General features: G+C 71.6%; 44 protein-coding genes and 1 tRNA gene (1 of these 45 cut by a window edge). 29 read left to right on the top strand and 16 right to left on the bottom strand.

Annotated features, from left to right (window positions below; all coding sequences use genetic code 11):
- Both ACMA1D_RS02600 and ACMA1D_RS02595 read left to right on the top strand, forming a co-directional pair.
- Positions 1 to 31, top strand: partial view of a pyridoxal phosphate-dependent decarboxylase family protein gene (locus ACMA1D_RS02600; RefSeq protein ID WP_414722192.1) — the final stretch only. It extends 1,646 nt beyond the left edge of the window; only the last 31 of its 1,677 coding nucleotides appear in the window; its start codon lies beyond the left edge, outside the window; its stop codon occupies positions 29 to 31.
- The gene (locus tag ACMA1D_RS02595) at positions 31 to 1,470 is read left to right on the top strand and encodes a lysine N(6)-hydroxylase/L-ornithine N(5)-oxygenase family protein (protein WP_414722191.1); all 1,440 of its coding nucleotides are present in this window, start codon (positions 31 to 33) and stop codon (positions 1,468 to 1,470) included. The genes ACMA1D_RS02600 and ACMA1D_RS02595 overlap by 1 nt, the downstream gene beginning before the upstream one ends.
- Before the next feature lie 567 nt (positions 1,471 to 2,037).
- Here ACMA1D_RS02595 and ACMA1D_RS02590 read toward each other — a convergent pair.
- Positions 2,038 to 3,888, bottom strand: a complete 1,851-nt coding sequence (locus ACMA1D_RS02590) for a bifunctional metallophosphatase/5'-nucleotidase (protein ID WP_414722190.1) — start codon at positions 3,886 to 3,888, stop codon at positions 2,038 to 2,040.
- 146 nt (positions 3,889 to 4,034) lie between these two features.
- On the opposite strand from ACMA1D_RS02590, the gene ACMA1D_RS02585 reads away from it, so the two are divergent.
- Positions 4,035 to 4,730 (top strand): SIMPL domain-containing protein, encoded by a 696-nt coding sequence (locus tag ACMA1D_RS02585; protein WP_414722189.1) that lies wholly within the window; start codon positions 4,035 to 4,037, stop codon positions 4,728 to 4,730.
- Between the two features lie 145 nt (positions 4,731 to 4,875).
- On the top strand, positions 4,876 to 6,306 hold the full coding sequence (pyk, locus tag ACMA1D_RS02580; protein WP_349992497.1) for a pyruvate kinase: 1,431 nt from the start codon (positions 4,876 to 4,878) through the stop codon (positions 6,304 to 6,306).
- A gap of 349 nt (positions 6,307 to 6,655) precedes the next feature.
- Here pyk and ACMA1D_RS02575 read toward each other — a convergent pair.
- A tRNA-Leu gene (locus ACMA1D_RS02575) sits at positions 6,656 to 6,728 on the bottom strand.
- Between the two features lie 99 nt (positions 6,729 to 6,827).
- Here ACMA1D_RS02575 and ACMA1D_RS02570 point away from each other — a divergent pair.
- A complete protein-coding gene (locus ACMA1D_RS02570) occupies positions 6,828 to 7,496 on the top strand; it encodes an ANTAR domain-containing response regulator (protein WP_349992496.1) in 669 nt (222 codons plus the stop codon).
- A gap of 259 nt (positions 7,497 to 7,755) precedes the next feature.
- On the opposite strand, the gene ACMA1D_RS02565 is transcribed toward ACMA1D_RS02570, so the two are convergent.
- Positions 7,756 to 8,274: a PaaI family thioesterase gene (locus ACMA1D_RS02565; RefSeq protein WP_414722188.1), complete on the bottom strand. Its 519-nt coding sequence runs from the start codon at positions 8,272 to 8,274 to the stop codon at positions 7,756 to 7,758.
- 94 nt (positions 8,275 to 8,368) lie between these two features.
- Positions 8,369 to 10,651, bottom strand: a complete 2,283-nt coding sequence (locus ACMA1D_RS02560) for an FdhF/YdeP family oxidoreductase (RefSeq protein ID WP_414722187.1) — start codon at positions 10,649 to 10,651, stop codon at positions 8,369 to 8,371.
- A gap of 463 nt (positions 10,652 to 11,114) precedes the next feature.
- Between ACMA1D_RS02560 and polA the strand changes: the two genes are divergently transcribed.
- Both polA and ACMA1D_RS02550 read left to right on the top strand, forming a co-directional pair.
- Positions 11,115 to 13,844, top strand: coding sequence for a DNA polymerase I (gene polA, locus ACMA1D_RS02555; RefSeq protein WP_414722186.1), 2,730 nt, complete (start codon positions 11,115 to 11,117; stop codon positions 13,842 to 13,844).
- A gap of 516 nt (positions 13,845 to 14,360) precedes the next feature.
- The gene (locus tag ACMA1D_RS02550) at positions 14,361 to 16,196 is read left to right on the top strand and encodes a lytic transglycosylase domain-containing protein (RefSeq protein WP_414722185.1); all 1,836 of its coding nucleotides are present in this window, start codon (positions 14,361 to 14,363) and stop codon (positions 16,194 to 16,196) included.
- Positions 16,197 to 16,366: 170 nt separating this feature from the next.
- On the opposite strand, the gene hrpB is transcribed toward ACMA1D_RS02550, so the two are convergent.
- Entirely contained in the window at positions 16,367 to 19,123 is a 2,757-nt protein-coding gene (gene hrpB, locus ACMA1D_RS02545; protein WP_414722184.1) for an ATP-dependent helicase HrpB, read from the bottom strand.
- 180 nt (positions 19,124 to 19,303) lie between these two features.
- The gene (locus ACMA1D_RS02540; protein WP_414722183.1) at positions 19,304 to 20,272 is read right to left on the bottom strand and encodes a class I SAM-dependent methyltransferase; all 969 of its coding nucleotides are present in this window, start codon (positions 20,270 to 20,272) and stop codon (positions 19,304 to 19,306) included.
- Positions 20,273 to 20,641: 369 nt separating this feature from the next.
- On the opposite strand from ACMA1D_RS02540, the gene rpsA reads away from it, so the two are divergent.
- A complete protein-coding gene (gene rpsA, locus ACMA1D_RS02535; RefSeq protein ID WP_383700527.1) occupies positions 20,642 to 22,153 on the top strand; it encodes a 30S ribosomal protein S1 in 1,512 nt (503 codons plus the stop codon).
- A 172-nt stretch (positions 22,154 to 22,325) separates the two neighbouring features.
- On the opposite strand, the gene ACMA1D_RS02530 is transcribed toward rpsA, so the two are convergent.
- Positions 22,326 to 23,348 carry a nitrous oxide reductase family maturation protein NosD gene (locus ACMA1D_RS02530; protein ID WP_414722182.1) on the bottom strand — a complete coding sequence of 341 codons (1,023 nt, stop codon included), beginning with the start codon at positions 23,346 to 23,348 and terminating at the stop codon, positions 22,326 to 22,328.
- A 282-nt stretch (positions 23,349 to 23,630) separates the two neighbouring features.
- Here ACMA1D_RS02530 and ACMA1D_RS02525 point away from each other — a divergent pair, with 282 nt between their 5' ends.
- From ACMA1D_RS02525 to ACMA1D_RS02515, 3 genes are all read left to right on the top strand, one after another.
- The gene (locus tag ACMA1D_RS02525) at positions 23,631 to 24,578 is read left to right on the top strand and encodes a PAC2 family protein (protein WP_349992787.1); all 948 of its coding nucleotides are present in this window, start codon (positions 23,631 to 23,633) and stop codon (positions 24,576 to 24,578) included.
- A 379-nt stretch (positions 24,579 to 24,957) separates the two neighbouring features.
- Complete coding sequence (gene coaE, locus ACMA1D_RS02520) at positions 24,958 to 25,560, top strand: dephospho-CoA kinase (RefSeq protein WP_414722181.1); 603 nt, start codon at positions 24,958 to 24,960, stop codon at positions 25,558 to 25,560.
- Positions 25,561 to 25,980: 420 nt separating this feature from the next.
- On the top strand, positions 25,981 to 26,361 hold the full coding sequence (locus tag ACMA1D_RS02515; protein ID WP_414722180.1) for a tetratricopeptide repeat protein: 381 nt from the start codon (positions 25,981 to 25,983) through the stop codon (positions 26,359 to 26,361).
- Between the two features lie 186 nt (positions 26,362 to 26,547).
- On the opposite strand, the gene ACMA1D_RS02510 is transcribed toward ACMA1D_RS02515, so the two are convergent.
- Together ACMA1D_RS02510 and ACMA1D_RS02505 are read right to left on the bottom strand one after the other, a co-directional pair.
- A complete protein-coding gene (locus ACMA1D_RS02510; protein WP_414722179.1) occupies positions 26,548 to 26,883 on the bottom strand; it encodes a DUF6343 family protein in 336 nt (111 codons plus the stop codon).
- A 205-nt stretch (positions 26,884 to 27,088) separates the two neighbouring features.
- Positions 27,089 to 27,601, bottom strand: a complete 513-nt coding sequence (locus tag ACMA1D_RS02505) for a PadR family transcriptional regulator (protein ID WP_414722178.1) — start codon at positions 27,599 to 27,601, stop codon at positions 27,089 to 27,091.
- A 54-nt stretch (positions 27,602 to 27,655) separates the two neighbouring features.
- Here ACMA1D_RS02505 and ACMA1D_RS02500 point away from each other — a divergent pair, with 54 nt between their 5' ends.
- The 4 genes from ACMA1D_RS02500 to ACMA1D_RS02485 all read left to right on the top strand — a co-directional run bounded on the left by ACMA1D_RS02500 (position 27,656) and on the right by ACMA1D_RS02485 (position 31,055).
- Positions 27,656 to 28,348 carry an isochorismatase family cysteine hydrolase gene (locus tag ACMA1D_RS02500; RefSeq protein WP_414722177.1) on the top strand — a complete coding sequence of 231 codons (693 nt, stop codon included), beginning with the start codon at positions 27,656 to 27,658 and terminating at the stop codon, positions 28,346 to 28,348.
- A gap of 444 nt (positions 28,349 to 28,792) precedes the next feature.
- Positions 28,793 to 29,491 (top strand): S1 family peptidase, encoded by a 699-nt coding sequence (locus ACMA1D_RS02495; protein ID WP_414722176.1) that lies wholly within the window; start codon positions 28,793 to 28,795, stop codon positions 29,489 to 29,491.
- 199 nt (positions 29,492 to 29,690) lie between these two features.
- Positions 29,691 to 30,152, top strand: coding sequence for a type II toxin-antitoxin system PemK/MazF family toxin (locus ACMA1D_RS02490; protein ID WP_414722175.1), 462 nt, complete (start codon positions 29,691 to 29,693; stop codon positions 30,150 to 30,152).
- 258 nt (positions 30,153 to 30,410) lie between these two features.
- Positions 30,411 to 31,055, top strand: a complete 645-nt coding sequence (locus ACMA1D_RS02485; RefSeq protein WP_414722174.1) for a uridine kinase — start codon at positions 30,411 to 30,413, stop codon at positions 31,053 to 31,055.
- 59 nt (positions 31,056 to 31,114) lie between these two features.
- Here the strand turns inward: ACMA1D_RS02485 and ACMA1D_RS02480 are convergent, their stop codons facing one another.
- On the bottom strand, positions 31,115 to 31,645 hold the full coding sequence (locus tag ACMA1D_RS02480) for a methylated-DNA--[protein]-cysteine S-methyltransferase (RefSeq protein ID WP_414722245.1): 531 nt from the start codon (positions 31,643 to 31,645) through the stop codon (positions 31,115 to 31,117).
- 313 nt (positions 31,646 to 31,958) lie between these two features.
- Positions 31,959 to 32,891, bottom strand: coding sequence for a glycerophosphodiester phosphodiesterase (locus ACMA1D_RS02475; RefSeq protein WP_414722173.1), 933 nt, complete (start codon positions 32,889 to 32,891; stop codon positions 31,959 to 31,961).
- A gap of 237 nt (positions 32,892 to 33,128) precedes the next feature.
- Here ACMA1D_RS02475 and ACMA1D_RS02470 point away from each other — a divergent pair, with 237 nt between their 5' ends.
- Entirely contained in the window at positions 33,129 to 33,938 is an 810-nt protein-coding gene (locus tag ACMA1D_RS02470; protein ID WP_414722172.1) for a phosphotransferase enzyme family protein, read from the top strand.
- A gap of 444 nt (positions 33,939 to 34,382) precedes the next feature.
- Here ACMA1D_RS02470 and ACMA1D_RS02465 read toward each other — a convergent pair whose 3' ends face one another.
- Entirely contained in the window at positions 34,383 to 34,583 is a 201-nt protein-coding gene (locus ACMA1D_RS02465) for a DUF4177 domain-containing protein (RefSeq protein WP_349996558.1), read from the bottom strand.
- A gap of 179 nt (positions 34,584 to 34,762) precedes the next feature.
- Here ACMA1D_RS02465 and uvrB point away from each other — a divergent pair, with 179 nt between their 5' ends.
- From uvrB to ACMA1D_RS02445, 4 genes are all read left to right on the top strand, one after another.
- Positions 34,763 to 36,883 (top strand): excinuclease ABC subunit UvrB, encoded by a 2,121-nt coding sequence (uvrB, locus tag ACMA1D_RS02460; protein WP_414722171.1) that lies wholly within the window; start codon positions 34,763 to 34,765, stop codon positions 36,881 to 36,883.
- 187 nt (positions 36,884 to 37,070) lie between these two features.
- Positions 37,071 to 37,649, top strand: a complete 579-nt coding sequence (locus ACMA1D_RS02455) for a TerD family protein (RefSeq protein ID WP_414722170.1) — start codon at positions 37,071 to 37,073, stop codon at positions 37,647 to 37,649.
- 269 nt (positions 37,650 to 37,918) lie between these two features.
- Positions 37,919 to 39,886, top strand: a complete 1,968-nt coding sequence (locus ACMA1D_RS02450) for a TerD family protein (protein ID WP_414722169.1) — start codon at positions 37,919 to 37,921, stop codon at positions 39,884 to 39,886.
- A 293-nt stretch (positions 39,887 to 40,179) separates the two neighbouring features.
- The gene (locus tag ACMA1D_RS02445) at positions 40,180 to 41,163 is read left to right on the top strand and encodes a TerC family protein (RefSeq protein WP_414722168.1); all 984 of its coding nucleotides are present in this window, start codon (positions 40,180 to 40,182) and stop codon (positions 41,161 to 41,163) included.
- 132 nt (positions 41,164 to 41,295) lie between these two features.
- On the opposite strand, the gene ACMA1D_RS02440 is transcribed toward ACMA1D_RS02445, so the two are convergent.
- Both ACMA1D_RS02440 and ACMA1D_RS02435 read right to left on the bottom strand, forming a co-directional pair.
- Complete coding sequence (locus ACMA1D_RS02440) at positions 41,296 to 41,952, bottom strand: MBL fold metallo-hydrolase (RefSeq protein ID WP_414722167.1); 657 nt, start codon at positions 41,950 to 41,952, stop codon at positions 41,296 to 41,298.
- A gap of 4 nt (positions 41,953 to 41,956) precedes the next feature.
- Complete coding sequence (locus ACMA1D_RS02435; RefSeq protein WP_414722166.1) at positions 41,957 to 42,676, bottom strand: maleylpyruvate isomerase family mycothiol-dependent enzyme; 720 nt, start codon at positions 42,674 to 42,676, stop codon at positions 41,957 to 41,959.
- Positions 42,677 to 42,857: 181 nt separating this feature from the next.
- Here ACMA1D_RS02435 and uvrA point away from each other — a divergent pair, with 181 nt between their 5' ends.
- The gene (uvrA, locus tag ACMA1D_RS02430; RefSeq protein WP_414722165.1) at positions 42,858 to 45,890 is read left to right on the top strand and encodes an excinuclease ABC subunit UvrA; all 3,033 of its coding nucleotides are present in this window, start codon (positions 42,858 to 42,860) and stop codon (positions 45,888 to 45,890) included.
- 279 nt (positions 45,891 to 46,169) lie between these two features.
- On the opposite strand, the gene ACMA1D_RS02425 is transcribed toward uvrA, so the two are convergent.
- Positions 46,170 to 47,111: a carbohydrate kinase family protein gene (locus tag ACMA1D_RS02425; RefSeq protein WP_414722164.1), complete on the bottom strand. Its 942-nt coding sequence runs from the start codon at positions 47,109 to 47,111 to the stop codon at positions 46,170 to 46,172.
- 478 nt (positions 47,112 to 47,589) lie between these two features.
- Here ACMA1D_RS02425 and ACMA1D_RS02420 point away from each other — a divergent pair, with 478 nt between their 5' ends.
- Together ACMA1D_RS02420 and ACMA1D_RS02415 are read left to right on the top strand one after the other, a co-directional pair.
- Entirely contained in the window at positions 47,590 to 48,012 is a 423-nt protein-coding gene (locus ACMA1D_RS02420) for a Rieske (2Fe-2S) protein (protein ID WP_414722163.1), read from the top strand.
- Between the two features lie 217 nt (positions 48,013 to 48,229).
- Positions 48,230 to 48,661: a protein-tyrosine phosphatase family protein gene (locus ACMA1D_RS02415; RefSeq protein WP_414722162.1), complete on the top strand. Its 432-nt coding sequence runs from the start codon at positions 48,230 to 48,232 to the stop codon at positions 48,659 to 48,661.
- A gap of 369 nt (positions 48,662 to 49,030) precedes the next feature.
- Here ACMA1D_RS02415 and ACMA1D_RS02410 read toward each other — a convergent pair whose 3' ends face one another.
- Positions 49,031 to 49,975: a hypothetical protein gene (locus ACMA1D_RS02410; RefSeq protein ID WP_414722161.1), complete on the bottom strand. Its 945-nt coding sequence runs from the start codon at positions 49,973 to 49,975 to the stop codon at positions 49,031 to 49,033.
- A gap of 269 nt (positions 49,976 to 50,244) precedes the next feature.
- On the opposite strand from ACMA1D_RS02410, the gene ACMA1D_RS02405 reads away from it, so the two are divergent.
- The 6 genes from ACMA1D_RS02405 (at position 50,245) to whiA (ending at position 57,612) form a co-directional block, all read left to right on the top strand.
- Positions 50,245 to 50,868 carry a papain-like cysteine protease family protein gene (locus tag ACMA1D_RS02405; protein WP_414722160.1) on the top strand — a complete coding sequence of 208 codons (624 nt, stop codon included), beginning with the start codon at positions 50,245 to 50,247 and terminating at the stop codon, positions 50,866 to 50,868.
- Positions 50,869 to 50,872: 4 nt separating this feature from the next.
- A complete protein-coding gene (locus ACMA1D_RS02400) occupies positions 50,873 to 51,835 on the top strand; it encodes a hypothetical protein (RefSeq protein ID WP_414722159.1) in 963 nt (320 codons plus the stop codon).
- A 605-nt stretch (positions 51,836 to 52,440) separates the two neighbouring features.
- Positions 52,441 to 54,654 (top strand): excinuclease ABC subunit UvrC, encoded by a 2,214-nt coding sequence (gene uvrC, locus ACMA1D_RS02395; RefSeq protein ID WP_414722158.1) that lies wholly within the window; start codon positions 52,441 to 52,443, stop codon positions 54,652 to 54,654.
- A 26-nt stretch (positions 54,655 to 54,680) separates the two neighbouring features.
- Complete coding sequence (gene rapZ, locus ACMA1D_RS02390) at positions 54,681 to 55,580, top strand: RNase adapter RapZ (RefSeq protein ID WP_414722157.1); 900 nt, start codon at positions 54,681 to 54,683, stop codon at positions 55,578 to 55,580.
- Complete coding sequence (locus ACMA1D_RS02385; protein ID WP_414722156.1) at positions 55,577 to 56,623, top strand: gluconeogenesis factor YvcK family protein; 1,047 nt, start codon at positions 55,577 to 55,579, stop codon at positions 56,621 to 56,623. The genes rapZ and ACMA1D_RS02385 overlap by 4 nt, the downstream gene beginning before the upstream one ends.
- Complete coding sequence (gene whiA / locus ACMA1D_RS02380; RefSeq protein WP_414722155.1) at positions 56,614 to 57,612, top strand: DNA-binding protein WhiA; 999 nt, start codon at positions 56,614 to 56,616, stop codon at positions 57,610 to 57,612. The genes ACMA1D_RS02385 and whiA overlap by 10 nt, the downstream gene beginning before the upstream one ends.
- The last annotated feature ends 59 nt before the right edge of the window (positions 57,613 to 57,671 follow it).

Here is a 57,671-nt window from a genome sequence, read left to right as displayed (position 1 = left end):
GGTCAAACTCGTGGAAGGCCACCGCACCTGATGAGTACGACCCACCCCCCACAGCCCGCCCCGGCCCCCACCGCAGGCGCCGACGAACCGTACGACCTCGCGGGCATCGGGATCGGCCCCTTCAACCTCTCCCTCGCCGCCCTCGCCTACGGCGTCCCCGGACTGCGCACCGCCTTCTACGAACAGCGGCCCGCCTTCCGCTGGCACCCCGGGCTGCTCATCGAGGGCAGCACGCTCCAGGTCCCCTTCCTCGCCGACCTCGTCACCCTCGCCGACCCCACCAGCCCCTGGACCTTCCTGAACTACCTGCACGACCAGGACCGGCTCTTCCCGTTCTACTTCGCCGAGCGGTTCCACGTCAGACGCGCCGAGTACGACGCGTACTGCCGCTGGGTCAGCGAACACCTGCCGGGGCTCTCCTTCAGCCATCAGATCGACTCGGTGCGCTGGAACCCCGACCGGGAACTGTTCGAGGTGGACTTCGCGCAACTCGACGCCGACGCCGAAGCGGTCGCGCTCGGCCGGATCTACGCCCGCCACCTCGCGCTCGGCCTCGGCACCGAGCCCCACGTGCCCGAACCGCTGCGCCCGCTCGCCGACGCCCACGGCGTGCCCGTGCTGCACTCCGCCCACTACCTCGACCACCGTGCCGAACTCCTCGCCGCCGACCACATCACCGTCGTCGGCTCGGGCCAGTCGGGCGCCGAGGTCTTCCTCGACCTGCTGCGCAGGCGCCCCGCCGGGCGCGAAGGGCTGCACTGGCTCACCCGCACCGCGGCCTTCGCGCCCATGGAGTACAGCAAGCTCGGCCTGGAACAGTTCACGCCCGACCACACCCGCTACTTCCACGGCCTGGACGAGCCCACCCGCGACGCGCTGCTGCCCCGGCAGTGGCAGCTCTACAAGGGCATCGACCAGGAGACCATCGCCGCCATCCACGACGAGCTCTACGACCGCACCCTGGACGGCGGCTGGCCGGACGCGGTGCTCACCCCCGGCGTGCGGGTGCGCACCGCGGGCCGGGTCGGCACCTCCACCATCGAACTGCACGTCGAGCACGAGTACCAGCACACCCGCAGTCGGCTCTCCACCCACGCCGTGGTGCTGGCCACCGGCTACCGCGAGCGCGCCACCGACACCCTGCTCGCCGACCTCCAGCCGCACCTGAGGCGGGACGGCTCGGGCCGTCCGCTCGTCGACGAGCAGCAGCGGCTGGTCCTCGACCCCGCCATCACGGGCTCGGTCTACGTCCAGAACGCCGAGCGCCACACCCACGGCGTCGGCGCCCCCGACCTCGGGCTCGCCGCCTGGCGCGGCGCCGTCATCCTCAACTCAGTCACAGGTCGCATGGCGTTCCCGCTGCCGCGCCGCACCGCCTTCACCACCTTCGGGCTCGACCCCACCACCGGCGGCCACCGCGGCGGCAAGCTCTCCGATCAGCGCGACCGTCACCCCGTCGCGCGGGCATGACCACACCGCCTGGCCGTGACGGACCGTCGGAGCGAGCGGATGCGCGTTGGGGTGGGCGGGACACTCGGGCCACACCGCCGGCTTCAACGCCGCGCACAGCGCCTCCACCGCCCACTCCTGCACCTGGTCGGCGAGCTCCGCGACCTGCTGGGCCCGCGGCTGTCCCAGCATCGTGGAGATGCCCATCCCCGAGCCGTCCGGCTCGTACAGCATGACCCCGGCGACACCCCCCACGCCGGCGAGCTCCTGGGCCCAGGCATCCTCGGCGAATCGCGGCCGAACGGCGCAGGAAGCAGACAGATCCCGGCGTACGGCTTCGAACGCGGCAGCGAACTCCTCATTCATCCTTTCATTGTGCTGAGCGATGGCCGCTGGACGCCGGCAATACGGACGCCCTTTAACGGTTGTTGACGCCCTTTAACGGATCCTGAATGTGGCACCCCGCCCCGGCATGTGCCAGCGGCCCCGCCCGGCCACGGGGGCTGACGGCCACCGGCCCTGACCGGCCACCAGCCACCGGCACCGACCGGGGACGTCGGTCCGACCGGGCGACGCGCGTGGCCAGGCTCAGCGGCAGCAGGGGCACTGCCGGTAGGGCCGGTGCTCCAGCGGCGAGTAGAAGACCGGCGCGCCCGCCCGGGTGAGCCACCAGTCCTGCGTCGCGAACTGCTCCGGGTCGATGGTCCCCTTGGCCCGCACCCAGGCGATGATCGTGTTCCGGATCTCCTCCGAGGAGGACCACAACTGCCGCGCGGACGCCACGTGCGGGAAGTTGCCGCCCCCGCCGGCCCGGTAGTTGTTCACCGCCAGCACGAACTGCGCGTCGTCGGCCACCGGCTTCCCGGCGTGGCTCAGCTTCGTGATCCGCTGGCCCGGCTCCTGCGCGATGTCGATCTCGTAGCGCAGGCCGCTGACCGCGTCGTAGTTGTAGTCCGGCGTGCCGCCCGCATTGGTGAGCGCGGCCGGGTCCACGCCGCCGCCGGGCGCGGTGCGCACGTAGTACCGCGCCGAGAACTCCAGGTACTCCCGCACCTGCGCCCCCGTCAGCAGCCGCGCCTCCAGCGTGTTGTCGAACGGGTAGAGCCCGGCCACCTCCCGGATGGTGACCTCGCCCACGGGCACCACCGCCGTCCGCGAGAAGCACGACGCCTGCGAGAGCACCGGCAGCCCCTCGTGCGCCGTGCCCACCAGCGCGGCGCGCACCGTCTCGCTCTGCACGTGGTTGATGAAGTCGATGATCGGCACGTCCTTGTACGGCGCCTCGTCCGCCGCCATCCGCCGCGCCGAGGTGCCGATCACCTGGTTGACGTACGCCATGACCTTCCGGTGCTCACCGGTGAGCAGCCCCACCACCTCGGGGTCCTCGGCCGCGGTGTTGGAGTTCAGCACCCGGGCGGAGACCGAATCCACCCGCCAGCGGCCCCGCTCCCAGGCCAGCCCGAAGTCGAACCTGGTCAGCCGCTGCCCCCACTTCAGCGGTTCGGACAGCACCACCTCACGACCGGTGCGCTCGTTCTTCACCCGGTACTCGGGGATCTCCGCGTGCGCGTGCCCCACCAGGATCGCGTCGATCCCCGGCACCTGCTGCGCCACCAGGGCCGCGGCGTTCTCCACGTGCGGGAGCTGGTCCCCGTACGAGGAGGTCCCGCTGGTCCCCGAGTGCGCCGCGACCACCACCACGTCGGCGCCCATCGACCGCAGCCGCGGCACGTACCGCGCGGCCTGCTCCACCAGACCGGGGAAGGTCAGCTTCCCCTGCACGTGCGCCTTGTCCCACAGCGCGATCCCCGGATTGGTCAGCCCGAGCACCGCGACCCGCACCGGCCGCCCGTGCGGCACGGGCAGCCGGGTCATCCAGTACGGGGCGAACGCCGGCCTGGCCGTCCGCGCGTCGAGCGCGTTCGCGGCCAGCAGCGGGAAGTCGCACTGCTCGGCGAACTTGCGCAGCACCGGCAGGCCGTAGTTGAACTCGTGGTTGCCCAGCGCCGCCGCGTCGTACCCGATCGCGTTCATCGCCCGCGCCATCGGGTGCACCGGGGCGCCGGGGCCGGTGATGGGATCGACCTTGGCGTAGTAGTACGAGAGCTGCGTCCCCTGGATCGTGTCGCCCGCGTCGATCAGCAGCGTGTTCGCGCGGCCCCGCTCCGCGCGGACCTGCCGCACCAGCGTCGAGATCTTCGCCAGGCCCACGTCGTTGTGGTCCTTGTCGTCGAACTCCGCGTCGGTGAAGTAGTCCCAGTTGAAGACGTTGCCGTGCAGGTCGGTGGTGCCGAGCACGGTGAACTCGTGCCGCTTGCCCGGCCGGCCGCCGCCGTGGCCCGGGGGACGGGCGGCTGCGCCGGTCGCCGTGCCGGCCAGGGCCACGGCGGCCCCCGTCGCTGCCGAACGTCCCAGGAACCTTCTGCGGTCCAGTGCCATGCTGATCTCTCCCGGCGAGGGTGCGGAGCGCGCCCGCCACCACGGGGCACGCGGGTCTGTCCAGGTGGGCCGGCCCGGCGGACACCGGACGGGCTTCTGACGACATGACTACCTGATGCGGCGGGCCGGCTGCGAGAGTGACCCCTATGACCACCACCACACCCCTGTCCTACGGCACGCCCGAGACCCCCCGCATCGCGGTGCGCGGCGAGGCCCGGCTTGAGGTCGAGCCCGAGATCGCCCGCGTCGGCATCACCGTCAGCGCCCGCGGCACCGACCGCCGCGGCGCCCTCGACCACCTCACCCGCCGCAACAACCAGGTGCTCGACCTCGTCAGGTCCTACGGCGAGGCCGTCGAGAAGCTGGAGACCGGGGCGTTCAGCATCACCCCCCAACTCACCGACAAGGGCCGCCACGAGCGGATCCGCGCCTACCACGGCCGGGTCTACCTCACCGCGACGCTCACCGACTTCAGCGCGCTCGGGGAACTCACCACCCGCCTCGCCGACCTCGAACTCACCAGCGTCGACGGCCCCTGGTGGGCGCTGCGCCCCGATTCGCCCGCGCACCGCGAGGCCCGCCAGCAGGCCGTGCGCGAGGCGGTCAAGCGGGCCCGCGAGTACGCCCAGGCTTTGGGAGCCGAACTCGACGCCCTCGTCGAACTCGCCGACATCGGCGCCGAAAACGCACCCTTGCCGGCGCCGGCCGCCACCCTGCGCGCGGCGGCCCCCGGCTACGGCGGCACGGTGGACGCGCCCCCCGCACTCGACCTCGAACCCCGTCGGCAGACCGTATACGCGCACGTCAACGCGCGGTTCACGATGACGCGTCCCGCACTGTGAGAAGAACGTCGGCGAGCCCGGAAAAACGCTCATCGGAGCGGACTCGCGCACGTTTCATTAGTTGTCAAGAGCCTTTCATGCAAAGGTCGTTGGGCTGTAGGGAGTTCACGGTTCTCTACCCGCTGGTAAGTCATAGGCTCGACCCATGCGCCGAGCAAAAATCGTCTGCACCCTGGGCCCAGCCACCGACTCGTATGAGCAGATCAAGAGGCTCATCGAGGCCGGCATGGACGTCGCCCGCTTCAACCTCAGCCACGGCTCGTACGTGGAACACGAGGAGCGTTACCAGCGGGTGCGCCAAGCCTCCAAGGAGACCGGCCGCAGCGTCGGTGTCCTCGCCGACCTTCAAGGCCCGAAGATTCGCCTCGGCCGTTTCCGCGAGGGACCCGTACTCCTTGAACGCGGCGATGAGTTCACCATCACGGTCGAGGACATCGAGGGCGACCGCAACTGCTGCGGCACCACTTACGAGGGCCTGGCCGGCGACGTCACCCGCGGTGAGCGCATCCTCGTCGACGACGGCCGCGTCACCCTGGAGGTCACCTCGGTCGAAGGGCCGCGGGTGCACACCACGGTCATCGAGGGCGGCATGGTCTCCGACCACAAGGGCCTCAACCTGCCCGGCGTCGCCGTCTCGGTGCCCGCGCTCTCCGGCAAGGACGTCGAGGACCTGCGCTGGGCGCTCCGCATCGGCGCCGACGTCATCGCGCTCTCCTTCGTCCGCAACGCCGACGACGCCCGCGACGTGCACCGCATCATGGCCGAGGAGGGCCGGCGGCTCCCGCTGATCGCCAAGGTCGAGAAGCCGCAGGCGGTGGAGAACCTGGCGGCCATCGTGGACGCCTTCGACGGGATCATGGTGGCCCGCGGCGACCTCGGCGTGGAAATGCCGCTCGAAGCCGTCCCGATGGTGCAGAAGCGCGCCGTCAAGCTGGCCAAGCGCAACGCCAAGCCGGTGATCGTGGCGACCCAGATGCTCGACTCGATGATCGACGCCTCCCGGCCGACCCGCGCCGAGGCGTCCGACGTGGCCAACGCGGTCATGGACGGCACCGACGCGGTGATGCTCTCGGGCGAGACCAGCGTCGGCAAGTACCCGATCGAGACGGTCAAGACGATGGGCCGGATCGTGGTGGCCGCCGAGGAGGACATGCTGGCCAAGGGACTGCCGCCGCTGACGGAGAGCAGCAAGCCGCGCACCCAGGCCGGCGCGGTCGCCCGCGCGGCTGCGGAGATGGGCGACTTCCTCGGCGCCAAGTTCCTCGTCGCCTTCACCCAGTCCGGCGACACCGTCCGCCGCCTCTCGCGCTACCGCTCGCCGATCCCGGTCCTCGCCTTCACCCCGGACCCGGACACCTACGCCCAGCTCAACCTGACCTGGGGCGTCGAGACCTTCCTCGGCCCGCGCGTGGAGTCGACCGACGCCATGGTCGCCCAGGTCGACGAGGAACTGTTGCGCATCGGCCGCTGCCAGAAGGGCGATGTGGTGGTGATCACGGCGGGCTCGCCCCCCGGCGTCCCCGGCTCCACCAACCTGGTCCGCGTCCACCGCATCGGCGACGACCCGGTCCAGTAGCGGCCCAGCACCACCACCGCACGACGACGATCCGCTCAGCGGGCCGATTCCTCGGTCCGCTGGGCCTGTGCGTGCATTTCCGGTACGAGAATTCCCGGGCTGCTTTCGCCGGGACCGGCTTTCGGCGCCCTTAACGTCCCGCGAACCGAAAGCGGGGCCGAGGGGAAAGCGCGGTGCGCAGCGCCGGCGAAGGAATCGGGCCAGGCCCCGCCAGTCGACCGAAACCCGTCCCCGGCCTCCCGTTGGCCTTCGACCGGCGCGAGGAGAATCGCCCGGGGCTCAACCCCGACATTCCCGGAAGGAAAGAAAGCCCACCGAACGGTGGGCTACCTCAGAAGTAAAGAGAAAGTGCCCTGGGTGGGATTCGAACCCACACTGAATACTGTTTGAGAGTATCGTCTCTGCCATTGGACTACCAGGGCTGGCCTCAGAAACAGAGGTTAGCGGAAAGACGCTGTGCGTCAAACATACAGGAGCTAGGTAGGCTCGTGGGGCACCACCTGCCTGATTCGAGGAGTCCCGTGAGCGACGTCGAGCCCGAGCCCGTCAATGAGCAGCAGTCGCACATCCCGCCGTTGACCACCCGCGTCGTCATCGCCGAGGACGAGGCCCTGATCCGCCTCGATCTGAAAGAAATGCTCGAAGAAGAGGGGTACTCCGTCGTCGGCGAGGCAGGGGACGGCCAGCGGGCCGTCGAACTCGCCCGCGAGCACCGGCCCGACCTCGTCATCCTCGACGTCAAGATGCCGATCCTGGACGGCATCTCCGCGGCCGAGCAGATCGCCGCGGACAGCATCGCCCCGGTCCTCATGCTGACCGCCTTCTCCCAGCGCGAACTGGTGGAGCGGGCCCGCGACGCCGGCGCGATGGCGTATCTGGTCAAGCCGTTCAGCAAGAGCGACGTGGTGCCGGCCATCGAGATGGCCGTCTCCCGCTTCACCGAGTTGAAGGCGCTGGAGAAGGAGGTCGCCGACCTCTCCCAGCGACTGGAGACCCGCAAGCTGGTCGACCGTGCCAAGAGCGTGTTGCAGACGCAGTACGGGCTGACCGAGCCCGCCGCGTTCCGCTGGATCCAGAAGACGTCGATGGACCGTCGGCTGTCCATGCAGCAGGTCGCCGAGGCGGTCATCGAGGACGCTGCCGAAAAGGCCGCGGAGAAGAAGGCGGCCAAGAGCGCCAAGGAGTCCTGACCCGGCTGGGCCGGCAGCCATCGAAGCCGCCCGCCCCGCCCCAGGTACGGAACGGGGCCCGTCCACCGGTTGGACGGGCCCCGTTCCGTACGCCGACGTCGCGGCGCGCTCCGAACGACAAACCGGGGCGCGTGGGGACGGTCCTGCCTTCGCGTAGGGGCGGCCCTGCGCACGGGAGGTGCGGGGTTGCAGGGCGCAGGAGGTGCTGGGTTGCCGGGCGCGGGTGGGGCTGCGTTGTGCGCCCGGGCCGGTCAGCGGTTCAGCCGGCGGCCGGGGCGCTGTTGGCCGAGGCGTCGGTGGTCGGGGCGTCGGGCGCCGGGGCGTTCTCCACCTCGCGCAGCAGGCACGTCAGCCGCGCGGTGCACACCCTGCGGTCCTGCTCGTCGGTGATGACGATCTCGTACGTCGCGGTCGACCGGCCTCGGTGCAGCGGCGTGGCCACGCCCGTGACCAGGCCGGAGCGCGCGCCCCGGTGATGGGTGCAGTTGAGGTCGACACCGACGGCGACCTTGTGCGGGCCGCCGTGCAACATCGCGCCGACCGAACCGAGCGTCTCGGCCAGCACGGCCGACGCGCCCCCGTGCAACAGCCCGTACGGCTGGGTGTTGCCCTCCACCGGGAGCGTGCCCACGACGCGCTCCGGCGCCGCCTCCACGATGTGCAACCCCATGCGCTGGCCGAGGTGGCCCGCGGAGAACAGGGCCCGGAGGTCGACCCCGAGCCCCGCGTACTCGTCGATGATCTCCTGCGGGAACGTGGTGGTGGTCTGCTCGCCCATGGTCTCCGGCTCCGATCCGCGGCTCTTCGTCCGATGCATCCCGACACGTGCTGCTGGGTGCTGGGTCTTACCTATCAGCTCACTGAACGAACGCTTATACGGGGGGCGTCTGTTCCAGGCGGACCACCACGGACTTGCTCGCCGGAGTGTTGCTGGTGTCGGCCGTCGCGTCCAGTGGCACCAGCACATTGGTCTCCGGGTAGTACGCCGCGGCACAGCCCCGGGCCGTCGGGTAGTGCACGACACGGAAGCCGTCCGCCCGGCGCTCGACGCCGTCCCGCCACTCGCTGACCAGATCGACGTACGAGCCGTCCGCGAGACCCCGCTCCCGGGCGTCCTCCGGGTGGACGAGGACGACGCGGCGGCCGTTCTTGATGCCGCGGTAGCGGTCGTCCAGCCCGTAGATCGTGGTGTTGTACTGGTCGTGCGAGCGCAGCGTCTGGAGGAGCAGCCGGCCCTCCGGCAGGTGCGGGAACTCCACCGGCGCCGCGGTGAAGTTGGCCTTGCCGGTGGCGGTGGGGAAGCGCCGCTCGTCGCGCGGCCCGTGCGGCAGCGCGAACCCGCCGGGCTTGCTCACCCGTGCGTTGAAGTCCTCGAACCCCGGGATGACCCGGGCGATCCGGTCCCGCACCCGGCCGTAGTCGCGCTCGAACTCCTCCCAGGGCGTACGGCTGCGCTCGCCCAGCACCCGCCGCGCCAGCCGGCAGACGATCGCCGGCTCGGAGAGCAACCGCGCACTGGCCGGCTCCAGCCGCCCCCGCGAGGCGTGCACCATGCCCATCGAGTCCTCGACCGTGACGAACTGGTCGCCGCTCGCCTGCGTGTCGCGCTCGGTGCGCCCGAGGGTGGGCAGGATCAGGGCCCGCGCCCCGGTGACCGCGTGCGAGCGGTTGAGCTTGGTCGAGACGTGCACGGTCAGCCGGGCCCGGCGCACCGCGGCCTCGGTGACCTCGGTGTCCGGCGTGGCGGCCACGAAGTTGCCGCCCATGGCGAAGAACACCTTCGCCTGCCCGTCGCGCAGCGCGCGGATGGCCCGCACCACGTCGAGCCCGTGCTCGCGCGGCGGCGCGAAGTCGAACTCCCGTTGGAGCGCGTCCAGGAACTCGGGCGCCGGCCGCTCGAAGATGCCCATGGTGCGGTCGCCCTGCACGTTGCTGTGCCCGCGCACCGGGCAGACGCCGGCCCCGGGCCGCCCCACGTTGCCCCGCAGCAGCAGGAAGTTGACGACCTCCCTGATGGTGGGCACCGCGTGCTTGTGCTGGGTGAGCCCCATCGCCCAGCACACGATGGTGCGCCGGGAGGCGAGGACCATCTCCAGCGCCCGCTCGATGTCGGCGCGGGCCAGCCCCGTGGCGCGCAGCGTCTGCTCCCAGTCCGTCTCGCGCGCGGCGGCGGCGAACTCGGCGAAGCCGTGCGTGTGCTCGCGTACGAACTCCTCGTCGACGGCGCCGTCGGTCTCCAGCACCAGCCGGTTCAACAGCCGGAAGAGCGCCTGGTCGCCGCCCAGCCTGACCTGGAGGAACAGATCGGTCAACGGGGTGCCCCCGCGCGCGAGGCCGCGCGCGGTCTGCGGGTTCTTGAACCGCTCAAGGCCCGCCTCGGGCAGCGGGTTGACGGTGATGATGCGCGCGCCGTTCGCCTTGGCCTTCTCCAGGGCGCTCAGCATCCGCGGGTGGTTGGTGCCCGGGTTCTGACCGGCGACGATGATCAGGTCGGCCTGGTAGAGGTCGTCGAGCAGCACACTGCCCTTGCCGACGCCGAGCGTCTCGGTGAGGGCCGAACCGGACGACTCGTGGCACATGTTGGAGCAGTCGGGCAGGTTGTTGGTGCCGAACTCGCGGGCGAAGAGCTGATAGAGGAAGGCGGCCTCGTTGCTCGTACGGCCCGAGGTGTAGAACACCGCCTCGTCGGGCGAACCCAGCGCCCCCAACTCCTCCGCGATCAGCGCGAAGGCCCGGTCCCAGGTGATCGGCTCGTATCGCTCGGCGCCCTCGTCGAGCAGCATCGGGCTGGTCAGCCGGCCCTGCTGGCCCAGCCAGTAGCCGCTGCGGGTGGCGAGGTCGGCCACCGGGTGCGCGGCGAAGAACTCCGGCGTGACCCGGCGCAGCGTGGCCTCCTCTGCCACCGCCTTCGCGCCGTTCTCGCAGAACTCCGCCGCATGCCGCTTGTCCGGCTCGGGCCAGGCGCAGCCCGGGCAGTCGAAGCCGTCCTTCTGGTTGACCCTGAGCAGGGTGAGCGCGGTACGCCGCACGCCCATCTGCCGCTGCGCGTGCCGCAGCGAGTGCGCGACGGCGGGCAGCCCGGCCGCGGCCTGCTGCGGCGGACCCACCTCGGGCGCGTCCTGTACCGGGTCACCTGCGGGCGGCTTGGCTGCCATGGCGCTCCCCTTTGCCTCTGTCGTGCCTCTGCGCGATCGGTCGTGACGGGTGTGCTGACGTGGCGCGGCGCCCGGCCGGTGGCGCCCGGCCCGCCCCGCTGACGGCTACGGTTCCCGGCCCGACCTGCGAGGGGCCGGTCCGGATGACCGGTGTGGTACCGGTACGGGTAAATCCTGTCACGGGGCACTGACAGTGGGCCCGGCGCCCGCCCCACGTCCCCGCCCCGGGCTCCGGCGCCCGCTCTGCACCGCTGGCACCCCGTCCATGGCCTTGGCGCCCGCCCGGCACGCCTGGCCACGGCCCGGCACCCGCCACCGCGCCCCTGCTCACGGTTCCGGCGCCCGCCTTACGCCCCTGGCACCCCTGGCACCCTCGTCCACGGCCCCGTGGACGCCCGGCGCCCGCCGCGGGCCGCAGCCCGGTGGCTCGGGATTGTCAGTGGGGCGTGGCAGGATCGGGGACGTGGCAGAGAAAGCATCGAAGACGACAGCAGCGCAGCCCTCCAGCGAGCCGGCCGAGCAGCCACGCCTGCTCCTGCTCGACGGGCATTCCCTGGCCTACCGGGCGTTCTTCGCCCTGCCCGCGGAGAACTTCAGTACGGCGACGGGCCAGACGACCAACGCGATCTACGGCTTCGCCTCGATGCTGGCGAACACCCTCCGTGACGAGCAGCCCACACACCTCGCGGTCGCCTTCGACGTCTCGCGCAAGACCTGGCGCTCCGAGGAGTTCCCGGAGTACAAGGCGACCCGTTCCAAGACCCCGGACGAATTCAGGGGGCAGGTGGAGCTGATCGGGGAGTTGCTGGACGCGATGAGCGTGCGGCGCTTCGCCATCGAGGGCTTCGAGGCGGACGACGTGATCGCCACGCTGGCCACCCGTGCCGAGGCCGAGGGCTTCCAGGTCTCGATCGTCACCGGCGACCGCGACTCCTTCCAACTCATCACCGACCGGGTGACGGTGCTCTACCCGACCAAGGGCGTCTCCGAGCTGACCCGGTTCACCCCCGAGAAGGTCCAGGAGAAGTACGGCCTCTCGCCCGCGCAGTACCCGGACTTCGCGGCCCTGCGCGGCGACCCGTCGGACAACCTCCCCGGCATCCCCGGCGTCGGCGAGAAGACCGCCGCGAAGTGGATCAACCAGTTCGGCTCCTTTGACCAGTTGGTCGAGCGGGCCGACGAGGTCAAGGGCAAGGCCGGCCAGAACTTCCGCGACCACCTGGAGTCGGTCAAGCTCAACCGCCGGCTGACCGAGATGGTCCGCGACGTGGAACTGGACGGCGGCCCGGCCGACCTGCTGCGGGCGCCGTACGACCGGCAGGCGCTGACGGTCGTGCTCGACGCCCTGGAGTTCCGCCACCAGAACTTCCGGGAGCGGCTGCTGGCCGCCGACCCCGGTGCCGTCGAGGAGACGGTGGCTCCCGCGGCGGGCGTCGCGGTGGACGGCGTGGCCCTGGGCGCGGACGAGCTGGCGCCCTGGCTCGCCGAGCACGGCGGCGCGCCGCTCGGCGTGGCGACCGTCGACGCGTGGGCGCTCGGCAGCGGCAGCGTGAGCGAGGTCGCGCTGGCGACCGCGGCCGGCCCCGCCGCCTGGTTCGACCCCACCCAGTTGACCGAGGCCGACGAGCAGGCGTTCGCCGGGTGGATCGCCGACCCGCAGCGGCCCAAGGTCATGCACGACGCCAAGGGCGCCATGCGGGTCTTCGCCGAGCACGGCTGGACCATCGCCGGCGTGCAGATGGACACCGCGCTCGCGGCGTACCTGGTCAAGCCCGGCCGCCGGTCCTTCGCCCTGGACGCGCTGTCGGTGGAGTACCTGGGCCGTGAGCTGGCCCCCGCCGCGGCCGACAGCGGGCAGCTCGCCTTCGGCGCCGACGAGCAGGCCGAGCAGGACGCGCTGATGACCCAGGCCCGTGCGGTGGTGGACCTCGGCGAAGCGTTCGGCGGACGGCTCGCCGAGGTGGGCGCGGCCGAGCTGCTGCACGAGGTGGAGCTGCCCACGTCCGAGTTGCTGGCCCGGCTGGAGCGGGCCGGCATCGCCGCCGACCGCGGCTGGCTGGAGAACATGGAGCAGCAGTTCGCCGCCGCCGTCCAGCAGGCGGTGCAGGAGGCGCACGCCGCGGTCGGCCACGAGTTCAACCTCGGCTCCCCCAAGCAGTTGCAGGAGGTCCTGTTCGGCGAACTCGGCCTGCCCAAGACGAAGAAGACCAAGACCGGCTACACCACCGACGCCGACGCGCTGGCCTGGCTCGCCGGGCAGACCGAGCACGAGCTGCCGGTCATCATGCTGCGCCACCGCGAGCAGGCCCGGCTGCGCTCCACCGTCGAGGGCCTGATCAAGACCATCGCCCCCGACGGCCGCATCCACACCACCTTCAACCAGACCGTGGCGGCCACCGGCCGGCTCTCCTCCACCGACCCGAACCTCCAGAACATCCCGGTGCGCACCGACGAGGGGCGCGCCATCCGCCGCGGCTTCGTCGTCGGCGAGGGGTACGAGTCGCTGATGACCGCCGACTACAGCCAGATCGAACTGCGCGTGATGGCCCACCTCTCCGAGGACGCGGGCCTGATCGAGGCGTTCACCTCGGGCGAGGACCTGCACACCACGGTCGCCTCCCAGGTCTTCGGCGTGGCCAAGTCCGACGTGGACCCGGAGATGCGCCGCAAGATCAAGGCGATGTCGTACGGACTGGCCTACGGGCTCTCCGCCTTCGGCCTGTCCCAGCAGCTCAACATCGCCCCCGACGAGGCGCGCAAGCTGATGGACACCTTCTTCGAGCGGTTCGGCGGGGTACGGGACTACCTCCAGCGCGTGGTGGAGGAGGCGCGCGCCACCGGGTACACCCAGACCATGCTGGGCCGCCGGCGCTACCTGCCGGACCTCAACAGCGACAACCGGCAGCGGCGCGAGATGGCCGAGCGGATGGCGCTCAACGCGCCGATCCAGGGCACCGCGGCCGACATCGTCAAGATCGCCATGCTGCGAGTGGACCGCGAGCTCCGCAAGGAGGAGCTGACCTCCCGGATGCTCCTCCAGGTGCACGACGAAATCGTGCTGGAGATCGCGCCGGGGGAGCGGGACCGGGTGGAGGAGCTGGTGCGCCGCGAGATGGCCGGCGCGGTCCAGCTCGATGCCCCTCTCGACGTCTCCGTCGGCGCAGGCCGCGACTGGGAGTCGGCCGCGCACTGACCCGCAGGACCCCGGACCTCGGCCAGCCGGGGCCCGGGGCAACGGGGGCCCGGGGGCGGGGCCTTGGCCGGCAGGTCTTGGGTGGCGGGGGTCGGGGTGGCCGGGACCCTGGGCGGCAGTCCTCGGGTAGTCGGGACTTCGGGAGGCAAGTCTTGGTCGGCCGGCGCCTTGGGTGGCGGGGCGCACCGAACGGGCGGTGCCCCGCTGCCCCGCCCGCTCAAGGGCCGCGGCGCCCTGCCGGCCGGGCACCCCGGAATCGCCACGGAATCCACGGAATCTTCGCGACGCGCGAATCCGTACGAGATCGTCGTGAGCGGGAACGCCCGCCCGACCTCCAGCGTCCTAGCAGCCGACGGACTCCGCGCAGAGTTTTCCTGTCCTTCGCCGAACCATCCCCTGCCGTATCCGATCAAAGGGGAACGTCATGGGTCGGTAGCTGCGGGCCATGAGTTGCCGTAGTGTCACGGGCATTGTCGCGCGGGGGAGCGCGTCACAGTCGACGGGAGGGACGGACGGATGGCAGCGCACATCAGTCGGCGACTGCGCCACGGAGCAGCGACGACTGCGGTGGCGGCAGTGGCGATGGCCGCGCTCACGGCCTCTCAGGCCCCGGGCTTCGCAGGCGAGCACCACAAGGAGAAGGAAAGGGACGCCGCGAGCGAGCTGACGTCGCCCCCGGCGGGCGACGCCATCAGCGGCGACTCCTCGTACTACACGGACCTCCCGCCGCTGCGGAGCCCCAAGAAGTCCGACCTCCCCCGCCGCTCACCGAGCACCAACCAGCCCGGCGGGCAGGGCGGTGGCGCCGATTCCGGTATCCCGGCCACCGTGCTCGACGCGTACCAGCGGGCCGAGTCCTCCGTGGCGCGCGACCGCGCCCAGTGCCACCTGCCCTGGGAGTTGCTGGCGGGCATCGGCCGCGTGGAGTCGGGCCAGGCCCGCGGTGGCGCGGTGGACCAGGACGGCACCACCCTGTCGCCGATCCTCGGCCCGGTCCTCGACGGCAACGGCTTCGCCCGGATCACCGACACCGACGGCGGTGCGTACGACGGCGACTCGACCCACGACCGGGCCGTCGGGCCTATGCAGTTCATCCCGTCCACCTGGGCCACCTGGGGCCGGGACGGCAACGGCGACGGCGAGCGCAACCCGAACAACATCTACGACGCGGCGCTGGCAGCGGCCAACTTCCTCTGCTCCAACAACCGCGACCTGGCGATCAAGGCCGATCTGGACCGGGCGATACTCGGCTACAACCAGTCGACGGAGTATCTGAACACCGTCCTGTCGTGGTTCGAGTACTACAAGAACGGCACCCACGAGGTGCCGGACGGCACCGGCACGCTGCCCAAGGGCGACGGCCCCGGCGCGCGCAACACGGGCAAGCGGCCCGGCAGCGGCGCCGATGAGCGGGAGCGGCCCGGTCGCGGCCAGTCGAACCAGCGCCCCGGCGGGCACACCCCGAGCACCCCGCCGGCGGAGACCGAGCGCCCCACGGCCCCGAGCACCCCCAGCACGCCGCCGAAGCCGAGCAAGCCGCGCCCGAACCCCGACGGCCCGACGACGCCCCCCACCACCACCCCGCCCACGACGCCCCCCACCACGCCTCCGACGACTCCGCCCACCACGCCCCCGCCGACCACCACGCCGCCCAAGCCGCAGCCGGCGAAGGTCATCTCGCACGTCGGCGCACGGGAGTTCACGGCCGTCGAGGGAGCTTCGTTCGAGACGTCGCCGCAGATCAAGGTGGCGGACGCGAAGGGCAAGGCGCTCTCGGCGGTGCGGGTGGCGTTCGAGATCCGCGGCACCACCGAGGCCGAGTTCTACGGGCTCACCAAAAAGGTCACGGTGTTCACGCGAGCGGACGGCACGGCGAAGGCCCCGAAACTGATCGCCGGCAAGAAGACGGGCACCTTCACCATCCGGGCCACGATCGTGGGCCAGGCCGAAGGCGCGGTCGACTTCACCGCGAAGGTACAGCCACGCCCCGAGCCGACGCCGACCGCCGACGCGCTGACCCGCGCCGACGAGCAGCCGCTCACGGCGAAGCCGGAGGCCGCGTTCACCGACCCGATCGTGGTGCGGGCCACCCACCAGGGCAAGGCGGCGGCGAACGTGCCGCTCACCGCCACGATGATCACCTCGGACAAGGACGCCACCGCGAACGACAAGGGCCCCTACTTCAAGGACGCCCAGGACAAGCCGGTGCGCACGCTCACCGGCCTGAAGACGGACGCCAAGGGCCAACTCACCCTGCCGGAGATCTTCACCGACGGCACCAAGGGCACCTTCCTCCTCCGCCTCACCACCACCGACGGCACGACGCTGGACCTCACGCTGACGGTTGACTGATCCATCCGCGGGCGGGGGGCATGGGGCAGCCACTTCGTACGAGGCGGTGTCCGGCGGCATCGGGGGCGCCCCTTCGACGACGCTCGCACGGCACGGCACGACCCCGCACGGCACGGCCCGGTACGCGGGGTGGCCCGCCGCCTTCGCCGTCCGCCGGCAGTGCGCCGTGCTCAGCCGCGTCGGGCCCGGGCCGTGGTGTGGCGGGTTGGTTCGGCCGTCGTCGGGTCCTCCGGCCAGGGGTGCTTGGGGTATCGGCCGCGTAGTTCGGCGCGCACCGAGCGGTACCCCTCGCGCCAGAACGACGCCAGGTCGGACGTGACGGCCGCCGGCCGCCCCGCCGGTGACAGCAGATGGACCACCACGGGCACCCGGCCGCCGGCGATGCGCGGCGTCTCCTGCCAGCCGAACAGCTCCTGGAGCTTCACCGCGAGCACCGGCTGCTCCTCGGCGTAGTCCACGCGTATCCGTGAGCCGCTCGGCACCTCGATCCGCTCCGGCACCCACTCGGCGAAACGCGCCGCGTCCCCGGTCGCCCAGGGCAATAGCCGCCCCAACTCCGTTCCCGCATCGATCCGTTCGAGATCGGCCCTGCCGCGGGCCCGCCCCAACGGGCCGGCCAGCCACTCGTCCGCCCGTGCCAACAACGCCGCATCGCTGACGTCGGGCCACGGCTCGCCCAGGACCCGGTGGGCGAACGCCATGCGCTCCCGCAGCCCCCGGGCCTCCGCCGACCAGCGCAACAGCCCGAGCCCCTCCTGCCGCAGCCCCTCAACCAACCCGGCCCGTACGAGCTCCGGGTCCGGCGCTGACAACGGCCTGGTACGCAGTTCGATGCGGCCCAACCGCTCCACCCGGCGGGCCACCAGGTCCGCCCGCTCCGCGGACCAACCCACCTCCTCGACGGTGGCGTGCAGCGCGGACGCGGCGGAGCGCGCCGTCTCCTCGTCGATCACCGCGGCCAGCCGCACCCGCGCCGAGGCGGCGTTCACCGGCCGGTCGGCCACCGCGACGGCCAGCCACTCGGCCTCCCGCAGCCCGGAGCCGGCGGACAGCTCCGCGCCCGTCCCCGACGCCATCAGCAGCGCGCCCGCGCCCCGCGCCCGTGCCACCCGCTCGGGAAAGGCGAGCGCGGCGACCAACCCGGCCACCGCGTCGTCAAAGCCCGCGCCCCGGCCACCGCCGGCCACCGGGGCGTCTTCCATACGATGCGCACCGCCCGCGTCACCCGTCGCGCCCTCCACCGTTCGCAGCGCACCCACCAACCTGCGGGTCTCCTCGCGCCAGCGCCCGGCGTACGCATCGCCCCCGCGCCGCGCCGCCCGCCAGGCGGCGGCCAGGTCGTCCCCGTACTCCCGCGGCGGTTCCTCACTGAGCAGGGCCACCACCTCGGCGGCCCGGCGCGGACCGACCTCCCGGGCGCCGTCGAAGAGCGCCCGCGCCAGTCGCGGATGCAGCCCGAGCCTGGCCATCCGTGCGCCGCGGTCGGTCACCCGGCCCCCGCCGTCGACCGCCCCGATCGCCACCAGCACCTCCCGCGCGGCGGCCATGGCCCCACCGGGCGGCGGGTCGAGCAGGGCGAGGCCCGACGCGTCCGGCTCGCCCCAGCACGCACAGTGCAGGGCGAACGCGGTCAGGTCCGCCACCGCGATCTCCGGCGCCGGCCAGCGCGGCAGCCGGCCGTCGTCCGCCTCCGACCAACAGCGGTAGACGGTTCCCGGCGCCTCGCGCCCCGCCCGCCCGGCCCGCTGCCGCGCCGCGGCCTGCGAGGCCCGGACGGTCGTGAGCGCACTGAGACCGCGCGCGTGGTCCGTGCGCGGCTCCCGCGCCAGGCCCGCGTCCACCACCACCCGCACCCCGGGCACCGTCAGGCTCGACTCCGCGACCGAGGTCGCCAGCACCACCCGCCGCCGCTCCGAGCTGCCGGCCAACACCGCGTCCTGGACGGCGGCCGGTGCCCGCCCGTGCACCTGGAGCACGTCCACGCCCGAGCCCGCGAGGTCCCGCAGGTGGTGCGCGACCCGGCCGATCTCGCCGACGCCCGGCAGGAAACAGAGCACGTCCCCGGCCTGCTCCCGCAGGGCCCGCCGCACGACGACCGCGACGTGGTCGAGGAAGGCGGGATCGACCCGCATGCCGTGCGGTGGCCGCACCGCACGCTCCGGCGGCGCCCACACCACGGCCACGGGATGCGCGACGCCCGATGCCGTGACCACCGGAGCGGCAGCACGCGCCACCCCCCGATCCGATACGGCGGTCACTTCGCCCGCATCGCCCGCGAAGCCCACCACGGCCTGCTGCCCGGCCGCCCCGCCGACCGTTCCTGCGACTGTCCCCCCGGCCGCGGACCGTACGGGCTCCTGGCCCGCATCCGTGCCCGCGGCGTCGACCCCGCCCAACAGCGCCGCCCAACCGGCGGCGTCGGTGGTCGCCGAGGCCGCCAGGAGCCACAGCTCGGGCCGCAGCGCGGCCCGCACGTCGAGCAGGAACGCCGCCGCGGTGTCGGCGTCGAGATGCCGCTCATGGCACTCGTCGAGCATGACGACGTCAACGCCGACCAACTCCTGGTCCCGTTGCAATCTTTGCAACAGCACACCGGTGGTGACGACCTCGATCGCGGTCCGCGGCCCGACCCGCCGCTCCCCGCGGACCGTGAACCCCACCCGGCCGCCCACCTCTTCGCCCAACAGCCAGGCCATCCGCCGCGCCGCCGCCCGCGCCGCGATCCGCCGAGGCTCGGCCACGACCACCCGCCGCTGCCGGTCCGCCGGATCCAACAGCCCGGCCAGCGCCAACGGGACCAGCGTCGTTTTGCCCGTACCCGGCGGCGCGCACAGCACGGCGGCCCCGCGGTCCTTGAGGGCCTGCCGCAGCTCGGGCAGGGCGCTGCGCACGGGCAGCCGGTCGAGCACGTCACTACGGATCGTCATGGTCCCCATCCTCGCAGTGACCACTGACATCGCCGCCAGGGTCGATATAACGCCAGCTCAGAGCCGGTCGGCGGGCGCGGTCGAACGGAAGGTGCCCGTCACGGAGCGTACGGGCCGGCCCCGTCAGTCGGGCCACCGCACCGGCGCCCGCGGTCTCAAGGAGAGCGGTCGCCCGAGCGCTCAGTCCCGTTCGCAGACGAAGATCGCCGTGCCCGGGATGAGCCGCCCGCGCAGCGGGGACCAGCCACCCCACTCCTGGCTGTTCCAGTGCGGCCACTCGGGCTCGACGAGGTCGACCAGCCGGAACCCGCTGCGCACCACGTCCCGGACCCGGTCGCCCAAGGTCCGGTGGTGCTCTACGTAGACGGCGCGGCCTGTCGCATCCTGTTCGACGTACGGCGTGCGGTCGAAATAGGAGGCGGCGACCGAGAGCCCCTCCGGGCCCGGCTCGTCGGGGAAGGCCCAGCGCATCGGATGCGTCACGGAGAACACCCACCGCCCGCCCGGCCGCAGCACCCGCCGCACCTCCTGCATCACGTGCACCGGGTCGGCCACGAACGGAATGGCCCCGTACGCCGAGCACGCCAGGTCGAAACTGCCGTCGGCGAAGGGCAGCGCACCCGCCTCTGCCTGTACTAGGGGTACGGGGGCGGCCGTGGGGAGCTGGTCGGCGATCCGCAGGGCGTGCTGGAGCTGGCGGTGCGAGAGGTCGAGCGCGACCGGCCTGGCCCCCTGCGTCGCCAGCCAGCGGGAGCACTGCGCGGCTCCGGCCCCGATCTCCAGCACGCTCCGTCCGCTCAGCTCCTCCGCCGGGCCGAGCAGCCCCGCCTCCGCCTCGTCGAGCCCCTCCGGGCCCCAGACGAAACGGTCATCCCCGAGGAACGCACCGTGCTCTTCCTGGTACTCGTCCGCGTTGCGGTCCCACCAGCTGCGGCTCGCATGGTTGCTTTCGGTATTGCTCGCGCGCCGCCTGGTGGCCGTCGCGTCCTCGTCGTCGGCGTCCTCGCGCGCGCGGTCCGCGGCGTCCGCCGAACTCGCCCCCGGAGCGTGCGCCGGGGCGTGTGACAGCGTGGAATAGGGGCTCGGGCTGCCGTTTCCGACTGTCGTGAAGCTGTCGGGAGCGTCGCTCTGCCGCCGGTCTTGGCTCATCGTCGGTGTCGTCGTACTCTCTGAATCGACCTGTGGCCGCGAACACCGTGAGTGACCCCCGATGGCGGCCCGGACCACGCGTGCGCCTGGCATATGGCGGTGGCCTTCCACATGCGCTCTGTGCGCATTGACCCTGCCCGGCTGCCCCCGTATGCTACAAGTTGCGCTGCGAGCCTGCGTACCTCAGACGGAGCAGGTTGCGCTTGCATCTGTTGTATGTCCCCTCGGTTGTGCGAGGCGCTTGCGACCCCCTTCGGGATCGGTCGTCAAGTTCACGCCTCAAAGGCTGGCCGGCTTCGGCAGTGCGATACGGGCTTTCGGCGTAGCAGTACCTACGACTTCAATGTCCGTACCGGAGCCCTTTCCCACATGACGAGCAGCACCGAGACCACCGCCACCACCCCGCAGGTAGCGGTCAACGACATCGGTAACGAGGAAGCCTTCCTCGCCGCGATCGACGAGACGATCAAGTACTTCAACGACGGCGACATCGTCGACGGCGTCATCGTGAAGGTCGACCGGGACGAGGTCCTGCTCGACATCGGTTACAAGACCGAAGGTGTCATCCCGAGCCGAGAGCTCTCGATCAAGCACGACGTCGACCCCAACGAGGTCGTCGCCGTCGGTGACGAGATCGAAGCCCTTGTTCTCCAGAAGGAGGACAAGGAAGGCCGCCTGATCCTCTCGAAGAAGCGCGCCCAGTACGAGCGTGCCTGGGGCACCATCGAGAAGATCAAGGAAGAGGACGGCATCGTCACCGGTACCGTCATCGAGGTCGTCAAGGGTGGTCTCATCCTTGACATCGGCCTCCGTGGCTTCCTGCCGGCCTCCCTGGTCGAGATGCGTCGTGTCCGCGACCTCCAGCCCTACGTGGGCAAGGAGCTTGAGGCCAAGATCATCGAGCTGGACAAGAACCGCAACAACGTGGTCCTGTCCCGCCGCGCCTGGCTGGAGCAGACCCAGAGCGAGGTCCGCCAGACCTTCCTCACCACCCTCCAGAAGGGCCAGGTGCGCTCGGGCGTCGTCTCCTCCATCGTCAACTTCGGTGCCTTCGTGGACCTGGGTGGCGTGGACGGCCTCGTGCACGTCTCCGAGCTCTCCTGGAAGCACATCGACCACCCCTCCGAGGTCGTCGAGGTCGGCCAGGAGGTCACGGTCGAGGTCCTCGACGTCGACATGGACCGCGAGCGCGTCTCCCTGTCGCTCAAGGCGACGCAGGAAGACCCGTGGCAGCAGTTCGCCCGGACCCACCAGATCGGTCAGGTCGTCCCGGGTAAGGTCACCAAGCTCGTCCCGTTCGGCGCGTTCGTCCGCGTCGACGAGGGCATCGAGGGCCTGGTGCACATCTCCGAGCTGGCCGAGCGCCACGTGGAGATCCCGGAGCAGGTCGTCCAGGTCAACGACGAGATCTTCGTCAAGGTCATCGACATCGACCTGGAGCGCCGCCGCATCAGCCTCTCGCTGAAGCAGGCCAACGAGTCCTTCGGTGCCGACCCGGCCTCGGTCGAGTTCGACCCGACGCTGTACGGCATGGCCGCGTCCTACGACGACCAGGGCAACTACATCTACCCCGAGGGCTTCGACCCCGAGGCCAACGACTGGCTGCCCGGGTACGAGAAGCAGCGCGAGGAGTGGGAGGGCCAGTACGCCACGGCCCAGACCCGCTTCGAGCAGCACCAGGCGCAGGTCATCAAGTCCCGCGAGGCCGACGAGCAGGCCGCTGCCGAGGGCGCTGCCGCCCCGGCGTCCGGCGGTACGGGTGGCGGGGGCAACGTCTCCGGCGGCTCGTACTCCTCGGAGTCGGACGACACCTCCGGCGCCCTGGCTTCGGACGAGGCACTGGCGGCCCTCCGCGAGAAGCTGGCGGGCGGGCAGAGCTGAGCTCTCCCCCTGCTAGGCGGTAGTTAGCCAACGCCGAAGGCCCACCCCTTGGACGAGGGGTGGGCCTTCGGCGTTCTTCGGGCCGTGCTGAGCGTTCCGCGGTCCCGCTGCGTCGCCGCTCTTGAGCCGCTGGCTTTTGCGCGTACCGCGCTGCCGGTGGGCGGGGCCCTCGTCAGTTGCGTACGGGGATGCCGGGGTTGGTCAGTCCGCGGCCTCCGGTGACGGTGTTACTGCTGGTCACCGTGGTCGGGCAACGCTGGGCGTCGTAGTGCGTGACGTGGATGGCGTACCGGTCAGGCCCGGTGGAGCCGCTCAGGTCGGACTTGTTGCCGCGAAACGTGGTACGGCAGCCCCAGCCGGGCTGCACCTCGTGCGTCTGGTAGCCGTCGTTGGTCGTCCGCCGCCCGACGTTGTTCTCGACCAGGACGTCATTGCCCTTGATGTCGACCCAGGAGTCGTCGTAGTGGGCGCCAGTCAGCCCGCTGCCGTCGAAGGTGTTGCCGATGATCCTGGTACCGGTGGTGCCCTCCTTGACGTCGATGTTCTCGCCGCCGATGCCCGGGCCGAGCGTGTTCTTCTCGATCAGGATGTGATCGCTCTTGTCCGAGGTGCCGCCCGCGCTGCCGACGTAGATGCCCTCGCCCATGCCCCGGCCGTCGGTGCCGGTGTCCCGGATCGTGGAGTTCTTGATCGATCCGTTGGCGCTGGACTTCCGCCAGTGCACGCCCTCCATGGTCAGGCCCCGCACGGTGACGCCGTCGATGTGCACGCCGTTCGCCGCGTCCATGACGATCCCCTTCTGGCCGCCGGTGACGGTGAACCCGCGCAGCCGCCAGTCGTCGGCGCCGTTGAGGTGCAGCCCGTAGCCGCCGCCGGCGGTCAGTACGGCCTTGGCGGAGCCGGTCAGGGTGATGGGTGCGGCCGGACTGCCGGCCCGGGTGGTCTTGAAGTTCCCGCGGTACGTGCCGTCGGCCAGGGTGATGGTGTCGCCGGGACCTGCGGTGGCGAGAGCGTCCTTGAGCTGCTGCGCGGTGGATACCGGGATGACGGCCGCGGCATGTGCGGTGGGATGCGCGGTGGCGGGTGTGGCCGGGCCGGCGGCGAGCAGCCCCGTACAGCCGAGCAGGGCGAGCGGGAAGGCGATGCGGCCGTACGGGCGGTGGGCGGGGGCGTGCTGGACCGGGCGAGTACGCATGGGCCTGCCTCTGTGTCGGGGGTGATCGTGCCGGGAGGGGCGTTGGCAGGTGAACGGTCTGATGCGTGAACGGGGAGCTGGTACGTGAACGCCTGCCGGGAGGGGAAGGTAGGGGCGCCCCCGGGCGGCGTCAACCAGGGTGGTGCGATTGCCGCGCATCAGAGCCCGGGGGAGCGCTCTGCGCCACCAGTGCTCCAAGACCTTCGGTCGGGGACCGGACACCGGGAATGCCGGCGGGTGCAGCGGCGTTGGCCACAACGAGAACGAGGAGGAGCGGTCACGGTGTTGGAACCCCAGGACTTGTACGCATGGGAGCCGAGCGGGCTCGCGGCAGTGGACGCGATAACGTCTCGCGACTCCGCCGGGCTGGTGCTGCTCTACCACTTCGACGGCTACATCGACGCCGGTGAGACTGGTGCCCAGATCGTGGAGCGGCTGCTGAAGGGCCTGCCGCACCAGGTCGTCGCCCGCTTCGACCACGATCGGCTCGTGGACTACCGGGCCAGGCGGCCCCTGCTGACCTTCGAGCGCGACCGGTGGACGGCCTACGAGACGCCCGTGATCGAGCTCCACCTCGTGCGCGACGCCACCGGCGCCCCGTTCCTGCTGTTGGCGGGGCCGGAGCCGGACGTGGAGTGGGAGCGCTTCGCCGCGGCCGTGCGGCAGGTCGTCGAGCGGCTCGGGGTGCGCCTCACGGTCAACTTCCACGGCATCCCGATGGGCGTGCCCCACACCCGGCCGGTCGGGCTGACCCCGCACGGCAACCGCGTCGACCTGACGCCGGGTTACCAGGGCATCTTCGACGAGGCCCAGGTGCCGGGCAGCGCCGAGTCCCTGATCGAGTACCGGCTGAGCGAGGCCGGGCACGACGTGCTGGGCGTGGCCGCGCACGTGCCGCACTACGTGGCTAGGTCGCCCTATCCGGATGCCGCGCTGACCACCCTGGAGGCGGTCACCGCGGCAACGGGCCTGGTGCTTCCCGGAGTTGCGCACACCTTGCGGACCGCCGCGCTGCGGACCCAGGAGGAGATCGAGCGACAGATCTCCGAGGGGGACGAGGAGTTGGTGTCCCTGGTGCGTGGCCTTGAGCACCAGTACGACGCCATAGCCGGTGCGGAGACGCGCGGCAGCCTGGTCGCCGAGCCTGCCGAACTTCCCTCGGCGGACGAGTTGGGAGCGGAGCTGGAGCAGTTCCTCGCGGAGCGGGCGGAGCGCGACGGCGACGTCTGAAACCTCTGACTCCGAGCACGTCTGACGCCGCTGGCCCCGGCTCCGGGGGCGAGCCGACCTGACTGCGGCCGGGACGTCCAGGCTCCCGGCGCTGGCTGAGAGGTGGGGCCTTCCCCCCTTCCGGCCGGTGCCGGGCTGTGTCGCGTGCGCGTAGTCGTCGGGGCGCGCGGGTGGCCTGATGCGGGGCGCCGCGGCCGGCTGCGTGAGCGTCGCCGACGCCGGACACGATTTCCGAGGGCCCTGGGGGTGCGGGGCGGGGATTTGGCGCGTACGAGTGGGCGGGCATTCGCCGTGTAGGGGGGCGAAACGCCCCTGCTTGCTGGCCGGTGGGGGCCTGGGTGCAGCCGGTTGGCTGAGCCGGGCCGCATAGGCTTGGCCCATGCTGAAGCTGGGGCTCACGGGTGGAATCGGTGCGGGCAAGAGCGAGGTGTCGCGGCTGCTCGCCTCGTACGGGGCGGTGCTGATCGACTCCGACAAGATCGCGCGCGAGGTGGTCGAGCCGGGGACCCCCGGTCTGGCCGCGGTGGTGGCGGAGTTCGGTCCGGAGGTGCTGGGCGCCGACGGCCGACTCGACCGGCCGAAGCTCGGTTCCATCGTGTTCGCCGATCCGCAGCGGCTCGCCGCGCTCAACGCGATCGTCCATCCGCTGGTGCGCGAGCGCTCTGCTGAACTGGAGCAAACTGCAGGCGAGGGGGCCATCGTCGTGCACGACGTGCCGCTGCTCACCGAGAACGGCCTCGCCTCCCTCTTCGACCTCGTTCTGGTCGTGGACGCCGCGCCCGAGACGCAGTGCGACCGCCTGGTGCGGCACCGCGGCATGACCGAGGCGGAGGCGCGCTCGCGGATGGCCGCGCAGGCGACGCGGGAACAGCGGCTGGCCCTGGCGGATCTGGTCATCGACAACGACGGCCCGCTGGAGGCGCTGGAGCCCCAGGTCAGGAAGGTCTGGGAACAGCTCAAGGAGCGCGCGGCGGGGGCGTAGCGGCGCTTTGCGTGCAACTTCCGCACCCCCGTGTGGGGCTGCGTGCGTTGTGCCCGGCGGCACGGGACTACGGGGCCGCGGTGGTGTGTGGACGCACCGCGCCGCTCGGCGTCGTTCCCGACCTCGGACAGGGCGCGCGGCGCACCGTGGCGCGACCGGCGTGCGGAGTTGGACACGCCCCATCCCGTACGGACGGCGGGCTCCCCGGCGCGTGAGTGGCCGGAGGCACGGGAATACAGAGGCGGGGCCCGTCGTTGTGAGGCGTGTTGACGCGCCACCGTACCGCGCACGCGGTGTGGTGGCTTCCCGCATCGAGGCGCGGGCGCTGGGCCCAGCAGGGCGAGGCGCCGGCCCGCGGGGCGCGGCCTCATCGCCCATGGCCGGCGACCAGTGTCCGGGAAACCGGGAGAGGAGACGGCAGTGACCAGGCAGCATACGCCCGAGACGCATGTGATCGACTACCGCGCGGCGGAGCACTTGCTCGCGGCGCGCGACCCGCGCGGCGCCGTGAAACTGCTGGACTCCGTCATATCCGCGCATCCGGACAACACCGCGGCCCGACTCCTGCGGGCGCGGGCCTTCTTCCTGGGGGCCCAACTCCGCGCTGCGGAAATGGAGTTCCAGCACGTGTTGGAGCGCGAGCCGGACAACGCGTTCGCGCACTTCGCGCTGGCCCGCACGCTGGAGCGGGCCAGCCGCCCCGACGAGGCCACGCGCCACTTCCGGCTGGCCGCGGCCCTCGATCCGCGCCCGGACTTCGTCGCGGCGGCGCGCTTCGGCGAGGGCGGTCCGGCGAACTGACGGGGAGCGGGCGGGGCGCCCGGCCCGTAGCGACGACCCCGGTGCTGGTCACCGGGGCCGTGAAGGCTACGGCTGGGCGCCCCGCCCGCGCGTCGTGCTGGGGCACCTCGTCCCGCCGTCGTGGTCGGGCGCCCCTCCCGGGCGCCCGGGGCTGGCCGTGTGAGCGGCCGGCGTCCTTTCCTTGCCTCATCGGCGGCGGTCAGGCGGCGTCGCGGTGCCCCCGTCGGTTGGTGGTTTCGGGGCGTCGTGCTCCGGCGCGGCACTGCCGCTGACCGGCTCGTACGGGGGCACGTCCCGGCCCGGTTGGTAGTGCGCTCCTTGGCGCAGGTGGCGTACGACGAAGCCGAGGTCGAGAGCGGTCACGGCGACGACCACCGCACACGCCACGGCCCACCCCACCCGGCCGACGACGGCGAAGCCGACCGTACCGGCGAGTGACCAGGCCAGACCCCACAGCGCTAGCCCGAGCCGCAACCGCAGCGGACTGCGCGCGTGCACGGGCTCGTCTCCGGTTCTGAGCATGACGATGCATCTCCCGCATTCCACGGTACTGCGGGGAGCGGCGGCGCGAGCGGGGCGGTGATCCTGGGCAGGGGGCCGCTGCGGCGTGGCCGGGGAGGCGCCGTCCGCGGCAGGCCGGGCAGGGGCGGTTCGTGGCTCCCGCCGGAGCGGACTTCGCCGGGCGGGCGTGGCCGGGGGCCGGGCCGGCGGGCTTTCGGGGGCGCTGTCAGGCCAGTTGTTCACGCAGCCAGGCTTGTTCCGCGCGGCTGGTAGCTCGGGCGATGAGGAGCATGCCGCGGCGGTACGGGTCGTCGACGTCCTCCGCACGCAGCGGGCCGCCGCTGCCGTGGAAGAAGCTCGCGGGCTGGTCCAGGAACTCCAGTCGGCGGCGGAGCACCGCGTGTCGGTCGGCGACGTCGGGCAGGTGGGCGAGGAAGGCGAGCAGGGTGAAGTAGCGGCTGCTGTCGCTGATGGTCAGCTCGTCGGGCTCACGGAGTCGGCGCAGCAGTTCTGCGCGGCCGGACGCGGTCAGACGCAGGGTGTGTCGCTGGGCGGCCGACGCCCCCGGCTCGTTCCGCCGATCCACATGGCCGGCCTTGACCAGCCGGTTGATCGCCGGATAGAGGCTGCCGTCGCTGACCGGTCGAGTGTGGCCGGACAGGTGGGCGATGCGGTTGCGCAGCTCATAGCCGTGCAGTGGGCCGTCGGCCAGGAATCCCAGGATCGCGAGTTCGAGCATGCTGCTACTGTCGCACATCGAAACGAGGTACATCGATTCGAGGTAGGGGTGGAGATGGAGTACACGGAGGCGTGGGTGGAAGAGCGGGCGCGATGCGGCTACGAGCAGGGGCGGGCCACGTTCGACGTGCGGGCCGACCGGTCGGCACTGCTCGTCATCGACATGCAGGACGAGTTCGTCCGGCCTGGTTGGAGCCCCTACTGGGTGCCCGGGGCGACGCGGATGGTGCCGACCCTGCGCCGGCTCATCGCGACGTGCCGGGCCCGGTCGGTGCCGGTGATATGGACCGTCTTCGACGACACGCACCTGGGGCTCGACCGGCCGCACGCCCTGCGTCACCTGCCCCACGGCGAAGCCCGTTGGCGCCGCCCCGGCCCGGCTGAGGTGTGGCCCGAGTTGGGCTACCGCGCCGACGAGCCCCTGATCCGCAAGCCGTCCTACGGGGCCTTCTACGACACGCCGCTGGACACGATGCTGCGCAACCTCAGTCGGGACACGGTCGTCATCACGGGGACGTTGACCAACTACTGCTGCGGCACGACGGCCCGACAGGCGTACGAGCGCGGCTACCACGTGGTGTTCGGCTCCGATGTCACGGCGACCGATGACGAGAGCCGCCAGGAACCCGAACTCGCCGTGCTGCGCAAGGGGTTCGCCAGTGTGCTGTCGGCTGAGGAGATCACGGAGCGACTGGCCGGGGCCCGCCCGGACGGCGGCGAACGGCCGGCGGACCACTGCTCGCAGTGACCTTCGGGACGCGGGTGGGGCCCGGCGCGCCGGCGAGCGGCGCGATGCCTGGCCTGGTGTCCGCGCGGGGCGCGCAGCCGGCGGTTCGGCCTAACCGAAGTTCCCGCCAGCCCAACGCAGGTGCGGAAGCGGCGTGTTGTCGCGTTGGCGGTACGGGGGGCGGAGCAGGGGCGTAGCGCTGGGGTGGCCCGCGGTGCAGCTGAGTGGAGTGCCGGGGGCAAGGCGTTGCGGAGCGACCCGGGCCGGCCCGGTGTGACACGGGGCTTGGGGCGGTGCGGACTTGAACATCGGCCGCGGCGGGTGGTGCGGGTCGCCGCACAGGGGTGCCCGAGCGGTCAGGGCTCGCCCCATACTGGCCGCTGTCGGCGCCAGCCACGTTGGCGACCCCCTACCAGTGCAGCGCGACCGCATACCGCCCCTGCTCGCCCGATCTGGGAGGAAACCATGAGATATCCCCCTGCCCTCGCCCGTCTTTCGCGCCCGCTCTGGGCGACGGTCCTGCTGGCCGTCCTTGCCCTGCTCTTCGCCGGGGCGCCGGCCGCCAACGCCGCGGATCGACAGACCGTCGTCATGGGCGGCTCCGTGATCTACAGCAGCAACGGCAAGTCCTGCACGGTGGGCTTCAACGCGGAGAAGGGGCAGGCCCCGTACGGCATCGTTCCGGGCTACTGCGTGCAGGCCGTGGGAACCCAGTGGTTCGCCGACCGCGAGCGGACCGTCCCCATCGGTACGACGGTGGTGGCCGGCTACCCGCACTCGGGCTACGGACTGATCCACTACACCAACCCGGACGTCTCCTTCCCCGGTCAAGTGCGGCTCGGCAACGGGCAGACGATCGATCTCGCCGGCGCCAAGAACCCCGTCGTGGGGGAGCAGATCTGCCAGGTGGGCCGGGTCCTGGGGTGGACCTGCGGCACCGTGCAGCAGGTCAACGTCTCGGTGGCCTTCCCCGAAGGCACGGTGCACGGCCTGTTCACCTCCAACGCTTGCGCTGACCCTTCGAACGTCGGCGGTGCTGTCGTCGCGGGTGACAAGGCACTCGGCTTCATCATCGGTGAGACCGGCGACTGTAGGGTCGGCGGCCGGACGTTCTACCAGCCGATCATTCCCGTGCTGGCCGCGCACGGGCTGGTCTTGCGCTGAACGCAGGGCCACCGCTCGTACCCCCCACCTGAGTGGCTTCGTACGGTGCCTCGCCCCGTGCCACCCCGTCTGGTCCCACCTGCTCTGTCCTGCTTGTTTGCTCCGTAGTACTGCCCCGTGGCCCCGGCCGCGCCGGGCCCTCGTCCGCGCGGTGGGGCCGCGGCCTGGCGACGGGAGGCGCGCGGGCTAGCGTGGGCGCATGACGTCAGCGATCAATGATGCGAACGGTTCGCCCGCGACCCCCGGCCGGTATGGACCGTCGGCCACCGTCGAGGCGCAGCCCCGACAGGTCGGCCCGGTGCGGACCGAGTACGCCCCCGATCCGGACGGTGATCCCGACCCCGGCGAGATCGTCTGGACCTGGGTGCCGTACGAGGAGAACGACGGGCGGGGCAAGGACCGACCGGTGCTGGTCGTCGCGCGCGAGCGGGCCGGCACGTTGCTGGCCGTGCAGTTGTCGAGCAAGCAGCACGACACCGACCGGGAGTGGGTACCGATCGGCTCCGGGCCGTGGGACCGGGCGGGGCGGGAATCGTGGGTCGACCTGGACCGGGTGCTGCGTCTGCACCCCGACGGCATGCGGCGCGAAGCCTGCGCCCTGGACCACCCCCGCTTCGACCGGGTCGTGGTGCGACTGCGGGAGCGCTACGGCTGGCGCTGACGACGCCCCGGCCGCGGGGTGCGGGTGCCGCGCCGGTCGGCGACCGACCGCTGGGGCAGGCCGCTGCCGGTGGCGCGCCCGGCACGGCGCGGGCCGGGTGGGGCCGCCGCCCCGCTCCCCGCTCACCTGTTGCTCGCCGCGCCGTCGCGAAGCGGTCCCGTAGCAGGCGGCCCGCTGCCACCCCGGTGTGGGCGCGGCCCCGACCGGGCTGGCGGAGGCGCCGGCCGAGCGCCGGGTGCGGGCCGGCATGATGGTGGGGTGCGGCTCGAAGCGATCTCCTGGGACCGGTTGACCGACGCGCTCGCCGATCGGTTGGTGCGGACTGCGGCCGAAGCCGGCGGCCCCTGGCTGCGGGTCGCGGTGGACGGCGCGCCGGCTGCCGAGGGCGAACTGCTCGCGGCGCGGCTCGCCGAGGCCCTGCGGCTGCGCGGACGGTTCGTCCTGGTGGTGGCCACCGCCGGCTTCCTGCGACCGGCGTCGCTGCGCTTCGAGTACGGGCGCCAGGACGCCGAGACGTACTACGAGGGGTGGACCGACACCGGAGCCCTGTGGCGGGAGGTCTTCAACCCGCTCGACCCGGGCGGGACCGGGCGGGTGCTGCCCGATCTGTGGGACCCGGTCACCGATCGGGCCACGCGCTCGCCCGCCGTGCAACTGCCGCCCGGCGGCGTACTGGTGGTGCAGGGGCCGCTGCTGCTCGGCCATTGGTTCCCCTTCGACTTCTCCGTCCATCTGCGACTGTCTCCGGCCGCCTTGGCCCGTCGTACGCCGGACGACGCCCGGTGGACGCTCCCCGCCTTCGCCCGGTACGAGGCGGAAGTGGGCCCAGCGCAGGCCGCGGACGTCGTCGTACAGGCCGACAAGCCGCGGCATCCGGCGTGGAACGGTGCCGCGACCGGGTAGGCCGGGCCGACCGCACCCCGTGCGGATTGCGGAGCCGGAGGGGGCGCGTGACCCAGGTGTCAGAAGAGCGGCTGCGGCAGGACGCCCTCCAGGGCGAGGAGCGTGCGCTTGGTCTCCAGGCCGCCGCCGAAGCCGCCTATGCCGCCGTCGCTCTCGACGACCCGGTGACAGGGGACGACGATCGGCAACGGGTTCGAAGCCATGGCCACGCCGACCGCCCGGGCGGCACCGGGCTCACCGACGCGGACGGCGAGGTCCTGATAGCCGACCACCGTGCCGTACGGAACGTGGGCGGCCAACTCGCGCAGCACCCGCCGGTTGAAGCCCGAGATCAGCGACCAGTCCAGGGGCAGCGTGAAGTCCTGGAGGCCGTCGTCGAAGTAGGCGTTGAGCTGGCGAACCGCCTCCGCGACCCATCGATGGCCGGGCGCAGGGGTGGCGGGCACGGCGGTGCCGAGTCGGCGGGCGGCCTGCTCCAACGCCCGGGTGGCCCGTGCGGCCGTGGCGTGGAAGACGACCTCCACCAGTCCCTGCTCCGTGGCGACCAGCAGCAGGGGGCCTATCGGCGTGTCGATGCCCTGCCAGGCCAGGGACCGACGGCCGGGCTGCGCCTGGTCGTTGCCTGCCGCGGCCGGGCCCTGGGACTGGGCGGGCTCCTGCCGTGCGGAGGCGGACGGGGCGGCGGACGCCCCCTGCTCCACCTGCTCTGAGATGTTCACGCGTCCAGCCTAGGGCGCCCCTCTGACAATCGCTGCTGACCTGCGATGATGCGGCGCTTTCCGGCCGCTGCGCGGACGTGGACGCGGACCCGACACCGCCGCGGCCCGGCCCCGTCCAGGAGGAGGGGTCGGGCCGCGGCGGAGAACGGTGCAGCCCGTGCCGACGGGCTGCCGGGGTCGGGCCTTACGCCGCGGCACCCACCTGCCGCGCAGCGACGTTCTTGCCCGGCTTACCGGGCTTGCCCTTGTGGCTCACCGCGTCGCGGATGACGTCGGGCTTGTTGGTGATGATGCCGGTCACGCCCGCCTTGGCGACCTTGACCGCAACGGCGGGGTCGTCGACGGTCCAGGTGTAGACCTCAAGCGGCTTGCCGTGCGCACCGCGGACGGCCTTGACGGCGGCCACGTACTCGGGGTTGACGGAACCGAAGTGCGGGTTGATCTGGTCCGCGAACTTCGCGAACTTCGGCAGGTCAGCCACGGCCGGCGTGCCCAGGAAGCCCGTCTTCACGTCGGGGCGCAGCTCGTGCGTCGTCCTGACCGAGTCGGCGCTGAAGCTCTGGATGATCAGCCGGTGCTTGACGTGCTGACGGTTGAGCCAGCCTTGGTGGCGCAGCTCGTTGAGGGTCTCCCGCTCGATGTTCGGGTAGAGCTCGGGCGCCTTGAACTCCAGCAGCAGCTTCTGGTGGTTGCGGCTCACCCGGTCCATGTACTGCTTCAGCGTCGGTACCCGCTCGCCGGTGAACTTGGGGTTGAACCAGCTACCGGCGTCCAGCCGCTGGATCTCCTTGAGCGTGAAGTCCGAGACCTTCCACGGGGCGCGGCCGGGGAAGACCTCCTCGACGTTGGTGGTCCGGTTGAGCGTCGTGTCGTGGATGACGATCAGCTTGCCGTCCTTGGTGCGCTGGACGTCGTTCTCCACCCAGTCGATCTTCAGCTTGGCGGCGGCGTCAACGGCGGCCAGCGTGTTCTCCGGCGCGTAGGCGGAGGCGCCGCGGTGGGCGACGGTGACCGGGCTGTGCGGGTGGTCCGCGGCCTGGGCCGAAGCGGCCGGCAGGACGAAGGCCGAGGCGCCCAGCAGCAGGCCGGAAGCCGCCGCGATGGAACGGATGCGCATGAGGGACTCCTTGCGTCGAGAGTCTGGTTGATGGGGAAGACGGGCCGAGAGTCCCAGCCATTTCGTACGGGGAGATAGGTGCGGGATGGACAGGAACTGAACGAGGAGTGCGACGTGCCGTTTGTGGATATCTCGCTTTCGGAGCAAATCAGGACAGTTGCCTTACGGGCTTGGGGGGTTCGCCTGAAGGGTGACGCAATACGTCTGTATGGCGGTGAGGAATCAGCCGCCCACCTTGTGAAGGACACGTGCGGTACGGGCCCCGGGGGCGGCGTGGTGGTGCGCATCGGCCCGGAATGGCGCAGGTCGGATGAGGCCGAGTGGTGCCATGCGGTGGCGCTGCGCGCGGCGGCCGGCGGGCTGCGCGAGGCCGTCATGCCGCTGCGCACCCGCGACGGCCGTACCGTGGCGCGGGCGGAGGGGCGCCCCGTATCGCTGTGGCCGTACGTCGCGGGGCGGTGGGCCCACCAGCAGGACCCGGCCCAGGCCGAGCAGGCCGCGCGCCTGCTCGCCCGGCTGCACCGGGCGCTCGCGGAGGCGAGGCTGCCGCCCCGGTCCGTCGCGGCGGAGCTGACCGTCGGGCTGTCGGGTGACGTGCGGTACGACCACCCTGACCTGCACGATGCCGAGTTGGACGGGTGGCTCGCCGGCTTCGTCCACCGGGCCGATCGGGCCCACGCGCTGCACGGTGACTACTACCACGGCAACCTGCTGGCGGACGGCCACGGCCGCTTGGTCGCCGTGCTCGACTGGGACGAGGCGCTGATCGCGCCGCCGGAGGTGGAACTTGCCGGGGCGGCCCTGGAGTTCACCGGTGAGTTCGCCGCCGACCTGGCCGCCTGCCGCGGGTTCGTCGACGCCTACCTGGACGAGGGCGGCACGGTCGAGGCGCTCGACGACACGACCATGGTGCAACTGATGCGACACCGGCTGCGCAGGGAAGCGGCGCACTACCTACGCGCGAGCGCGCGGGGCGAGGAGTTCGACGACGAGGACCGCGCCTACCACGCGGGGCGGATGGCCGCGTTCGCAGCGCTGCGGCCCTGACAGCGACACGGCGGTCCGCAGCCCGGGGCCCGCCGCGCTGCCACGGGCCGGTGCCACCGGCGGTGACCTGGCCGTACAGCCCGTCGATGGCCGTACGGGAGCGCTGCGGCGGGCCGGGCGGCGGACCTCCCAGGCCGGTGCGGTGGCAGCCCGCGGAACTTGATCGCCACGTGGAGGAACTGGCCGAAAACGTTCCGTGCGGGCGCCGCAGGGCTCGGACGCGCGCGAGATGCACGTTCCTGGCGTCCCCCTCGCGCACGGCGCCGCAGGCAGGGCCGCTACGGAAGGGCGCCAGCCGCGGCGGCGAGCGAACGGCCCGCGCCGCCCGACGACCTCGATCGCGTACGCGCGGGCGCCCTGGTGACGACGGTAGGACGACGCATCCGGTTCGCGGGCCGGCCGGGACGCGACCGGCCCGCAGTCGATCTCCGGGCCGGTGTCGGATCAGCGCCGGGGGCGTTCGAAGGTCACGAGCAGCCCTTCCACGCCGCCGGGCCCGATGCGCCCCTTCACATCGGCGGACGTGATCGCCTTGAGCTGCCACCCCTCCGCCGCGTATTTGTTGAGCAGGTCCTCGACCTTGTCCGGCGACATCTTCCCGCCGATCAGCTTTTCGCGGATCTGGATCACCTTGTACTCGTACATGGCCGATGACCTTTCGTTGCGCCCGGGCGGAGGAATCGGTGGGCTGAGCCCCTATTGACGATCGAATCGATGCGTACGGTGACCGTTCGCATGCGATCTGCTGCCGCTGTGTGATCGGCGGTGCCAGGCTACGGGGCCGTGCCAGGGCCGTTGTCAGTGGCGAGTCGTACGGTGGTTCCATGCGGCCCGTATCCCAGATCCAACGCAAGGTGGCGCCCTTCGAGGTCGTCAGCCCCTACCAGCCGAGCGGCGACCAGCCGGCGGCCATCACCGAGCTCGAACGGCGTATCCGAGCAGGTGAGAAGGATGTCGTCCTGCTCGGCGCGACGGGTACGGGAAAGTCGGCCACCACCGCGTGGATGATCGAGAAGCTGCAACGGCCCACGCTGGTCATGGCGCCGAACAAGACCCTCGCGGCCCAGCTCGCCAACGAGTTCCGCGAACTGCTGCCGAACAACGCGGTCGAGTACTTCGTCTCGTACTACGACTACTACCAACCCGAGGCGTACGTGCCGCAGTCGGACACGTACATCGAGAAGGACTCGTCCATCAACGAAGAGGTCGAGCGGCTGCGCCACTCGGCGACCAATTCGCTGCTCACCCGGCGGGACGTGGTCGTCGTCGCCTCGGTCTCCTGCATCTACGGCCTGGGCACGCCGCAGGAGTACGTCGACCGCATGGTGCCGCTGAAGGTCGGCGACGAATTCGACCGCGACGAACTCCTGCGGCGCTTCGTCGACATCCAGTACACGCGCAACGACATGGCCTTCACCCGGGGCACCTTCCGGGTGCGCGGTGACACCATCGAGATCTTCCCGGTCTACGAGGAGTTGGCCGTCCGCATCGAGATGTTCGGCGACGAGATCGAGGCGCTCTCCACGCTGCACCCGCTGACCGGCGAGGTCATCTCGGACGACCAGGAGCTCTACGTCTTCCCCGCCAGTCACTACGTGGCGGGACCCGAGCGCATGGAGAAGGCCGTCGCCGGCATCGAGGCCGAGCTCGCCGAGACGCTCGCCCGGATGGAGAAGCAGGGGAAGCTGCTGGAGGCGCAGCGCCTGCGCATGCGCACCACGTACGACATCGAGATGATGCGCCAGATCGGCACCTGCTCGGGTATCGAGAACTACTCGCTGCACATCGACGGCCGTGCGCCCGGCTCCGCGCCGCACACGCTGCTCGACTACTTCCCGGAGGACTTCCTCCTGGTCATCGACGAGTCGCACGTGACCGTGCCGCAGATCGGCGCGATGTACGAGGGCGACGCCTCGCGCAAGCGCACGCTGGTGGAGCACGGTTTCCGGCTGCCGTCCGCCATGGACAACCGCCCGCTGAAGTGGGAGGAGTTCCAGCAGCGCATCGGACAGACGGTCTACCTGTCCGCCACGCCCGGCAAGTACGAGCTCGCCCGGGGGGACGGGTTCGTGGAGCAGATCATCCGCCCCACCGGCCTGGTGGACCCCGAGGTCATCGTCAAGCCCACCGACGGGCAGATCGACGACCTCATCCACGAGATCCGCACCCGCACCGAGAAGGACGAGCGCGTCCTGGTCACCACGCTCACCAAGAAGATGGCGGAGGACCTCACCGACTACATGGTCGAGCTCGGCATCCAGGTCCGGTACCTGCACAGCGACGTCGACACCCTGCGCCGGGTCGAGTTGCTCCGCGAACTGCGCGCCGGTGAGTACGACGTGCTGGTGGGCATCAACCTCCTGCGGGAGGGCCTGGACCTGCCGGAGGTCTCCCTGGTGGCCATCCTCGACGCGGACAAGGAAGGGTTCCTGCGCTCGGGCACGTCGCTGATCCAGACCATCGGCCGTGCCGCGCGCAACGTCTCCGGCCAGGTCCACATGTACGCGGACAAGATCACCCCCGCGATGGCGACGGCCATCGAGGAGACCAACCGACGCCGCGAGAAGCAGATCGCGTACAACACCGAGCGGGGCATCGACCCGCAGCCGCTGCGCAAGAAGATCAACGACATCGTCGCGACCATCGCGCGCGAGGACGTCGACACCCAGGAGCTGCTCGGCTCGGGGTACCGGCAGGGCGGCAAGGGCAAGGCACCGGTGCCCGCACTGGCCAAGCAGACGCCCGGCGGCAAGGGCGCCCGGGCCAAGGACGGTGCCCTCACGGACCGGCCCGCCGCCGAACTCGCCGAACTGATCGAGGAGATGACGGAACGGATGCGCGCCGCTGCGGCGGACCTCCAGTTCGAGGTCGCGGCCCGGCTGCGGGACGAGGTGGGCGAGCTGAAGAAGGAGCTGCGGCAGATGCGCGAGGCGGGCTTGGCCTGATCAGGGGCGGGGCGCAGGTGCCCTACGGGGCCTGCGAGTCGGGGACGTGCGACGCCGCGCCGGGCGATGTGTTGCAAGAGCGACACAAACCCGGATGCGGGTAGCCGGACCGGCGGGCACAGTGCATAGGGTTCGAGCAGGTCGTACCACATGGGGCGACCGGGGGAAGACGAGAGAGGGACAGCGCGTGACTGTCAACATGTCCAAGGGCCAGGCCATCAGCCTTCAGAAGGCCGATGGCGGCACCCTGACCGCCGTTCGGATGGGTCTGGGCTGGCAGTCCGCGCCCCGTCGAGGTCTGTTCGGCTCCCGCACCAAGGAGATCGACCTCGATGCGTCGGCCGTTCTCTTCGCGGACAAGCAGCCGGTGGACGTGGTGTTCTTCCGGCACCTGACCAGCGATGACGGCTCGGTCCGGCACACCGGTGACAACCTCGTCGGCGGTGCCGGCCAGGGCGGCGACGACGAGGCGATCCTCGTCGACCTCCAGCGGGTGCCGGTGCACATCGACCAGATCGTGTTCACCGTCAACTCCTTCACCGGGCAGAGCTTCGCCGAGGTCGCCAACGCGTTCTGCCGCCTGGTCGACGAGACCAACGGCCAGGAGATCGCGCGGTACACGCTCACCGGCGGTGGCCCCTACACGGCCCAGATCATGGCCAAGGTGCACCGGGCGGGCGCCGGCTGGCAGATGACGGCCCTGGGCAGCCCGGCCAACGGCCGTACCTTCCAGGACCTGATGCCGGCGATCGTGCCGCACCTCTGAGTCAGCCGCAGCACCGGGTGCGCGCCGCGCCCAGCACCCCGACCGGACGGCCCGTTCGGAAGGGGCCGGGGAGCGGCGCGCCTCCGGCGTTGCCGCGGATCGGGGGGTGAGTTCGGCCGGCCGCACCGTGGCGTGCGGCAGGGGAGCGGGTCGCGCCGGAAGCGGGCCGCCCGCCTTCGCCCGGCAGCCACCGTGCTGCCGCCCACCCACTGCCCTGGTCCGCCGCCCACCGCAGCACACCCAGCACACCACGACGAGAGGGCGCAGTGATGACGGCCGAGCTGGTCCGGGGGCAGAACCATCCCCTGCCCCAGACCCGTTTGGAGATCCGTATTTCGGCGGGGAAACCCGTCGTCGCCGGAGCGACACTCGGAGACGACCAGGGGAAGGTACGGAGCGTCGACTGGGTCGCGCATCCCGCCGCTCCACAGATGCCCGGGCTTGAGGTCTCCCGACAGGCCGCCGCCGACCACCGTCTCGCGGTGGACCTCGGCGCGCTGCCGGAGGCCGTCCACACGGTCACCGTGCTGCTGGCGCTGCCCACCGGGGTGGGCGGCCCGGCGCGGTTCGGCGGCCTCGTCGCTCCGTTCGTCGCGGTGACCGACCTCGAAGGGGCCGAGATCGCCACGTTCACTATCACCGACCTGGACGCCGAGTCCGCGGTCACGGCCCTGGAGCTGTACCGCAGGAACGGCGCCTGGAAGGTACGGGCCGTCGGCCAGGGGTACGCGGACGGCCTCGCCGCGATGCTCCAGGACCGGGGACTGCCCGAGGCCACGACGCTGGCCGCGGAGATCAACGACGCGGTGGCGCAGGGCATGGCCAAGTCCCTCGCCCCGCCCCCATCGGCGCTGACCAGCGGCGACGGGCGTCTGCGGACGGCAGCCGGCGGCGACGCGAGCGCGGGCGCCGGCGCGCAGGCGGGCGGCGCCGGGTCGGCGACCGCCGCCAGTACGGCGGGCCAGGGCACGGCGGACGCGGCGGGCCCGGCTGCGTCCGGGCCGATCAACTACCAGCATCCGAGCCGGCGCACCGCGGCGCCGACCCCGCCGCCCGCGGTCCCACAACCAGGTCCCGAGGGCCAGCCGCCGCAGCCGGTCGCCGGGGACGCCGCCGGTTGGACGATGGAGGAGCGGCTGTACAACCAGGTCTGGGGCATGTTCGAGGACCTGGCCAGGACCGTGGCCGCGTACCGCAGCGCCGTCGACTTCGCGGACTCGCGGATGGAGAAGGAGCTCGACTCCGTGCTCTCGGACCCGCGCACCCGGGTCGGACCGCAGGCCGATGCCGCCCGTACGCAAGCGCGGGGCCGCCACACCGAGCTCGTGGAGCAGGCCCGTGCCGTACTGGACCGGGACCTGGCCCAGCTCGCCGCCGAGGCGGAGGTCGTCGAGCCCGCACTGCCGCCCGCGTACGCCCGCTGGGCCAGCCCGGTGTGGCAGGGGTACGAGGTGCCGATGGAGCTGCCCATGGCGATGCGCCTCGGTGACCTGCACCTTCCGGAGCGTACGGAGCTGCGCATCCCGATGATCGTGCGGCTCCCGTTGGAACGCGGTCTCTGGGTGGACAGCGGGCGCGGCGGGTCACCGGATGCGGCCATGGTCGACTCGACCGAGCTGCGCCGTCTGGCGATGGAGAGCGCCGTGGCGCACGCTGCTCGTCTGATCGCCGTCTACCCGGTGGGCGAGTTCACGGTCCACGTGATCGATCCTGCGGGGGCGGGTGCTGCCGCCCTCACGCCGCTGACCAGCACGGGCGTCCTCCAGGAGCCGCCGGCGAGCGGGGCCCAGGGCGTGTCGGCGGTATTGGCGAAGCTGACGCAGCGGGTCGACCTGGTGCAGATGGCGGTGCGGAGCGGCGCCGTGGACGCGTTGCCCAGCGAGGTGGACACCGCTCAGCAGTTGTTGATCGTCAACGACTTCCCGCACGGGTTCGACGACCGCGCGGTGACCCAGTTGCGGTACCTGGCGGACGAGGGCCCCTCCGTGGGCGTTCACCTGATGATGGTGGCCGACCGGGAGGACGCCCGCGCCTACGGGCCGATCCTCGATCCGCTGTGGCGTGCGCTGTTGCGTGTGACGCCGATCCCCGACGACCATCTGGCCGACCCGTGGGTGGGCCACGCCTGGACGTTCGAGCCGTCCCTGATCCCGCAGGGCAGCGAGGTGGTCACCCGGGTGCTCGGGCAGGTCACGCAGGCCAGGGAGTCCTACCGGCAGCACGACGTGGCGGACTGACGCCCAGGAACTGGATGACGGCCCCGATCACCGGCCCGGTGATCGGGGCCGTCGCGTGCCCGACGCTTCCGCGCATTTAGCTCGCGCTTTACTCTCTTTACTATTCCTTGGGTTTTCCGGTACGCTTCTTTGTGCGGAGGGGAGTACTCCCAAGTGCGGCGTTCCCGTCATCACGGACCTCGGTCCCGGGGCGTCGGTCGGGTCGGCCGATGGGCATGTGGCCGACTCAGGCGGAAGAGACCTCCGGCAGCGACAACGCTGAGAGTTGCCGTACGCAATCTGCCGGAGGAGCAGTGGACGTTTCGTTCGCCACCTGGGTGCTGACCATCGTTGGTCTGACAGCCCTCATCGCCATCGACTTCTTCATCGGTGGCCGCAAGCCGCATGAGGTCTCCATCAAGGAGGCCGGGATCTGGACAGCGGTCTGGGTCGCCCTGGCCGGGCTGTTCGGGCTCGGTCTCTTCGTCTTCGGGGGTGGTCAGCCCTCCGGCGAGTTCTTCGCGGGGTTCATCACCGAGAAGTCCTTGAGCGTGGACAACCTCTTCGTCTTCGTCCTGATCATGTCGAAGTTCGCGGTGCCGTCGATATACCAGCAGCGGGTGCTGATGGTGGGCGTGCTGATCGCGCTGGTCCTGCGGGCCGTCTTCATCGGCGCGGGCGCCGCGATCATCGCCAACTTCGCCTGGGTCTTCTACATCTTCGGCGCCTTCCTCATCTGGACCGCGTGGAAGCTCATCCAGGAGGCGCGGGCCGACGAGGAGGACGAGGAGTTCGAGGAGAACCGCCTCCTCAAGATGGTGGAGCGCCGCGTTCCGTCGACCGACAAGTACCACGGCACCAAGCTGTTCGTCGTCGAGAACGGCAAGCGGCTGATCACCCCGATGCTCATCGTGATGCTCGCGATCGGCACCACCGACGTGCTGTTCGCCCTGGACTCCATCCCTGCGATCTTCGGGCTGACCCAGGACCCGTACATCGTCTTCACGGCGAACGCCTTCGCCCTCATGGGGCTGCGACAGCTCTACTTCCTCATCGGGGGCCTGCTGAAGAAGCTGGTCCACCTCTCGTACGGTCTGTCGGTGATCCTCGGCTTCATCGGGGTGAAGCTGGTGCTGCACGCGCTGCACGAGTCCGGTGTCAACGTCCCCGAGATCAGCATCCCGGTCTCGCTCGGGGTGATCTGTGCGGTGCTCGCCGTCACCACCATCACCAGCCTGCGCGCCGCGAAGCAGCAGGCCGCGGCGGAGGACGGGGCCAAGGACGACGTCGACGCCTGACGGCCGAGGCGCTCGCCGGCCGGCCGTAGCCCCAGGGCCGCGGCCGGGCGGCACCACCCACCGCACGCGACCGTGCCCCGGCGTCCAGGACGCCGGGGCACGGTCAGGTGTGAGGAAGGGGGGAGCCGGCTGCTACCAGCCGCGCTCGCGCCACTCGGCCAGGTGCGGGCGCTCGGCACCCAGGGTGGTGTCGGCGCCGTGGCCCGGGTAGACCCAGGTCTCGTCCACCAGGGCGTCGAAGAGCTTGTGCTCGACGTCGTCGATCAGGCTGGCGAACGAGCGCTCCTCGCCCCAGGTGTTGCCGACGCCCCCCGGAAAGAGGCAGTCGCCGGTGAAGACGTGCGGGTGGCCGTGCGGATCGTCGTAGACCAGGGCGATGCTGCCGGGCGTGTGCCCGACCAGGTGCCGCGCCGTGAGCTCGACCTGCCCGACCCGGATGATGTCGCCGTCGTCCACCAGGACGTCGGTGGGCACGGGGATGCCGTCTGCGTCGTGCCGTCCCGCGTAGGTGCGGGCGCCGGTCGCCGCCACCACCTCCTGGAGCGCCTGCCAGTGGTCGCCGTGCTGGTGCGTGGTGACCACCGAGGCGATGCCGTCGTCGCCGATCAGGCCGAGCAGCCGCGCGGCGTCATTGGCCGCGTCGATGAGCAACTGCTCGTCCGTGGCGCGGCACCGCAGGAGATAGGCGTTGTTGTTCATCGGGCCGACGGCGATCTTCGAGATCATGAGGCCGGTCAGCTCGTGTACGTCGGCGGGGCCGCCGACCTCTACCGCTCCGCTGTACGTCATGGCCTCAGCCTAGTGGCGGGAGGGTGGGCAGCGGGGTGCCGTCGGCGGAGGTGAGGCCGGCGCCGTCGGTGCGCCCGGTGAGCCAACCAAGGAGCGCGACGGGCGTACCCTCGACGGTGGTGGCCTGCTCCGCCGGGCGTCCGGTCTGCCAGACACGCCCATCCGGAGTGGTGAGCGCCAGCGCGGGCACGTCGGCGTGGCCGGCGAACTTGCCCGATGCGAGGAACTCCACCTCCCGCTCGACGAAGTCGGCGGGGAGATCGTCGAGCTCATAGCCGATGTCCAGGTCGACGTGGTGCAACTCGACCTCGATCAGGCGGCGGAAGGGAAGACGGGCGGCTCGTTCGGTGACGCCGTTGCGCATGGCGACCTCGAAGTCCCAACGGTCCTTGGGGAGGGCCGCGGTCGCCGAGTTGAAACGGAACGCGCTGGTGCGCAGATCGTCGAGGTGGACCACGAACGGGCGGTCCGCGTCGCGGGCGATGTCGGCGTTGCGAGCGTCGTCGCTCGCGTACATCAGCGTCTCCTCCCCGGTGCGCGCCCAGGTCAGGAGGTTCACGATGGCGTCAGCGTTGCGCGAGATGTGGGCGAGGACGTGGCCGCGGGTCCAGCCGGGAAGCCGTGACGGACGACTGGCCGCCGCGTCGTCCAGCGAGGTCACCGCGGTGAGCAGGCGGTCGGTTGCTGCTTGTACGGCAGCCGAGTCGTGCGCGAAGTCAGTCATGATCCAACGGTAATCCGCGCCACTCGATCGGGTGAAGGAGGCCGGCTATCTCCGGTATTCGAATGTACGTGCTATAGGCTCGTGTGTGGCATCGCACCACATCCTCTTCGGGGCGTCCCTCATACCCTGGGTTCCGGGGCATCGCTCCGCTCCGCCTCTCTCAAGAAAGGTGCCGACCGGCGTGGCCGACCGTCTCATCGTCCGTGGCGCTCGCGAGCACAATCTCAAGAATGTCTCGCTCGACCTCCCGCGTGACTCCCTCATCGTTTTCACCGGGCTCTCGGGGTCGGGCAAGTCGTCTCTCGCGTTCGACACGATCTTCGCCGAGGGGCAGCGCCGGTACGTCGAGTCGCTCTCCTCCTACGCACGGCAGTTCCTGGGCCAGATGGACAAGCCCGACGTCGACTTCATCGAAGGGCTCTCCCCGGCCGTCTCCATCGACCAGAAGTCCACCTCGCGCAATCCCCGGTCCACGGTCGGCACGATCACGGAGGTCTATGACTACCTCCGGTTGCTGTTCGCCAGGATCGGCAAGCCGCACTGCCCCGAGTGCGGGCGCCCCATCGCCCGCCAGTCGCCGCAGGCGATCGTGGACCGGGTGCTGGAGCTGCCCACGGGCAGCCGGTTCCAGGTCCTCTCTCCGCTGGTGCGCGAGCGGAAGGGGGAGTTCGTCGACCTCTTCTCCGACCTCCAGACCAAGGGCTACAGCCGTGCCCGGGTGGACGGCGAGACGGTGCAGCTCTCGGAGCCGCCGAAGCTCAAGAAGCAGGAGAAGCACACCATCGAGGTGGTGGTGGACCGCCTCACCGTCAAGGACAGCGCCAAGCGGCGGCTGACCGACTCGGTGGAGACCGCGCTCGGGCTCTCCGGCGGCATGGTCATCCTCGACTTCGTGGACCTCGACGAGGACGACCCGCAGCGGGAGCGGATGTTCTCGGAGCACCTGTACTGCCCGTACGACGACCTGTCCTTCGAAGAGCTCGAACCGCGCTCGTTCTCCTTCAACTCGCCCTTCGGTGCCTGCCCGGAGTGCACGGGCATCGGCACCCGGATGGAGGTCGACCCGGAGCTGATCGTCCCGGACGAGGAGAAGTCCCTGGACGAGGGGGCCATCCACCCCTGGTCCCACGGGCACACCAAGGACTACTTCGCGCGGCTGGTCGGCGCGCTCGCCGACGCCCTGGGCTTCCGTACGGACATCCCCTGGGCTGGGCTGCCCCAGCGGGCCAAGAAGGCCCTGCTCAACGGGCACCGGACGCAGATCGAGGTGCGGTACCGCAACCGGTACGGCCGGGAGCGCGCCTACACCACGGCCTTCGAGGGCGCCGTGCCGTTCGTGAAGCGGCGCCACTCCGAGGCGGAGAGCGACGCGAGCCGCGAGCGCTTCGAGGGGTACATGCGTGAGGTGCCGTGCCCGACGTGTGAGGGCACGCGGCTCAAGCCCGTGGTGCTGGCGGTGACGATCCAGAGCCGGTCCATCGCCGAGATCTCGGCGATGTCGATCAGCGAGTGCGCCGAGTTCCTGCGGGCGCTGAAGCTGAGCGCCCGCGAGAAGACGATCGCCGAGCGGGTCCTGAAGGAGGTCAACGAGCGGCTCCGCTTCCTGGTGGACGTGGGCCTGGACTACCTCTCCCTGAACCGGGCCGCCGGCACCCTCTCCGGCGGCGAGGCCCAGCGCATCCGGCTGGCGACCCAGATCGGCTCCGGCCTGGTCGGTGTGTTGTACGTGCTGGACGAGCCGTCGATCGGCCTGCACCAGCGGGACAACCACCGGCTGATCGAAACCCTGGTACGGCTGCGTGACCTGGGTAACACCCTGATCGTGGTGGAGCACGACGAGGACACGATCAAGACCTCGGACTGGGTGGTGGACATCGGCCCGGGCGCCGGCGAGCACGGCGGCAAGGTCGTGCACAGCGGCCCGCTGGCCGAGCTGCTCAGCAACGAGGCGTCGATGACCGGCCAGTACCTCGCGGGCAAGAAGGCCATCCCCACGCCGGACCTGCGGCGACCGGTGGACCGCAAGCGGCAGTTGACCGTGCACGGCGCGCGGGAGAACAACCTGCGGGACATCGACGTGTCGTTCCCGCTCGGCGTGCTCACCGCGGTCACGGGCGTCTCGGGGTCGGGCAAGTCGACACTGGTCAACGACATCCTGTACACGCACCTGGCGCGTGAGCTCAACGGCGCGCGGTCGGTGCCCGGCCGGCACACGCGGGTCGACGGCGACGACCTCGTCGACAAGGTCGTGCACGTGGACCAGTCGCCGATCGGTCGGACGCCGCGCTCCAACCCGGCGACGTACACCGGAGTCTTCGACCACGTCCGCAAGCTGTTCGCGGAGACGATGGAAGCCAAGGTGCGGGGCTACCTGCCGGGCCGGTTCTCGTTCAACGTCAAGGGCGGCCGGTGCGAGAACTGCTCCGGTGACGGCACGATCAAGATCGAGATGAACTTCCTGCCCGATGTGTACGTGCCGTGCGAGGTCTGCCACGGCGCCCGGTACAACCGGGAGACGCTGGAGGTCCACTACAAGGGCAAGTCCATCGCCGAGGTGCTGGACATGCCGATCGAGGAGGCCCTCGACTTCTTCGAGGCCGTGCCCGCCATCGCCCGGCACCTCAAGACGCTCAACGAGGTCGGCCTGGGGTACGTGCGACTCGGGCAGTCGGCGCCGACGCTCTCCGGCGGCGAGGCCCAACGCGTCAAGCTCTCCAGCGAGTTGCAGAAGCGGTCCACGGGGCGCACGGTCTACGTCCTGGACGAGCCGACCACGGGCCTGCACTTCGAGGACATCAGCAAACTGATCAAGGTGCTGTCGGGCCTGGTGGACAAGGGCAACACCGTCATCGTCATCGAGCACAACCTCGATGTGATCAAGACGGCCGACTGGGTGGTCGACATGGGCCCCGAGGGCGGTAGCGGCGGCGGTCTGGTGGTCGCTGAGGGCACGCCGGAAGACGTGGCCTCGGTGCCGACGAGCCATACCGGCAAGTTCCTCCGGGACCTGCTCGGCGACCGGGTCAGCGATGTCGACGCGCCGGCCACGCGGAAGCGGGCTGCCAAGAAGGCGGCGCCGAAGAAGGCCGCGGCTGCTGGGACGGCGGCTGCTGGGACGGCGACGGCCGGGGCCAGGAAGGCCAGCGCGGCGAAGAAGGCCACGGCGAAGTCGACGGCCGCGAAGAAGACGGCGACGAAGCGGACCGCGCGGTAAGGCGGTTCGTGCGGGGACGCGGTCCCTGCGCCAGCGGTAGGAGGAGCAGCGGCGCGCGCATGGCCTGGCGGATCGGGCCGGCCTAGGGCGAGGGCCATGCGCGCGGCAGACGGCAGCCGTTCCACCCCAACTGCCGTGCTGGACAGGGAGGTTGAGGGGCAGCGCAGAGCGGCCCGAGCAGGGTGCCCGAGCGCTGGGCGGGGTGGAGCGAGTGGTCGGCGCGCAGGGGGAAGAGAGGGGAAGGGCGGGGCGCGGCCGATGGGGTCGGGTGGGTGTGGGTCAGGCGAGTTCGGTGGCGAAGGGGGGTTCAGCGCCGGTGCGGGAGCAGGTCAGGGCGGATGCGCGAGCGGCGAAGGACAGGATGTCCCGCCAGACGTCGGGAGCCAGGTCGGTCAGCGCGGCTGCGGAGAGCGCGTCGTGCTCCGCGAGACGGTGGAGTAGCGCGGCGTTGACGGTGTCGCCGGCGCCGATGGTGTCGACGACGTCCACGGCAACGGCGGGTACGTGGAGTTCGATACCCGCCCGGGTGTAGACGGTGAGTCCGTCTGCGCCGTGGGTGAGCACGACGGCGGACGGGCCGGAAGCGGCCCAGGTCCGGGCCGCGTGGGCGGTGTCGGACGAGCCGGTCAGCCAGGACGCGTCCTCCGCGGACAGCTTGAGGAGGTTGAGGTGCGGCAGCCAGCGATGGAATCGGGCCCGGTAGGCGGCAGGGTCGGCGATCAGACCGGGTCGGACATTGGGATCGAGGGCGGTGAACACCCCGCGTGCCGCCTCGCGTTGCAGCAACTGCTCATAGGCGGTGGCTCCCGGTTCGAGGACCAGTGAGCACGTTCCCAGGGAGAGTGCCGTCGTTCCCGGGGGCAGTGCGTCAGGGAGTTGGAAGAGCCGGTCGGCGGTGCCATCGACGTAGAACACGTAGCCGGCCGAACCGTCCGCGTTGATCTCGGCCACGGCCAGGGTGGTCGGTTCCGGGCCTCGCTGTACCGGGGCGGTGTCCACGCCGGCGGCGTGGAGCCCGTCGATGAGGGCGGTACCGAATCCGTCGTTGGAGATCCGGGAGCAGAACGTGGTCGGCGAGCCCAGGCGGCCCAGCGCCAACGCGGTGTTGTACGGGCCGCCGCCTCGGCGGGGGGCCAGTGCCGGCAACTGCGCACCCGTCGCAGCGGAGGTGGGGCCGTGGGGGACGAGGTCGATCAGGGCTTCGCCGGCGACGACGATCACAGGAGATCCTTTCGGTGGCCGCTCTGAGCATGGGCGCCCATGCCCGCGAGGACGAGCGTAGGGGAGCGGCCCCGGTACGCGCGGCTGGTGGGGGCGCTGGTGGTGGCGACCGGGGCGCCGTGCGGTGGTCGTGCCGTACGGGGCGGCCGGGCTGGTGTCCTCCGCCGGGCGGCGCGCTGGGTGATGCGTGGGCTGGGTGATCCGGGTGCGGGCCGCCGAGGGAGAGCCTGATGAGAGCAGACGGGGCCTGCGGGAGCGGGGTGAGGTGGATGGGCGCGTGTTCGACGGGGAGGGCGAGCCGTCGATAGGGAGGGCGGGCCGTTGGCGGCAGCCGCGTCCGGTGGGGGAGGGGATGGGCCTGAACCACCGTGGTGTGCCAGCGCGCGTGCCTGCTCATGCCGGCGCTGGCCTGGGCGGATGGCCAGGTATCGTCGGCGATGATTCCTGATCCCTTCCCCGTGCCCCTGTGGAGTGCCCCATGAGTTGCCAGCCCGCGAGCCGTCGGACCGTGTTGCGAGGAGCGGCGCTGGCTGGCGCCGCGGGGGTCGGCGTCGCCGCGTGCTCGCCGGGGGAGAAGCGTCCGGGGCCGGCCACTCCGACGGCGCCGGTGGAGTTGGGCGCGCCGGAGGAGGTGCCGGTGGGGGAGGCCAAGCTGTACCGGAATGACCGGCTGATGGTCATGCAGCCGGCGCAGGGACAGTTCAAGGCGTTCAGCGCGGTGTGTACGCACGGCGGATGCGTCCTCAGCAAGATCGTGGATGGCGAGGCCCGCTGCGGTTGCCACGGCAGCAGGTTCGACCCGGCGACGGGCAAGGTCATCGACGGGCCGGCGAACGCGCCGCTGCCCGCGGTGCCGGTGCGCGTGGAGGGCGGAAAGCTGGTGGCGGGGCCCAAGGCGTAGTGCCGGCTGCTCGTATCGGGGCCGTCGCGTGGTGCGGGCTGGCGTGGGGGTTGGGGCAGGGGCCGGTGGGGTTTGCCTAGGGCTGGAGCGGCGCGTGTTGTGGGGGAGCGGTGACACCGAGGCGCACCGAGGTGCCGCGGGGAGCCGAAGTGCCACATGGTGAACTGAACATGGCTGGCGCGGTACGCGGTGGCGATGGCGGGGTTACGCTCACGTCGTGAGTGGTGCGTGGGAGTCAGCAGCGAAGGGTGTGTTCCGTCTGCCGTCGGGGCGGCTGGTGCGGGGGCGCGGGTTGCGCCGCCCGTTGCCCGCCGGCCAGCGGCCGGAGTTCGGGCTGTACCTCCAGGGGCGCAGGCCGCCGCAGACGGAGTGGGAGGCCCGGTGGGTCCGGTGGCCGGACTTCTGGCTGCCCACGGACCGCGTGGACTTCGCCGCGTCGCTGCGGGAGGCGTGGCGGCGGGCGGAGACCGAGCGTGTCGAGGTCGCTTGCGGCGGTGGGGTGGGGCGGACCGGCACGGCGCTGGCCTGCCTCGCGATCCTGGACGGCGTACCGAGCGGCGAGGCCGTGGCGTACGTACGGCGGCACTATGCGCCCCGGGCCGTGGAGACGCCCTGGCAAGCCCGGTTCGTGGCGCGCTTCAAGCCGTGAGTCGGCAGCCGCACGTGACCGGACCTATTGGCAGCTTGGCCGATTGGTCGGTGGCGGGCCCCGGCGCTGCCACAATCTCTTTGGATTGCAGTGGAGTTCGTACCTGGCTGTAGGTGTGAGGGGCGAAGCTATTTCTCTGCGGCGTCGATTGGTGTCAGCGCATCCACGAGTACGTGAAGAGGCGCTGTACCCGTGAGCTGGGTGAAGGTGCGGGGCTGGGCCAACTTCCTTCCCCGGCGCTGACTTTGAGCTGGTTCAGGTCGGGTGGGCCGGGTTGGGTCAGGTCGGGTTGAGCCACGCCCTGCTCCGCGCAGGCGGCCCTCACGAACCCCAGCCCCCCCCTCACGCCCCCCACGAACCCCAGCCTCCTCACGTCCAGTCCCACCCGATGCCCAAGATGCCGGGCCGGACGCCCTGCTCCGTGAGGTGGACCGAGCGGTGTTGGCCGCTGAGGGTGAGTTCGCTTTCCGCGCTGCGGGCCGCGCCGGCGGAGCCCTGGGCGAAGCGGTGGCAGCGTACGGGGAGCGCGGTGGGATGGAACTGCACCTGAAGGACGTACTGACCGCCCGCGAACGGAAAACCGCGTACGTATTCCGTGCTTTGACCGCCCGTGCCGTCTTCAAGGGCGTAACTGAACATTTGCGTATCGCCGGTGCGGAGTTTCACGTCGAAGAGGAGTTCGGTGACGAGGACGCCCGTACCGGAGTGCCAACGGCGTCTGCCGACGCGGCAGTTGTCGGTCGCGTGCACCCGTACCCGGGCGGGTTCGCAGCCGGGGTCGCCCTGGTGGATGGCGAGGTAGCGGTTGACGCCGTCGCGGTGGGCGCGGACCACGTGCTGGGAGTCGCGGGCGGACAGCTCCCGCCGCGCCCCGATGTGGATGCGCTCCAGGTGACAGACGGTGTGCAGGCCGCCGTCGATGGGGGAGTCGAGTTCGGCGATCAGCAGGGCCACGGCTTCGGACTGTTCGTGCAGCGTGCGGTACGAGCGGGAAGTGGGGCGGTCGGCCTGCGGCCCGAGCGGCGGTTCGAGGAGGCGGATCAGCGCGTGCGGCGGGAGTTCCAGCACCTCCTCCAGGGCTCGTACGGCACGGAGTGACTCGGCGCGGCGGGGTGTCCGCGCGCCCTGCTGCCAGTAGCTGAGGCTGGTGACGCCGACCTTGACGCCGCGCTGGGCCAGGCGGTGCTGCACCCGGTGCAGGGCCAGGCCGCGGGCGGCGAGCGCGGACCGCAGGGCTAGGTGGAAGGGGCCGCTGCGTAGCGCGCGGGCCAATTCGGCCTCCGCCCCGTCCCACCGTGCGGCCGTCTGTCGCATCGCATGCCTCCTCTGGGCCGTGACGGGCCAGAAATTCACACACCGACGCCGTACGTGAACATTCACGATCGGAATCGACCGCTTCGGCGTTCTGTGTGCAGATATCCAGCCGTGCGGCTCGCGGGCATTCACAGGTCACGCCGACTGTTCACGTCGCGTATCAGCACGCATTGAAGCGCGTTGACTGAGCTCAGACAACACCTGATGCTCCTCGCAGCGTCCGGACGCGCTCCCCCATCCCGCACCACCCACCCGTGGGAGGAACGCCCATGCCCCACCTTTCCGCCCTGCGGCGGCGCCGTGCACGCCGCCCGCTTTCCAGACGGCTTTCGGCCGTCGCGCTCGCCTCGGTCGCACTGCTGGCGGCCCCGACCGTTTCGGTCTCCGCTGCGGAGGCCGCCCCGCGCGTCCAGGCCGCCAACGTGCTCGACGTGACCATGCAGGCGCAGCAGAAGAGCAACTGGTGTTGGGCCGCTTCCGGCAACACCATCGCCACCTGGATGGGCAGGAATTACAGCCAAAACCAGTTCTGCAACGCGGCGTTCAATCGTCAACAGGGCTTCGACTGCCCCAACAATCAGGCTACTCTGGGTAACGTTCAGAATGCACTGCGTTGGGCGGGTATCCGGCCGGGCTCGTACGTCGACGGCTGGTTGCAGTACGGCACGGTGCAGAACGAGATCAACGCGAGGCGCCCCATTGAGACCCGTATCCAGTGGTCCTCTGGCGGAGGGCACATGCACGTCATCTACGGCTACGACAACTCCAACGGCTTTGTGTACTGGGGTGATCCGTGGCCCAGCAACAACCGCTACAACTGGGCGACGCACAACTGGTACATAAACAACAACCAGCACCGGTGGACCCACTCGCTCTACCAGATCGGAGCGTGAGGTCATGACCACCACACACGCGCCCCGCTCGTCCGCCCGGCCGCGCTCGCGCGGCGTGACCGGGTCGGCCGCCCGCTCCGTGGCGGGCGCCGCCACCGCGTTCGCCGCCGTCGCCGTGCTGGTCGGTGGCGCCCCGTCGGCCGCGGCTGCCGAGGCCCCGGCCGCGCCGAAGGCGCCGACCGCCGCGGCGGTCGACGCCGCCCGCGACGCCGCCACCGCCCCGAGCACCCGCGACCACCTCGCGCGCTTCTTCGCCAGGGACGGCGCCGGTGCACCGGCGGGCGACCTGGCCCCGGCGGGCGGCAGCCGTGCGGCGCAACCGCGCATCGAGGGGGCGACCGTGCCCGTCTACACCCTCGCGCCGGGCTTCGTCGCCGACGGCAAGGGCGCCGGCCGTGCGCCCATCGCCACGCTGGACTTCATGGCCAGCAAGGCGGTGTCGGCGGACGGCCAGGTCGCCTCGGTGTGGACCGCGAACACGGGCGACTCCTGGAAAGTGGTCAACATCGCGACCGGCGGCGACGAGACGTACTACGCGGCCAAGGGCGCCAAGGCGCTGGCGGGCGGCACCGTCTTCCGTGAGCCGCAGATCGACGCCTGGTACGTGCAGCGCGGGAACAAGGTGCTGCCGCTCGACACCGACGCCGTACGGGCCGTCGGCGCCCGCGGCACCACCGTGGACGCCTACCGCGAGCGCGTCCACCGGGCGTATGCCGACAAGCTGCCCGGCTCCCGCTACGACAAGAAGGGCCTCGCGGGCGGCTTCGGCCCAGGCGGCGACGGGCCCGCGCCCGCCCCGGAGCGCGCGCGGGTCGCCCCTGGTGCGCCGGACACCGTGCGTCAGGGCGCCACGGCCGCCGCGGGCGACGAGGGCCTGCTGACGGCGACGTCGGCACTGACCGCGCTGGCCGCGCTCGTCGCGCTCGGCCTGTCCGGCACGATGGCCCTGCGGCTCCGGCGCCGCTGATCGCCCGGCGGACGCCGCAGCCGGTGGGCGGCGTACGCGCGCCGGGTACGGGCCTGCGCGATCTGGGCGGCACCGGCCGATGCACGGCCAGTTCTGGCAGCAGTGGCAGTACTGGCCGGACGGTTCGTACTGGTCACGCGGTTCGTACGGGTCGTACTCGGCGTACTGGTCGGCCCGGCCGCAACGGGGCGTACGGGGTCTACCGTGCACGCCGTAGGGCGCCGGGTCGCGCCGCACCGATGCCGTTCGGTGCGGCGCCCCCCCCCCCCCCCCCCGGCGCAGTCGCGACCGGGGAGGTGTGCGGTCCCCGTCCCCGGCCCGGAGCCGGCCGCCGTCGTGGCCGCTCCGGCCGTCGGCGGCGGGCCCCGTCGCTGGTCAGCGCCGAGGGGCGAGGGGCGAGGGGCGCCGCCGGCCGGCCGCACGCCGGGCCCGCCGGCCGGCCCATGGCACGGTTCGGTGCCGGCGGTGGTGCGCAAGTGTGCGTGGACCGTGCCCCGTCCGTGCCCGCCCAGCCCCGCCCGCGGGGTTCCGCCGCCGCCCGGCGCGCCACGTGCCCGCGGCGCACCGCGGCCGGACTGTCACACCCCGCCAGTAGGGTGGTGACCATGGCCGACCCCAGCAGTTACCGCCCCAAGCCGGGACAGATCCCCGACTCGCCGGGGGTCTACAAGTTCCGGGATCAGCACGCGCGCGTGATCTACGTGGGCAAGGCGAAGAGCCTGCGCCCGCGGCTCTCCTCGTACTTCCAGGACCTGGCGAACCTCCACCCGCGGACCCGCACCATGGTCACCACGGCCGCGTCCGTGGAGTGGACCGTGGTCTCCACCGAGGTGGAGGCGCTCCAGTTGGAGTACGCGTGGATCAAGGAGTTCGACCCCAGGTTCAACGTCAAGTACCGCGACGACAAGAGCTACCCGTCGCTGGCCGTCACGTTGAACGAGGAGTACCCCCGGGTCCAGGTGATGCGCGGCCCCAAGCGCAAGGGCGTCCGCTACTTCGGCCCGTACGGCCACGCCTGGGCGATCCGCGAGACCGTGGACCTGATGCTGCGCGTCTTCCCCGTCCGGACCTGCTCCGCCGGGGTGTTCAAGCGCTCGGCCCAGATCGGCAGGCCCTGTCTGCTCGGGTACATCGGCAAGTGCTCGGCCCCGTGCGTGGGCCGGGTCAGCGCCGATGAACACCGGGCGCTGGCCGAGGAGTTCTGTGACTTCATGGCCGGCCGCACCGGCGCCTACATCCGCCGCCTCGAAGCGCGGATGCGCGAGGCGTCCGAGGAGATGGAGTACGAGAAGGCGGCCCGGCTGCGGGACGACGTCGAGGCGCTCAAGCGCGCCATGGAGAAGAACGCCGTCGTCCTCACCGATGCGACCGACGCCGACCTGATCGCGGTCGCGGAGGACGAGTTGGAGGCCGCGGTACAGATCTTCCACGTGCGCGGCGGGCGCGTGCGCGGTCAGCGCGGCTGGGTCACCGACAAGGTCGAGGCCGTGGACACGGCCGGCCTGGTCGCCCACGCGCTCCAGCAGTTGTACGGCGAGGAGCGCGGCGACGCGGTGCCCAAGGAAGTGCTGGTGCCGGTGCTCCCCGAGGAGACCGAGGCGATCAACCAGTGGCTGACCGACCGTCGCGGTGCGAACGTGTCGCTGCGCATACCCCAGCGCGGCGACAAGAAGGACCTGATGGCCACCGTGGCCAGGAACGCCCAGCAGGCCCTGGTGCTGCACAAGACCAAGCGCGCGTCCGACCTGACCACCCGCTCCAAGGCGCTGGAGGAGATCGCCGAGGCGCTGGACCTGGAGGCCGCGCCGCTGCGCGTCGAGTGCTTCGACATCTCCCACCTCCAGGGCGATGACGTGGTCGCCTCCATGGTGGTCTTCGAGGACGGCCTGCCGCGCAAGAGCGAGTACCGCCGCTTCCAGATCAAGTCCTTCGCCGGCCAGGACGACGTCCGTTCCATGCACGAGGTGATCAGCCGCCGCTTCCGGCGCTACCTCCAGGACGTGCAGAAGAGCGGCGAGTGGGACCTGGCTGATGGCGATGGCCGGTCGGCGGGCGTGGCGGACGAGCCGCCCGCCGGTGGCGTGGGCGGTACGGGCCTGACCGGCCCGGATCAGCTCGGTCCGGATCAGCTCGGTCCGGATCAGCTCGGTCCGGGGCAGCCCGGCACGGGCCCGCTCGCTGCGGAGCCCGCGGAGGAGACGCGGGGCGCCGATGGGCCGGACGCCGCGGCGGAGACGAAGGGCGCCGACGGGCCGCGCGAGGAGGACGGCCGGCCGCGCCGCTTCGCCTACCCGCCGCAGCTCGTGGTGGTCGACGGCGGACAGCCGCAGGTCGCCGCGGCCCAGCGGGCCCTGGACGAGCTCGGCATCGACGACGTGGCCGTCTGCGGTCTCGCCAAGCGGCTCGAAGAGGTCTGGCTGCCGGGCGAGGACGATCCGGTGGTGCTGCCGCGCAGCAGCGAGGGCCTGTACCTGTTGCAGCGGGTGCGTGACGAGGCGCACCGGTTCGCCATCACGTACCAGCGCAGCAAGCGCGCGGCGAGCTTCAAGGCCGGCCCGCTGGACGCGGTCGCCGGGCTCGGGGACACCCGCAAGCGCGCCCTGCTCAAGCACTTCGGCTCGCTCAAACGGCTACGCACGGCGACCGTCGAACAACTCTGCGAGGTGCCCGGCATCGGCCGCAAGACGGCCGAGACCGTCGCCGCGGCCCTCGCCCAGGCGGCGCCGGCCGCCCCGGCGGTGAACACCGCCACAGGAGAGATCATTGAAGATGACGCCGCGACCACGGCGGCATCGTCGGAGACGGGGGACACACGGTGAACGCGATTGATGGAGATGAAGCGCAGATGAGTACGGGCACCCCGGGCGAGGCGGCGGACGCGTCGGCCATCCCCGAGCTGGTGATCATCTCTGGCATGTCAGGCGCCGGGCGCAGCACGGCCGCCAAGTGTCTGGAGGACCTCGGCTGGTTCGTGGTGGACAACCTGCCGCCCGCCCTGATCCCCACCATGGTGGACCTGGGCGCGCGCTCGCAGGGCAACGTGGCCCGGATCGCCGTCGTCGTCGACGTGCGTGGCCGCCGCTTCTTCGACAACCTCCGCGAGTCCCTGGCCGACCTGGAGGCCAAGCACGTCAAGCGGCGGGTGCTCTTCCTCGAAGCCTCCGACGACGCGCTCGTGCGCCGCTTCGAGTCGGTGCGCCGCCCGCACCCGCTCCAGGGCGACGGCCGCATCGTGGACGGCATCGCCGCCGAGCGCGACCTGCTGCGGGAGCTGCGCGGCGACGCCGACCTGGTGATCGACACCTCCAGCCTCAACGTGCACGAACTGCGGGCCAAGATGGACGCCCAGTTCGCCGGCGACGAGGAGCCGGAGCTGCGGGCCACGGTCATGTCCTTCGGCTACAAGTACGGCCTGCCGGTCGACGCCGACCTGGTGGTGGACTGCCGCTTCCTGCCCAATCCACACTGGGTGCCCGAGCTACGCCCCTTCACCGGGGTCAACGAGGAGGTATCCGGTTATGTCTTCAACCAGCCGGGCGCCAAGGAGTTCCTTGACCGCTACACGGAACTGCTCCAGTTGATCGCCGCCGGGTACCGCCGCGAGGGCAAGCGGTACGTGACCATCGCCGTCGGCTGCACCGGCGGCAAGCACCGCAGCGTGGCCATGTCGGAGAAGCTGGCGACCCGGCTGGCGGCCGAGGGAGTGGAGACCGTGCTCGTGCACCGGGACATGGGGCGCGAGTGACGATCCGCTCCCGGAGGTTCCGCCGACTCGTCGGAGCCCGTACCCAGCAACGTGCACAGCCCAAGGTCGTCGCGCTCGGCGGCGGCCGGGGGCTGTCGGCGTCGCTCGCGGCGCTGCGGCGCATCACCGGCGACCTCACCGCCGTCGTCACGGTCGCGGACGACGGCGGCTCCAGCGGACGGCTGCGGGACGAGCTCGGCGTCCTGCCCCCCGGTGACCTGCGCAAGGCGCTGGCCGCACTGTGCGGCGACGACGACTGGGGACAGACCTGGGCCCGGGTGATCCAGCACCGGTTCGCCAGCGAGGGCGAGCTGCACGGCCACGCCGTCGGCAACCTGCTCATCGTCGCCCTCTGGGAGCAGCTCGGCGATCACGTCAAGGCCCTGGAATGGGTCGGCAGGCTGCTCGGTGCGCACGGCCGGGTGCTGCCCATGTCGGCCGTGCCGCTGGAGCTCCAGGCCCTGGTCAGGGGCCACGACCCGGAGCGGCCCGAGGAGATCAGCACCGTCCGCGGGCAGGCCACCGTCGCCCTCACGCCGGGCGAGGTGCAGTCGGTGCACCTGGTCCCGCACGACCCGCCGGCCGTGCCCGAGGCGGTCGCCGCCGTGCTCGACGCCGACTGGGTGGTGCTCGGCCCCGGCTCCTGGTTCTCGTCGGTGATACCGCACCTGCTGGTGCCGGAACTGCTGGAAGCGCTGATCGAGACGAAGGCGCGCCGCGTCCTCTCGTTGAACCTTGCACCACAGCCCGGCGAAACCGAAGGGTTCTCTCCGCAGCGTCATTTGGAGGTTTTGGCCCGACACGCCCCTAAACTCGCCCTGGACGTGGTGCTGGCCGACGAGGCCGCCGTGCTCGATCGGGACACCCTCCGCGAGGCCGCGGCGCGGCTCGGCGGCACGGTCGAGCTGGCGCCGGTGGCCGCGCCTGGAAGTTGCCCCCAGCTCGATGCCGGGGGCGGCTCGGCCAGGCACGACCCCGAGCTGTTGGCCGCCGCGTATGACCGTATTTTTCGGATGCATGGAAGGATCGGCCCATGGCGATGACGGCTGCGGTGAAGGATGAGATTTCCCGGCTTCCCGTCACCCGGACCTGCTGCCGGAAAGCGGAGGTCTCCTCCATCCTGCGGTTCGCTGGCGGGCTGCACCTGGTCAGCGGGCGCATTGTGATCGAGGCCGAGCTCGATACCGGCATTGCGGCCCGCCGGCTGCGCAAGGACGTCCTGGAGATCTTCGGACACGCCTCCGACCTGGTGGTGATGGCCCCCGGCGGGCTGCGCAGGGGCAGCAGGTACGTGGTGCGGGTGGTGGCGGGTGGCGATCAGCTCGCCCGGCAGACCGGGCTGGTCGACGGCCGCGGCCGACCGATCCGCGGCCTGCCCCCGCAGGTGGTCTCCGGCGCGACCTGCGATGCGGAGGCGGCCTGGCGCGGCGCCTTCCTCGCCCACGGATCGCTCACCGAGCCCGGCCGCTCCTCCTCCCTTGAGGTGACGTGTCCAGGGCCTGAGGCGGCCCTCGCGCTGGTCGGCGCGGCCCGCCGGCTCCAGATCGCGGCCAAGGCGCGCGAGGTGCGCGGCGTCGACCGGGTCGTCGTCCGGGACGGGGACGCCATCGGCGCGCTGTTGACCCGGCTGGGCGCGCACGAGTCGGTGCTCGCCTGGGAGGAGCGCCGGATGCGGCGCGAGGTGCGGGCCACCGCCAACCGGCTGGCCAACTTCGACGACGCCAACCTGCGCCGCTCGGCCCGGGCCGCGGTCGCCGCCGGCGCCCGCGTGCAGCGCGCCCTGGAGATCCTGGGCGAAGAGGTGCCCGAGCACCTGGCCGCAGCGGGGCGGCTGCGGATGGAGCACAAGCAGGCGTCCCTGGAGGAGCTGGGCGCGCTCGCCGACCCGCCGCTCACCAAGGACGCGGTGGCCGGCCGGATCAGACGGCTGCTGGCCATGGCCGACAAGCGCGCCCAGGACCTGGGCATCCCGGGGACCGAATCCAACCTCGCCGACCTCGGTGAGGAGATGGCCGAGGGCGTCGTCGGCTGACCCGGGTGGGAGGGACCGGCCCGGCGCGGGCGAGCGGCTGATCCGCGGGGGAGGTGGGC

Origin of the sequence: Streptomyces sp. 796.1 (assembly GCF_047525675.1) — a bacterium.
Taxonomy (GTDB): domain Bacteria; phylum Actinomycetota; class Actinomycetes; order Streptomycetales; family Streptomycetaceae; genus Streptomyces.
The sequence above is the reverse complement of the archived record's forward strand: the minus strand, read 5'-3'. Positions and strand labels throughout refer to the sequence as shown.

What these genes read in the sequence shown, in the direction of transcription:
- ACMA1D_RS02595 (WP_414722191.1), top strand. Translation starts at nt 31, where the DNA reads ATGAGTACGACCCACCCCCCACAGCCCGCCCCGGCCCCCACCGCAGGC.
- ACMA1D_RS02590 (WP_414722190.1), bottom strand. Translation starts at nt 3,888, where the DNA reads ATGGCACTGGACCGCAGAAGGTTCCTGGGACGTTCGGCAGCGACGGGG.
- ACMA1D_RS02585 (WP_414722189.1), top strand. Translation starts at nt 4,035, where the DNA reads ATGACCACCACCACACCCCTGTCCTACGGCACGCCCGAGACCCCCCGC.
- pyk (WP_349992497.1), top strand. Translation starts at nt 4,876, where the DNA reads ATGCGCCGAGCAAAAATCGTCTGCACCCTGGGCCCAGCCACCGACTCG.
- ACMA1D_RS02565 (WP_414722188.1), bottom strand. Translation starts at nt 8,274, where the DNA reads ATGGGCGAGCAGACCACCACCACGTTCCCGCAGGAGATCATCGACGAG.
- ACMA1D_RS02560 (WP_414722187.1), bottom strand. Translation starts at nt 10,651, where the DNA reads ATGGCAGCCAAGCCGCCCGCAGGTGACCCGGTACAGGACGCGCCCGAG.
- ACMA1D_RS02550 (WP_414722185.1), top strand. Translation starts at nt 14,361, where the DNA reads ATGGCAGCGCACATCAGTCGGCGACTGCGCCACGGAGCAGCGACGACT.
- hrpB (WP_414722184.1), bottom strand. Translation starts at nt 19,123, where the DNA reads ATGACGATCCGTAGTGACGTGCTCGACCGGCTGCCCGTGCGCAGCGCC.
- ACMA1D_RS02540 (WP_414722183.1), bottom strand. Translation starts at nt 20,272, where the DNA reads ATGAGCCAAGACCGGCGGCAGAGCGACGCTCCCGACAGCTTCACGACA.
- rpsA (WP_383700527.1), top strand. Translation starts at nt 20,642, where the DNA reads ATGACGAGCAGCACCGAGACCACCGCCACCACCCCGCAGGTAGCGGTC.
- ACMA1D_RS02530 (WP_414722182.1), bottom strand. Translation starts at nt 23,348, where the DNA reads ATGCGTACTCGCCCGGTCCAGCACGCCCCCGCCCACCGCCCGTACGGC.
- coaE (WP_414722181.1), top strand. Translation starts at nt 24,958, where the DNA reads ATGCTGAAGCTGGGGCTCACGGGTGGAATCGGTGCGGGCAAGAGCGAG.
- ACMA1D_RS02510 (WP_414722179.1), bottom strand. Translation starts at nt 26,883, where the DNA reads ATGCTCAGAACCGGAGACGAGCCCGTGCACGCGCGCAGTCCGCTGCGG.
- ACMA1D_RS02505 (WP_414722178.1), bottom strand. Translation starts at nt 27,601, where the DNA reads ATGCTCGAACTCGCGATCCTGGGATTCCTGGCCGACGGCCCACTGCAC.
- ACMA1D_RS02500 (WP_414722177.1), top strand. Translation starts at nt 27,656, where the DNA reads ATGGAGTACACGGAGGCGTGGGTGGAAGAGCGGGCGCGATGCGGCTAC.
- ACMA1D_RS02495 (WP_414722176.1), top strand. Translation starts at nt 28,793, where the DNA reads ATGAGATATCCCCCTGCCCTCGCCCGTCTTTCGCGCCCGCTCTGGGCG.
- ACMA1D_RS02490 (WP_414722175.1), top strand. Translation starts at nt 29,691, where the DNA reads ATGACGTCAGCGATCAATGATGCGAACGGTTCGCCCGCGACCCCCGGC.
- ACMA1D_RS02475 (WP_414722173.1), bottom strand. Translation starts at nt 32,891, where the DNA reads ATGCGCATCCGTTCCATCGCGGCGGCTTCCGGCCTGCTGCTGGGCGCC.
- ACMA1D_RS02465 (WP_349996558.1), bottom strand. Translation starts at nt 34,583, where the DNA reads ATGTACGAGTACAAGGTGATCCAGATCCGCGAAAAGCTGATCGGCGGG.
- uvrB (WP_414722171.1), top strand. Translation starts at nt 34,763, where the DNA reads ATGCGGCCCGTATCCCAGATCCAACGCAAGGTGGCGCCCTTCGAGGTC.
- ACMA1D_RS02450 (WP_414722169.1), top strand. Translation starts at nt 37,919, where the DNA reads ATGACGGCCGAGCTGGTCCGGGGGCAGAACCATCCCCTGCCCCAGACC.
- ACMA1D_RS02440 (WP_414722167.1), bottom strand. Translation starts at nt 41,952, where the DNA reads ATGACGTACAGCGGAGCGGTAGAGGTCGGCGGCCCCGCCGACGTACAC.
- ACMA1D_RS02435 (WP_414722166.1), bottom strand. Translation starts at nt 42,676, where the DNA reads ATGACTGACTTCGCGCACGACTCGGCTGCCGTACAAGCAGCAACCGAC.
- ACMA1D_RS02420 (WP_414722163.1), top strand. Translation starts at nt 47,590, where the DNA reads ATGAGTTGCCAGCCCGCGAGCCGTCGGACCGTGTTGCGAGGAGCGGCG.
- ACMA1D_RS02410 (WP_414722161.1), bottom strand. Translation starts at nt 49,975, where the DNA reads ATGCGACAGACGGCCGCACGGTGGGACGGGGCGGAGGCCGAATTGGCC.
- ACMA1D_RS02405 (WP_414722160.1), top strand. Translation starts at nt 50,245, where the DNA reads ATGCCCCACCTTTCCGCCCTGCGGCGGCGCCGTGCACGCCGCCCGCTT.
- ACMA1D_RS02400 (WP_414722159.1), top strand. Translation starts at nt 50,873, where the DNA reads ATGACCACCACACACGCGCCCCGCTCGTCCGCCCGGCCGCGCTCGCGC.
- uvrC (WP_414722158.1), top strand. Translation starts at nt 52,441, where the DNA reads ATGGCCGACCCCAGCAGTTACCGCCCCAAGCCGGGACAGATCCCCGAC.
- rapZ (WP_414722157.1), top strand. Translation starts at nt 54,681, where the DNA reads ATGAGTACGGGCACCCCGGGCGAGGCGGCGGACGCGTCGGCCATCCCC.
- whiA (WP_414722155.1), top strand. Translation starts at nt 56,614, where the DNA reads ATGGCGATGACGGCTGCGGTGAAGGATGAGATTTCCCGGCTTCCCGTC.